Origin of the sequence: Microvirga sp. 17 mud 1-3 (genome assembly GCF_003151255.1) — a bacterium.
Classification (GTDB): domain Bacteria; phylum Pseudomonadota; class Alphaproteobacteria; order Rhizobiales; family Beijerinckiaceae; genus Microvirga.
Map to the genome: position 1 here is coordinate 3,509,547 of NZ_CP029481.1, position 55,454 is coordinate 3,565,000.

Below are 55,454 nucleotides of genomic sequence, written 5' to 3' on the forward strand. Positions count from 1 at the left end.
TGAAATAGGCCAGCATCGCGCCCGCCACGGCCATGTTGAGCAGCGTTCCGCCGATGACGGAACCGCCCGCATCGGCCCCCAGCGAGAACCAGATGATCATCATCACCAGAAGACCGAGGACGGCTCCGGTGATGAGGGCCACGTGCGGGGTCTTGCGCTGGCCGTGGGTGATGGACAGGAAGCTGGGGAAGTAGCCCGCCCGCGACAGGGAGTAGATCTGCCGCCCGAACGCGAAGATGATCGTGTGGAACGATGCGATGAGGCCGATCACCGCGACCGCCGCGAGGATCTTTGCGATGTCGGAGCCGAACAGGGTGCGGAACCCGTCGAGCAGCGGCTCGGTGGACTTGGCGTATCCCATAGCGCCCGGCGCGATGCCCGTGTTCAGGAAGATCACGCAGAACGCGGAGGCGATCAGCGTCAGGATGCCGGCGATGATGCCTTTCGGCATGTCGCGCTGCGGATCGTGGGATTCCTCTGCGGCCAGGGGCAGCTGCTCGATTGCGAGGAAGAGCCACACGGCAAAGGGCATGGTGGCGAAGATGCCGCCGATGCCCATGGGCAGGAACGGCCCATTGCCCTCCGGCAGTTCCACGCCGCCCGGCCCCATGTTGAGCGCCCAGCGGGAGAAGTCGTACTGGCCCGAGAACAGCACCGACAGGTAGAACACCACGAGGCAGGCGAGCGCCAGCAGCGTGACCGTCACGGTGACCTTGAACGACAGCTCGACCCCGACGATGTTCAGCCCGACGAAAATGGCATAGCAGACGATCCAGTAGATCGGCTGGTAGGCTGGGCCGGTTTCGAAGATCCCGCTCAGGTAGGAGCCGATGAAGAACACGATCACGGCCGGCGTGAGCACGAACTCGATGTTCTCCGCGATCCCCGTGATATAGCCCGCCCACGGCCCCATGGACGTGCGGGCAAACGAATACGCGCCGCCCGTGTGCGGCAGGGCCGGCGACATCTCGGCAATCGAGAAGGTGAGGCCGAGATACATGATGGCGATGATGATGGTCGCGAAGAACATCGAGCCGAAGCCGTTGGCGAGGCCCAGGTTCCAGCCCGAGTAATGGCCCGAGACCACCGCGCCGACGCCGAGCGCCCAGAGCGACCAGACGCGGGCATGGCGCTTCAGGCGCCGGGCCTCGAAATAGCTTTCGTCCACGGTAGTGTAGGTAATGCCGGCGGCGCTCTGCGCACCTGCCGGCGGGGCCTGAACCCCGTGACTCCCTTGTCCGACTGACATAGACTTTTCCTCCAAGAATAAGTCTGCCCTCTGAAGCCACGGCACACCACGCGCCGTGGCCGTCGTCACAGCGTCCGCATTGCCTCCCTCAGCAAGGGTGCGAGACGCTTCGCCCACGAGGCCTGTCCGTCTTCCGTGCGGATCAGGTCGTTGCGGATCTCGATCATGAGTGGCGCCAGCCCCCGCCGCACGGCGTGGCGGTCGAGGGTATGGAAGACCCGGTCGTCCGGGCTGTAGGGTTCGTTCATGCCCACGCAGAGCCCGGCCTCCTGCGCAAGTCCCGCCGAAACGCTGCGGGCGAGGCGCTTGTCCCGGTCGAAGATGAGGCCGATCTGCCAGGGGCGCGGAACGCCCCGGTAGACGGGCGTGAAGGAATGAATCGACACGACGGCCGCGATCCCGTCTGCGCGGGAGGCGGCGAAATCCTCAACGGCGCGATGGAACGGCTCATAGACGTCGCTCACCCGCTGCGCCCGCTCCGCAGGCAAAAGCACTGCGTTGCCCGGAATGGGGGTGTTCTCGCTCACGGGCGCAATCGAATCCGGCGCCGAAGGATCCCGGTTGAGATCGAGAACGAGGCGCGAGACCGTCGCGTGGATCAGCGGCGCGTCGAGGCTTCCGGACAGGTGCCGCGCCACGCCCAGAGCGCCCGGGTCCCAGGCGATATGGCTTTCCCGCTCATCCGGCCCGAGACCCAGGGTGCCGTAGCGCGCCGGAATATGGTTGGACGCATGCTCGCAGATGAAGAGAACCGGAAACCGCCCGCCCGCATTCTCGATGCGGGCGACGGCATCCTCGGCGGATCCGTCGTGCCCGACATCGCTCGGCATCGGTCTCGCATGAGCCATGCGGCCCTCCCTTCGTTCGCCCGACAGCGACGAGATGGTGTTTGAACACCCGATACGTCCCGTCTTTTTGTTGTTGTTTTGGAATTTTTGGTACAGGTTCCGGGTATCGTCAAGAACCGGATGTGGACAGGTCGCCCCATGCGCAACGAAAGTACAATACATTCCGCTGCGTCACTGACTCTGGCGGATCGCATCCGTCAGGAGATGGAGACCTTCACGCCGACCGAGAAGCGCGCCGCCCACGTGCTCCTGAGCCATTATCCCTTCGCGGGCCTCGAAACGGTGGCCGAATTCGCATCCCGCGCAGGCATTTCGGCCCCCTCCGCCCTGCGCTTCGTCAACCGTCTCGGCTTCGGCGGCTTTCCGGAATTCCAAAGGCATCTGCGCGAGGAGCTGGAGGCTCGCCTCCTGTCCCCGCTCGCCAAGGCCGGACCGAGCGGAACCGGCCAGGCTGCGCCGGATCTCGCGGCCTTCGCGGAGGCGACGATCGGCAACCTGAGAGCGACGGTCGAGAATATCGCGCCGGCCGAGTTCGAGGCGGTGGTCGCGCTCCTGAGCGATCCGCGCCGGCGCATCCATTTCACGGGCGGCCGCTTCACGGGAGCGCTCGCCCGCTACGCGGAGAGCCATTTCCGGATCGTGCGCAGCCATGTGGACTATATCGACGGACAGCCGGTCCTCTGGCGGGACCGGATGATCGAGATCGGCCGCCGGGACGTGCTCGTCGTGTTCGACATCCGGCGCTACCAGGAGGACGTGATCGCCCTGAGCGAAACCGCCGCCCGGCAGGGCGCCACCGTGGTGCTCCTCACGGATCCGTGGCTCTCGCCCGTCGCGCGCATCGCCCGCCACGTGCTGCCGGCCCACATCACCGCTCCCTCCAACTGGGATTCGTCCGCCGGGCTGCTGCTCCTCGCGGAAGCGCTCGTCGGGGCCGTGACGCGGCGTCTCTGGGAAACCGCGAAGCCGCGCATGGAGGCGGTCGAACGGCTTCGGGACCAGGGCAGATCAGAGAATTAGGCGTCTCACTGCGCGGCCGGTGGATCGATCTTCTGCAGCCAGGCGACCACGAACGGCACCACCAGGCCGATGCCCAGGAACCGGACCAGATGGTGGATGCCCACGTAAAGAGGGTCGAGCCCTAAGACCAGCGCCAGGATGGTCATGGCCTCCAGGCCGCCGGGCGCGAAGGCGATGAGGCCGTTGGCGAAGCTGACGCCCGCCAGCCAGGCGGCGAGGCCCGCGAAGGCGGTCGCGACAACCATGCCGATCGCGAAGGACCCCAGGGCTGCCACGAGCGTGGTGCGTAGGGTCGAGCGCCGCACGTCCCGGAAGCGCTCCGCGATGAAGATCCCGATCAGCACGAGGCCTCCGGTCGTGATGACCGGCGGAATGACCCCCGTCACCCATTCGCCCGCATGGCTGACGGTGCTCACCAGGGTGGCGCCGAGCAGGATCGGCGCCGCGACCTGCAGGCGCTTGAAGACGAGGCCGACCAGAAGTCCGCCGACGAGGATGAACGCCATCCCGCCGGCGCTCTGGACCGGGAGGCCTTGGGCGATGAGGGCGCTCCCCGTGCCGCCGCCGCTGAAGACGACCGCGCTCGGCAGGAGCGCGATCAGTACGAAGAGCCGCAGGTTCTGGACGATCGCGATGGGCGCGACAGCGGCGTTCCGATCGACCGCGATGGCCATGACGGTCGAAAGGGCGCCGGGCACGGAGGCCAGCACCGCATCGTCCCGGCGCCAGCCGGAGACCCGCGTGAGCCAGAAGGCGGAGGCGCCCGAAATGGCAATGACGGCGATGACGAGGAGCACCAGGCTCGATGGATAGCGCGCAATGGCCGCGATGGCGGCCGGCGTCACGGCCGCGCCCATGGAGGCGCCGGAGATCAGCATCGCGGCATCGACCAGAGCCCTGGGCATGGGCAGGGCCCGGCCGGCCCAGTTCCACAGAACGATCGCTAGGGCGGAGCCCGACAGCCATGCGGCCGGAACCCCGACCGCGTCGAGCGTCAGGCCGCCGAGGGCAGCGATCAGGATCTGGACGAGATGGGCAAGAGCGATGCGCATGACAGGAAACCGGGCCCGAACGGCCCGGAAGGCTCAATGGACAGGGATGGCGCTTACGTCAATGCCGCGCCCGAAGATTGGGCCGCAAAGACCGCTCAGCCTGCGATCCTCGGCAGGGCCTCGGCGATGCGGCGGACCGCCTCTTCCAGGTCGGAGGCCTCGCGGGCATAGCAGAGCCGCAGATACCCCTCCCCGGCCTCCCCGAAGGCCGAGCCGGGCGCCAGCCCCACTTTCGCCTCCTCGATGAGCGCCATGGCGACCTCCTTCGACGTCCGGCCGCCTTTGATCTTCAGGAAGGCGTAGAAGGCGCCGCTCGGAGGCGGCAGGTCGACATATCCCGTGTCGGCCAGCCGTCCCACGATCTCCCGCCCCGTGCGGGCACGGTCAATCTGATGGGCGACGAAATCCTCGCCATCCTCAAGGGCCGCAATCCCGCCGCGCTGGACGAAGACGGGCGTTCCGGAGGTCTGGTACTGGATGAGGTTCTCGATGACCTGGCCGAGGGCGGGCGGCGCTTCGAGCCAGCCGAGACGCCAGCCGGTCATGGCCCAGTTCTTCGAGAAGGTCTGGACGAAGAGGATCCGGTCCTCCGGGGACATCACATCCCGGAAGGATGGGGCACGCCCGTCGATCGCCAGGGCCGGATCGTGGACGAAGCGGCCGTAGATCTCGTCCGCCACGATCCAGAGCCCATGCCGCCGCGCGAAATCCAGAAGCGCGCGCAGGTCGGACAGGGTGGCGGTCCAGCCGGTCGGGTTGGCGGGCGAGTTGACGAGAATGGCGCGGCTGCGCGGCGTCACGGAAGCTTCGAGACGCTCGAAATCGAGGTTCCAGCCGTTCTGCCCGAACACCATCGGCACCGCGACCGGGCGGGCGCCCGCCACCGTGACCGCGCCGACGAAGTTGGGCCAGGCCGGGGTCGGGATCAGCACGTCGTCCCCGTTGCCGGCCACCATGCGCATGGCGATCTGCATGGCCGGCATCCCGCCGGTGGTGACGAAGAAGCGCTCCGGATCGGAGGGCAGGCCGTAGACGCGCTCGTGATAGCGCGCCAGGGCCTGGCGCAGGTCCGGGATGCCGCGCTGATAGGTGTAGAACGTCTCGCCGGCCGCGAGGGAGCGGGATGCCGCATCGCAGATGAAGGCGGGCGTCGGCAGGTCGCCCTCCCCGACCCAGAGCGGGATTACGCCCTCCCGACCCCGGGCATGGTTGAACACGTCGACGATCCCGCTCGACGGCGCCTGCTCGGCCTCCGGACGGAGATTGAAAAGCGACGGAACGGACACGGATGCGTTCATGAGTAGCTCCCTGACAGGCCATCAGGGTTGGCCGTTCCGTCCCCTAAAGGCAAGTGCCGTTGGCGACCCATCACAAGAAGCGGAGGTCGCGATCGAAACCCGTGATGGATCAGACGGCCCGCCGGTCCCGCAGGAGGTCGCGGATCTCGCCCAGGAGCTTCACGTCGGCCGGGATCTCGGGAGCCTTCTTGGCCTCCTCGGCCTTGGCGTCCGCAACCCGCTGCATCCGGTTGATCCCCTTCACGACCAGGAACAGGATGACCGCGATGATCGCGAAGTTGATCGCGACCGTGATGAAGTTGCCCCAGGCCAGAACGGCCCCTTGGGCCTTCGCCTGTGCGAGGGCGGGCGCCGTGACGTTCTTGGACAGGGGCGTAAAGTAGTTGGAGAAATCGAGGCCGCCCGTGATGGCGCCGATGATGGGCATGAAGATGTCGCCCACGAGGGATTCGACGATCCGCCCGAAGGCGGCGCCGATGATGACGCCGATGGCCAGATCGACCACGTTGCCGCGCAACGCGAACTGCTTGAATTCCTGCCACATGGTTCTGGTCCTCCAGCTCCGACCTATGCTTAAGCTGGAGGAACCAGGATAGGCGTCAAGCCCCCGCTTGGGCGAGAAGGTTGTTGAGGTCGAGGCGGCGGGTGACCATCTGAAGCTGGCCGTCGGGGCTCCGCGGCCATTGCTCCTCGGGACGGTCCCAGTAAAGCTCAATTCCGTTCCCGTCCGGATCGCGCAGGTAGAGCGCCTCGCTGACGCCGTGGTCGCTCGCGCCTTCCAGGGGAATGCCCGCCTCCGCCAACCGGCGCAGGGCATCCGCGAGGGCTCCCCGGGTCGGATAGAGGATCGCCATATGGAAGAGCCCTGTCGTGCCGGGTCCCGGCGGATGCCCGCCGGCGCTCTCCCAGGTGTTGAGGCCGATATGGTGGTGGTAGCCGCCCGCCGACACGAAGGCGGCCTGCGCGCCGTAGCGCTGGGTGAGCTCGAAGCCCAGGACGCCGCAATAGAAATCGAGCGCGCGCTCGAGATCGGCCACTTTCAGGTGCACATGGCCGATGCGGACGCCGGGATGGATGGGGCGCACGGAAGTCTCCGCGCCGGAGGATGGTTGGGTGATGGAGTTCATGGCCTGCCTCACATGGAACGGTTGCCGGACACGGCCGGGATCTTCGCGGGCTTCAGCGCGAGAGCGCCGTCTCCGATAAGGGCCAGCGCCAGGAGACCGGCGATCCACAGCGCCAGGAATTCCCAGCCGCCCTTCGGGTTGGTGAAGAAGAAGCCGGCCGGGCCGTGCACCGTGACGATCGCGCCCAGAAGGACCGGGATCAGCGCGAGAGCCGCGACGCGGGCATAATAACCCAGGATGAGCGCCACGCCGCCGACGATCTCCACGAGGATCGTCACATAAGCGAGCGCGGGCGGAAGTCCGAGGCTCCCGAAGAATTGGGCGGTTCCGGCAGGCGTGAAGACGAAGAGCTTCAGGCCCGCATGGGCCAGGAACAGCACGCCCAGGGCGACGCGCAGGATCAGGGACGCATAGGGGGCCGTACGGGTGTCGATCATGGCGATCTCCTTGAAAGGGGCTTTTGGAAACAAAGTGTCGCTTTCATATGACCTCAAACCTGCGATACGATAATCTTCCGATCAGAATATCAGTTCACACCCTGAGAGTGAGATGAGCCCATGCTCGACCGTGTCACCAGCATGCAGGTCTTCGCCCGGGTGGCGGCACTCGGCAGCTTCTCGGCGGCCGCGCGGGCCCTGGGCCTGTCCCAGACCATGGTCACGAAACATGTGGCTGCCCTGGAGGAGCGCCTCGGGATCAAGCTGCTGCACCGCTCGACCCGCCGGCTCGTCCTGACCGAGGGCGGGCGCCATTATCTTGCGGCCGTGGAACGGATCCTGGCCGAGATCGAGGAGGCCGAGGCCTCGGCGGGCCTCGACCGGATCGAGCCGCGAGGAACCTTGCGCCTCAACGTGCCCGTCACGTTCGGCTTTCGCGAGATCGCGCCTGCCCTTGCGGATTTCAGCCGCCTCTATCCGGACCTGCGCGTCGATCTGGGCCTCGCCGACCGCTATGTGGAGCTGATCGAAGAAGGCTGGGACCTGGCGATCCGGATCGGACGGCTGAAGGATTCGAGCCTCGTCGCCCGCAAGCTCGCGCCCTGCCGCCTGATGGTCTGCGGCGCCCCGTCCTATCTCGAGAGGCACGGCCTGCCGCAGAGCGTGGAGGACCTCGCCCGGCACAACTGCCTCGGCTACACCCTGTCGAGCACGATCAGCGCCGACCGCTGGGTGTTCGGCGCCGACGGGGATTTGGTGGTGCCGGTCAAGGGCAACCTTCGGGCCAATAACGGCGATGCCCTTCTGGCCGCGGCCCTGGCCGGCCAGGGCCTGATCTACCAACCCACCTTCCTGGTGGGCGACGGCCTGCGCAGCGGCGCATTGGTGCGGGTGCTGCCCGACCTGCCCACCTATGAACTCTCGGTCCATGCGGTCCTGCCCTCGGGCCGCCAGGCTCCGGCCAAGGTGCGTGCCGTGGTGGCCTTCCTGGCCGACCGCTTCGCGCCCGAACCACCCTGGGACCGCGACCTCTGACGCATCGCGGCGTCACGGGGCGGTGACAATCCCGCCCGCGAGGGAGTAAACCTGCGTCTGGCTCTCGCAAGGAACCCTGTCATGGTCGCCAGCTGGGCGGTAATTCTATCGGCCCTGGTCTATATCTGTCTTCTCTTCGCCGTCGCCTATTGGGGCGACAATGGCGGGCGACGCATCTTCAAGGGCCATGCGCGTTCCACGATCGCGGCGCTGTCGCTCGGCGTCTATTGCACCTCCTGGACCTTCTTCGGCTCGGTGGGCCTGGCGAGCCATTCGGGCTTCGACTTCCTCACCATCTATATCGGCCCCATCCTGGTCATCGGCTTCGGCCACCTGCTGGTGTCCCGGGTCGTGCGGATCGCCAAGACCCAGAACATCTCGTCGATCGCCGACTTCGTCGCCGCGCGCTACGGCAAGAGCGAGCGTGTCGCGGCCATCGTCAGCCTCATCGCCCTCGTGGGGTCCATCCCGTACATCGCGCTCCAGCTGAAGGCGGTCGCCTCTTCCCTCGACGTGTTCCTGAAGGCCGCGAATGGCTTTACGCCGCAGAGCGTGCCGTTCTTCGGGGATCTCGCCCTTGCGGTCGCGCTCGTGCTGGCGGGCTTCGCGGTCGCGTTCGGCACGCGCCATACGGACGCGACCGAGCACCAAGACGGCCTCATGCTGGCCATCTCGCTCGAATCCGTCGTGAAGCTCGCGGCCTTCCTGGTGGTAGGAGGCTACGTCACCTTCATCATGTTCGAGGGGTATGACGGCATCGTGGAGCAGCTGCACGCGCAGGACATCAGCGCGAGCCTTCTCGGGCGCACCTCCGGCTTCGGCAGCTTCGTCACCTTGATCCTGCTCTCGAGCTGCGCGGCGCTGCTCCTGCCCCGGCAGTTCCACATGACCGTGGTGGAGAACCGGGCCATCGAGGACGTGAAGCGCGCCGCCTGGCTCTTCCCGCTCTATCTCGTCGCCATCAACATCTTCGTTATTCCCATCGCGCTGGGCGGCCTCGCGGTCTTTCCGGAAGGGACTGTGGACCGGGACATGACGGTCCTCGCGCTGCCGCTCATGGAAGGCGCGGGCAAGATCGCCATCATCGCATTCCTGGGTGGGTTCTCGGCCGCGACCGCCATGGTCATCGTCGATTCCGTTGCGGTGGCCGTGATGATCTCGAACCACCTGGCGATGCCGATCGTCCTGCGCCGACGCGCCTTCGCGGGCATCGACCCGGGCCGGTTCGTACTCGCTATGCGACGCATCTCCATCGTCCTGGTGATCCTCCTGGCCTATGCCTATTACCGGGCCTCGGGCGAGGCCGCCCTGGCGGCTATCGGTCTCCTCTCCTTCGCGGCCATCGCGCAGATCGCCCCGGCCTTCATCGGTGGCCTGATCTGGTCGCGCGGCACGGCGCTGGGCGCCAGCGTCGGCCTCACGGTCGGCTTCGTCACCTGGGCCTATACGCTGCTGCTGCCGAGCCTCGTGTGGGACGGGGTCTTCTGGTCGGACGTGGTGGTGACCGGCCCCTTCGGCCTCGTGGCCCTGAAGCCCACCGCCCTCTTCGGAGTCGACCTGCCCCAGCTGACCCACGGGGTCGTCTGGAGCCTGACCCTCAACATCATCACTTACGTCGTCTTCTCCCTCTGGCGTCCGGCCACCGCCCTGGAGCGGATCCAGGCCCATGTCTTCGTGGGCGAGAACGACACCTCCGCGACGCCGAGCTTCCGCCTGTTCCGGCCCAGCATCTCGGTGGAGGAGCTGCGCTCGACCGTGGCGCGGTATCTGGGCGACGAGCGCACGAGCCGCTCCTTCGAGGGCTTCGCCCACAGCCGCGGCCAGGTGCTCGAACTGCGCGCAGAGGCGGACATCCATCTCCTGCGCTATGCGGAGCATCTCCTGGCCTCGGCCATCGGCACCGCCTCGTCCCGACTCGCCCTGTCCTTGGTGCTGCGTCGGCGGACGGTCTCGACCAAGGCGGCCCTGAAGCTTCTCGACGACGCCTCGGCGGCGATCCAGCACAGCCGCGACCTCCTTCAGCACGCCATCAACTATGCCCGGCAGGGCATCACGGTCCTCGACCGGGACCTGCGACTCCTGGCCTGGAACCAAGCCTTCGTCGACCTCTACGACCTGCCGCCCAACCTGGTGCGCATCGGCGTCGGCATGGACAGCATCATCCGGTTCAACGCGGAGCGCGGTTCCTACGGACTCGGCGCGCTGGAAGACCTCGTCGAAGCCCGCATCCATTCCTTCCTGCACGACCTGGAGCCGGTCCGCCTCAAGCTCTATCCTTCCGGAAAGGTCATCGAGATCCGCTCCAACCCGCTGCCCGACGGGGGCCTCGTCACCACCTATACGGACGTGACCGACACGGTGGCGGCCGAGGAGGAGAGCCGCCGCGCCAACGAGACCTTGGAGCAGCGCGTCCGCGAGCGCACGGAGGAGCTCACCCGCCTCAACGAGGCGCTGACCCAGGCCAAGGCCGAGGCCGACGAGGCCAACGTGTCGAAGACCCGCTTCCTGGCGGCCGCCTCCCACGACATTCTCCAGCCCCTCAACGCGGCCCGCCTCTATGCCACCTCCCTGGTCGAGCGCGACCGGGAGGCGGGCGACGCGACGCTGGCCGAGAACATCGACGCCTCCCTCGATGCCGTCGAGGAAATCCTGACGGCGCTCCTGGACATCTCGCGCCTCGACACGGGCGCCATGAAGCCGCAATGGTCGAGCTTCCGTATCGACGAACTGTTCCGCCAGCTCCAGCGCGAGTTCGACCCCATCGCGCGCGCCAAGGGGCTGACGCTCACCTTCGTGCCCTCGTCGCTCACTGTCCGCTCGGACCGACGCCTCCTGCGCCGGCTTCTGCAGAACCTGATCTCGAACGCCATCAAGTACACGCCCGGCGGGCGCGTTCTGGTGGGGGCGCGGCGCCAGGGCCATCACCTGACCCTCGAGGTATGGGATACGGGCCTCGGCATCCCGCCCTCGAAGCAGCGGATCGTGTTCCGGGAGTTCCAGCGCCTCGACCAGGGCGCCAAGGTCGCGCGCGGCCTCGGCCTCGGCCTGTCCATCGTCGAGCGCCTCGGGCGTGTGCTGGCTCACCCGGTCACGCTGAAATCGGAGGCCGGGCGCGGCTCGGTGTTCCGGGTTCAGGTGCCGGTGGTGGCGGCCCTTCCGGCGTCCCATGCGGCGCCGGAGGCTCCCGCGGCCGCCCTGGCGGCCCTGTCGGGCATGCGCGCGCTCGTGATCGACAACGAGCCCGCGATCCTGGAAGGGATGCGCCTCCTGCTGACGAACTGGGGATGCGAGGTCTGGACCGCCTCCGATCTGGAGGGCGCCCAAGCGGTCATCCGGGCCCAGAAAAGCAAGCCGGACGTGATCATCGCGGATTACCACCTGGACGAGGGCGACGGACTCGACCTGATCAAGGCCCTGCGCTGGAAGACCCAGGTCGACACGCCGGCCATCCTCGTGACGGCCGACCGCACCCCGGCGGTGCGGGACGCGGCGGCCGCCATGCATGTGCACGTGCTCAACAAGCCCGTGAAGCCGGCGGCGCTCAGGGCCCTGCTCACCCAGTGGCGCGCCACCCGCGTGGCTGCCGAATAGGCGGCCGCGCCAGCTCTGCGCAGGCCGCCCGCGAGGGCATGCAGCTCTGCCTTACGCCGCCGTTTCGGGCGTGTAGGCAGGTCGCCCGCTGGTCAGCGCATCGTCGAGCAGGTCGAGCCTGTCCTGGCCCCAGAACACCTCGCCGTCGAGCACATAGGCGGGCGACCCGAAGACGTCCCCGGCTACGGCGTTCTCGAGGTTGAGGGCATAGATCGCCTCGGTGGTGCTGCCCGTCGCCACGTCCATCAGGGAGGCGGAATCCAGCCCCGCCGCCTCGGCGAGTTCTGCGAGGACGAGCGGGTTCCCCAGGTCGCGCTCCTCCTCCCACAGGGCCTTGAAGGCCCGGCGCAGGAAAGGATCGGCATCCTTGCCTGCCACCGTCACGGCGATGACGAAGCGATCCGCCAGATTGACCTCGAAGGGCCAGAATTTCGGCTTGATGTTGAAGGTGAGCCCGCGCTTCTCCCGCCAGCGCTGGAGTTCCACGAGGCGGTAGCGCTGCCGCGCCGGGTGGCGTTGGGCCAGGGGCAGGCCGCCCGTCTCGGCGAAGACCCGGCCGAGGAAGACCGGCTTGTAATTGACCTCGACCCCGTGCCGCCGGGCGATCTCCATGAAGGGCGTATGGCCGATATAGGCCCAGGGGCTCATCAGCGAAAAATAGTAATCGATGGTGCGGGGCATGGAATCGTCTTCACCGTTGCGGCAGGGACAGGAAAGCTACCGCGCCGCCGGGCAGGATCAAGTCGCCTTCTTGAGCGCCTCCTCGGCGGCCAGGAAGGCCGCTACTTCCTCGGAGGCCTCCGGCGGGCGGGCCTGCAGGCCGATGGCGTCGAACAAACGCTCCACCGCCACGAAGCTCTTGGCCTTCCGGTCGTAGAGGCCGGCGCGCACCAGCGCGATGGCGTTGATGACGGGGCTGCCGTCCCGCGCTTGGGAGACGAGCCGGTGCTCGATCACCACCCAGGTTTCGGCCCAGGTGACGATCCGGGATTCCATGACGAAGGGCTGGAACAGCCTGAGTTCCCGGCGGAAACGGATCTTGCCGGCGCTGACCACCGGCACCCACCCGTTGCGGGTCACGGCCCGCCAGAGGCCGGAACGGATCATGATGTCGGTGCGGCCGAGATCCATGAGCGTCCAGTAGCGCCCGTTATTCATGTGGAGCGAGGTGTCGAGATCGTGCGGCCAGACCCGAAAGGACAGGCGCGAGACGTCACGCACCGGGTCGAGCCGCGGGCGGAAGAACGACGCGATGATGAGGTGGAGGACGCGCAGCCAGAGATTCATGGGAAAGCCCGGATCAGGTTATCCCCATACCTCTGACGCGCTGGAACAGGACGAGGTCGAGGGAGGGCGCATCCTGGCCGAGGCCCGTGAGGAGCGCATGGACCTGTCCGCGGTGATGGGTCTGATGGTTGAAGAAGTGCAGCAGGGCGGGCGCCAAGGGCTGCTCCACCTCGGTCGGATTGGTGATGGGCCGGTAGCGGAAGCGGGACGCGAGATCGGTGTCCGACAAGCCTTCCACGTAGCTCATGATCCGCTCGTCCTCCCGCCAGCGGGCGTCCCGGAGCGAGCCGAACTCCTCGAACAGAATCGCATCGAGACGCGTGGGCGCCTCCCCCTTCCCGGTAAAGCGCCGCATCCAGATGCGGTCGGCCACGAGGATGTGGTTGAGGGTGCCGTGGATGGACCGGAAGAACGCGCCGCGGTCAGCCCGGTAATCCGCATCGGGCAGCGCGGCCGCGGCATCGTAAAGGCGCTGGTTGCACCAGGCATTATAGGCCGCCAGCATGACGAAGTGCTGTTTCATGGGGCCTTCTCCGTAACGGGAGACAAAACGAGGCGGACGTGCCGATCCTTTAGCACGTCCGCCGACCACTCGGCCTCTCCAAACGGAGGGGCAATCAGGCGGCCTTTCGGGCCTCCGCGCGTCCGTAGAAGGTCTCGCCGGAGGCGGCCATGTCCAGGAGCAGCTTCGGCGGCGAGAAGCGGTCGCCGTGCTTGGCCTGCAGGTTCCGGCACAGCTCCACGAAGGCTTTGGCGCCCATGAAGTCGATGTAGGACAGGACGCCGCCCGTATAGGGCGCGAAGCCGAAGCCGAGGATGGAGCCCACATCCGCCTCGCGCGGATCGGTGATCACCCCCTCCTCCACCGTGCGTGCTGCTTCCAGCGCCTGGGTCACGAGAAGGCGCTTCTTCAGCTCCTGCATGTCCAGGGTCTCGGCCTCGAGATGCTTCGGCTGGAGATCCTTCAGGCCGGGCCAGAGACGCTTCTGGCCGTTCTCGGGATAGTCGTAGAAGCCCTTGCGGTTCTTGCGGCCGAGGCGTCCTTCCTTCTCGACGAGGGTCGTGAGCAGCTGCTCCTGCGCCGGCACGATGGCAGCCTCTCCGAGCTGCTCCTTGGTGGCCCGCAGGATCTTGAGGCCGAGATCGACTCCGACCTCGTCGTTGAGCGACAGGGGCCCGACCGGCATGCCGGCCTGTTTGCCGGCATTCTCGATCATGGCCGGCGGCACGCCCTCCAGGAACATCAGGTGGCCTTCGAGGATGTAGCCGAGCACGCAGCGATTGGCGAAGAAGCCGCGGGCATCGTTGACGACGATCGGCGTCTTCTTGATGGCGCGCACGAAGTCGAGCGCCGTCGCGAGGGCCTTGTCACCCGTCTGCTTGCCGAGGATGACCTCCACCAGCATCATCTTCTCGACCGGCGAGAAGAAGTGGATGCCGATGAACTCGTCCGGCCGCTGCGAGGCCTTGGCGAGGCCGCTGATCGGCAGGGTTGAGGTGTTGGACGCGAAGATGCAATCGGGCCGGATCACCGCCTCGACCTTCTGGATCACCTCGGCCTTCACCTTGGGATCCTCGAACACGGCCTCGATCACGAGGTCGCACCCCTTCAGGTCGCCGTAATCGGCCGAGGCCGTGATGCGCGCGAGCAGCGCGTCGCGGTCCGCCGTCTTGGCGCGACCCTTCATGATCCGGTCGGTCATCAGCTTGTGGGAATGGGCCTTGCCCTTCTCGGCGGATTCCATGTCCCGGTCGACGAGCACGACCTCCATGCCGGCACCGGCCGTCACATAGGCGATGCTCGCGCCCATGAAGCCCGCGCCAACGACGCCGACCTTCTTGAGGCTCGACGGCGGCACGTTCTTCGGCCGGCGCGCACCCTTGTTCAATTCCTGCATGGACAGGAAGAAGGTGCGGATCATCGCGGCCGCTTCCTTCGAGCGCAGGATCTTGGCGAAGTAGCGCGACTCCACTTTCAGCGCCTGGTCCATGGGCAGCTGGAGGCCCTGATAGACCGCCTCCAGGATGGCGCGGGCTGCCGGGTAATTGTCCTGCGTCTCACGGCGGTAGATGGCGTTGGCCGGGGGCCAGATCTGCATGCCGGCCGCGGAATAGACCTTGTTGGAGGGCAGCCGGTAACCCTTCTGGTCCCAGGGCGCCTCGGCCGAGCCGCCATTGCGGATCCAGTCCTTCGCGGTCTGCACGAGCTGGTCACGCGGCACAACCTGATGCACAAGGCCCATATTGCGGGCCATGAGCGAGCGGATCTGGTCGCCCTTGAGCAGCATCTGCAGGGCGTCACCCGTCTGCATCAGACGCGCGACGCGCTGAGTGCCGCCGGCGCCCGGGAAGAGGCCGACCTTGATCTCGGGCAGGCCGACCCGGGTTGCGTCCGCGTCCGACACGATCCGCTGATGGCAGGCGAGTGCCAGCTCGAAGGCGCCGCCAAGGCAGACCCCGTGGATTGCCGCGACGAAGGGTTTACCGCTGGTCTCGAGACGCCGATAGAGCTGGGAGAGACGGCGGGATTCCTCGAAGAAGGCGGCCATCGCCTCCTCGGGTCCCTTTTCCTTGGCGAGCTTTTCGAACTGCGTCTTCGATTCCTGCAGCATCGAGAGATCGGCGCCGCCCGAGAAGCTCTCCTTGCCGGACGTGATGACGCAGCCCTTGATGGCCTCGTCGCCCGCGACTTTCTCGATGATCTGCGCCAGCTCGCCCATCACCTCGTTGGTGATGACGTTCATGGAGCGGCCGGGCATGTCCCAGGTGGCGAGCGCAATGCCGTCGCCGTCGACCTCGAACCGGAAATTGGTGAAATTCGTCATGTCGTCCTCCCTACCTCACACCGTCATCCCGGGGCCGCATCGCGGAGCCCGGGATCCATAACCGCTGTCGCTGCTGGCTGGAGCGCGGACAGTGGTTATGGGTTCCGGGCTCGCGCCGAAGGCGCGCCCCGGAATGACAGTCCAAATCAAACCCGCTCGATGATTGTGGCCGTGCCCATGCCGGCCGCGACGCATAGGGTCACGAGGGCTGTCTGCTTGCCCGTGCGCTCCAATTCGTCGAGCACGGTGCCGAGGACCATGCCGCCCGTGGCGCCGAGCGGATGGCCCATGGCGATGGCGCCGCCGTTCACGTTGACCTTGGCCGGGTCGAGGCTCAAGGCCTGCATGTAGCGGAGCACCACGGCCGAGAAGGCCTCGTTGATCTCGAAGAGGTCGATGTCGTCCGTCGTCATGCCGGCTTTCTTCAGCGCGATCTCCGACACCTCGATGGGGCCGGTGAGCATGAGCGCGAGATCGGAGCCGATGGACGCGAAGGAACGGATCCTGGCGCGCGGCTTCAGGCCGGCCTTGCGGCCGCCCTCCTGCGAGCCCACGAGAACTGCCGAAGCGCCGTCCACGATGCCCGAGGAATTGCCCGCATGGTGGACATGGTCGATGAACTCCACGTCCGGATGCGCGGCGATCGCCACCGCGTCGAAGCCGCCCATCTCGCCGATCTGCACGAAGGCCGCCTTGAGCTGGCCCAGGGACTGCATGTCGGTCTGCGGCCGCATATGCTCGTCCTTGGCCAGGATCGTGAGACCGTTGACGTCCTTGACCGGAATGATCGACTTCTTGAAGCGGCCCTCGTCCCAGGCGCGGGCGGCACGCTTCTGCGACTCGACCGCATAGGCGTCCACGTCGTCCCGCGAGAAGCCGTATTTGGTGGCGATCAGGTCCGCCGAGATGCCCTGGGGCAGGAAGTAGTTGGGAACCGCGATGCCGGGATCGGCCGGCCAGGCGCCGCCGGACGCGCCCATGCCGACGCGGCTCATAGATTCGACTCCGCCGCCGATGGCGAGGTCCTTCATGCCGGTCATCACCTGCGCGGCCGCGAGATTCACGGCGTCGAGGCCGGAGGCGCAGAAGCGGTTGATCTGGATGCCCGGCACCTCCTTGCCGAAGCCCGCCTTGAGCGCCGCCGCGCGGGCGATGTCGCCGCCGGCCTCGCCTACCGGGTCGACGCAGCCGAGCACCACGTCCTCGACCAGGGTCGGGTCGAGGTCGTTGCGGCTGCGGATCGCCTCGAGGGTCGTCACGGCAAGATCGACCGTCGGCACCTCGTGCAGCGATCCGTCCGGCTTGCCGCGCCCGCGTGGGGTGCGGACCGCGTCGTAGATATAGGCTTCAGCCATGGAGGCCTCCCAGAACTGTCATCTCTCTTCCCGGGCAAGCGAAGCGCGACCCGGGATCGTTTTCAAGTACGTGGACTCGTGGGACGGTCCCGGCGCGGCGCGAGCGCTCGTGCCGGGATGTCGCCGGTTACTCAGAATGCTTCCATGGGCATCGCCATGGTCGTGTCGGAACCTGCCGAGATGCGCGCAAGGCGCGTTCCGGTCTCGGGCATCAGGCGCTCCATGAAGAAGCGGCCCGTGAGCAGCTTTGCGTCCATCTTCTCGGCGACGCCGTTGCCCTGCGCCTTCTTGGCCTGCGCGGCCTTCGCCATCTTGGCCCACATGTAGCCCATGGCCACGAGGCCGAAGAGATGCATGTAGTCGGTGGCGCCAGCGCCCGCATTGTCGGGCTTCGCCATGGCGTTCTGCATGAACCACATGGTGGCCTGCTGGAGATGGCCGAGGCCCTGCTGCAGGGGCGCCACGAAGGCCTTCATGCTCTCGTCGGCGGCGTTCTCCTGGCAGAAGGCGCCGACCTCGTTGAAGAAGGCCATGATGGCGCGGCCCCCATCCTTGCCGAGCTTGCGGCCGACGAGGTCCATGGCCTGGATGCCGTTGGCGCCCTCGTAGATCATGGTGATGCGGGCATCGCGCACGAACTGCGACATGCCCGATTCCTCGATATAGCCATGGCCGCCGAACATCTGCTGCGCCCTCACGGCGTTATCGAAGCCGACATCGGTCAGCACGCCCTTCACGACCGGGGTCAGCAGGCCCATGTGGTCGTCGGCCGACTGGCGCTCCGCCTCGTCGGACGAGCGGTGCGCGACATCGCCCTTGAGGGCCGTCCAGAGCACGAGCGCGCGGGCAGCCTCGTTGAACGCCTTCATGGTGAGAAGCGTGCGGCGCACGTCCGGATGGACGATGATCGGATCGGCCGGCTTGTCGGGGAATTTCGGCCCGGTCAGCGAACGGCCCTGGAGACGCTCCTTGGCGTAGGCGACGGCGTTCTGGTAGGCGACCTCGGACTGCGCCAGTCCCTGCACGCCGACCGCGAGGCGGGCCTCGTTCATCATCACGAACATGGCGTTGAGGCCGCGGTTTTCCTCACCGATCAGCCAGCCCCTCGCGCCGTCGTAGTTCATCACGCAGGTGGCGTTGCCGTGGATGCCCATCTTGTGCTCGATGGAGCCGCAGGACACGCCGTTGCGCTCACCGAGCGAGCCATCCTCGTTCACGAGGACCTTCGGCACGACAAAGAGCGAGATGCCCTTGGTGCCTGCCGGCGCGCCCTCGATGCGGGCCAGCACCAGATGGACGATGTTTTCGGCCATGTCGTGCTCGCCGGCCGAGATGAAGATCTTGGTGCCGGTGATCGCATAGGAGCCGTCGCCGTTGGGCACGGCCTTCGTCTTAAGAAGCCCGAGATCGGTGCCGCAATGGGGCTCCGTGAGGTTCATGGTGCCGGTCCAGGCGCCCTCCACCATCTTGGGCAGGTAGGTCCTCTTGATAGCGTCCGAGCCGTGCACCAGGAGGGCCGCGATGGCGCCCTGGGTCAGGCCCGGATACATGCCGAGCGCCAGGTTGGCGGCCGACATGAATTCCTGCATCACCGAATTGAGGGTGGTCGGCAGGCCCTGCCCGCCATATTCCTCGGGGGCCGAAAGTCCCATCCAGCCGCCTGCCGTGAAAGCCTCGTAGGCTTCCTTGAAGCCCTTGGGCGTCGTCACCGACCCATCCGGATGGCGGGTGCAGCCTTCCTGGTCCCCGCTCAGGTTGAGGGGCGCGAAGACCTCCTCGCAGAGCTTGGCTCCCTCGGCCAGGATCGCCTCCACCGTGTCGGGTGTCGCATCCGCGAAGCCCGGCAGGTTGTTGTAGCGCTCGATGGAGAAGACGTCGTTCAGCAGGAACGTCACGTCTTCGACGGGGGCCTTGTAGACCGGCATGGAAGTCCTCCCAGATCGCATGCCGGCAGCCTCGGTCGCTTCGACCTGACGCCACCGGCCGACAAGATAGTTTACATATAAACTGTCCAGCCGCGCTGGGGAAGAGGTAGGGCGCCGATTGTCCGGCGGTATGGGGTACGGACTGGGATAACGTGAATGTCAGGGGTGGGAAGCGCAGAGCCGCGACGGCACCTTTGATGATGCTTCCCCTGAAATTGCCGGACCTGTCGTAGTGGTGGGGCCGTGCACCCGCTGGATGCGGAACTCCGGACGGCCGGCTGTCAGGGCGAAGGCAGGACTGAGCCCGTTCTCCGGAACCGCAAAATGCCGACAGTAGCCACAGGTTCGCGAGCACAGCCGCAGGGGTGGATCGTGCCGGAAACATACGAGCCCGGACCAGAGACAGAGCCGGATTTACCACGGCTCTCCCGGGTGAAAGGATGGCACCAGGATGGCCCTTGGCAGGGTCGACAGGCCGCGCGAACCAAATTCGTCCACGAGCCTGATCCGCCCCCCCTTCCAGGAGGGCACCGACAGTTTGCCTCACGTCAAAACCGCTCGCCTGACCCTAAGCGCCTCCTATCACCGGGGCGACGAACGCCCTGCGCAACGGCGCTGACGTCGATACCCTGAAACCGCCTGCCCCATCGCAGAACACTTGTGACTTGAGTTCTTCCGAGTGCTTTCTGCCAGACGACTGTCAAATCGGCCGATGGCCCGCCCCGCCAGCCGGTTCTCCCGGAAAGGCAGATGCCGATCCTAAGGCGACTGTATTGCCGCGCACCCAAAGCCGTACAGACGGCCGAACGCTGCGGCACTGGCCGCAGCGGAACCGGAATGACAGTACGAATGGCCCGAAGACATGTTCCATCGGCCGGGACGCGCTGTGTCGCGTCGCCGACTCGTCCGGGAAGAGGCGCGCCCGTCTCAGGCGGCGTTGGTCAGGCGCGCGCGGCAGGCCCGGAGCTCGACCAGGGCCTCCTCGATCTCGGCCCGCTGCTGCTCCAGGTGGCTGATCTGATCCTCGACCTGGGAGAGGGACAGGTTGAGATTGGCCGCGACGCCGCCGCTCCCCCGGTCTTCCGCGAGCATGGCGCGGATCTCCGTCAGGGTGAAGCCGAGATGCTTGCCCTTGAGAATGACCGACAGCCGATCCCGGTCGCGCGCATCGTAAATGCGGGCCGTGCCCTCGCGGCGCGGCGAAAGGAGGCCGCGATCCTCATAGAAGCGCAAAGTCCTGAGAGTGACGCCGAATTCGCGCGCCAGATCGCCGATGGTGTAAGATTTGGATTCCGCCGTATCCGCCCGCGTCTCCGCGAGGACAGCGAAGTTCATTGCGACGCCGTTGCTCATGTTCTGCCCCGTCTTTTGTTCTGCCTATCGGTCCGGCCTTACTCAGGGTCCGCCCGAAGCACTTATAATGCAATGATAGAACATTCTATGCACCTTCCGCAAGTGTCTCTCCGGAAGACGCGGAAGCAGCCAGGGCGATGGGTGCGCCAAAGTCGGAAGAGGCCCTAAATCCCTCATCTTAACGGCATTTTTACTACGTTTGCCAAAAGCTGCGCCATCGCCTGGGAGGATGGCGGGCGCGAATCACCGCCCCCCGCAGGCCACCGGAACGGGGGTGACGTGGGGTCACGGCCGTTGCCGGGAGTGTTTTCGCGTCCCCACGAGTGCGGCCATGAGACGACCCGATCCGGCATATCTTGACGCCCTCGATCCCGAGACCCGCTCTGCCGCCGAGAAAGCCGCGCGCCGGTCGGGCCTGAGCCTCGAGGACTGGATTACGGCTGCCATGGACCGGTACGGGCCCGTCACGACCCCGCCGCCCGAAGAGGCGGTCGACGAGACGGATGGCCTGGGACAGGCCTTCGAGACGGCTTTTCCGACCCCGGAGCCGGCCCGTGAGGAGCCCACTCTCACCGATCAGGCCTCCCGCAACGTGGTGGCGCTGGAGGCCATGGCGCTCTGGATCGAGCAGACGGAAGACCGCCTGAACGAGACGGCCAGGAGCGTCGCCGACCGGCAGGAGCGCTTGTCCGAGGCCCTGTCGCGGAACCTGTCCGCTCTCAAGGGGCGCCTGGAAACCGTCGAGCGCCGCAGCGAGAATCCGACAGGCGAAGCCCTGGCGCCGCTGACCGAGACCCTCGCCGGGCTGCGCACGGACGTCTCGCGGCTTGCGACGCGGATCGACGATCCGTCCCGGCCGGTCGAGGCGATCCGCCAGGAGATCAACCGCCTGCGCGCCGGAATGGACAGCCTCGCGACCCGCGGCCAGATCGCCACCCTCGACGAGACCTTCCGGCTCCTCGCACGGGATCTGGAGCGGAGTCCGTCGAGCAAGGACCTGCTCACCCTCGCGGGCTCCGTCGCGGGCCTGAACCGCAAGATCGAAGCCCTGTCTGAGACTGTTGCGGACAACCTGCACCGGCGGCTCGGCGACGAGATCGAGCAGCTCAAGGGGAAGGTCACGCAGCTTGCCGAGACGAGTGTCGACCGCTCCGTAATCGACTTCCTCAGCAGCCAGATCGTCGACCTCCGCCAGGACCTTGCGCGGCGGGCCGAGCCACAGCAGATCGACGGCCTGTCCGAATCCGTGGCCGCCCTGGGCCGGCAAGTAGAGCAGCTCCGGGCCGAGCAGATCGGGCGCAGCGATTTCGCGGCCCTCAGGACCTCCCTCGAAGAGGTCTGCGCGGCCCTGGGCCGCTCGGTCGCCCTGCAGGAAAAGAACGACGTCCCGGTTCATCTTCAGGACATGAGCCGCCGGCTCGACATCCTGGCGGACCGGCCGGTGCCCGAACCCGCCAATCTCGACCCCATCGCGGAGCAGCTTGCCGTTCTCACCGAGCGTATGGCGCATATGGCGGATGGGCGCCTCGAACAGGCGGATGCTCTCAACGGGCGCTTCGACCGGCTCGAGGAGGAACTGCGCAAAGCCGGCTCCGTCGTGCCGGCCCTGGGCGACCTCGAAAGGCGCGTGACCGCCTGTGCCGAGGAACTTGCCCGGATGCCGGAGACCTGGCGGCAGGCCTTCGACGAGGCCTCAACGCAGATGAAGGACCTCCTGGTCGCGAGGAATGCTGGCCCGGCCGGGCTCACCGATCGCGATCTCGACGCCGTCAAGGCCGGGTTCGTCGAGCTGAAGGCCCTCCAGGCCCGGGCGGAGCGGAAGACCCAGCAGACCCTGCTGGCGGTCCACGACGCCCTTGAGAGCTTGCTGTCCCGCTGCGATGCACTGCCAACCGCCGCGCTGGCCGGACAGGGGGGCAGCAGGGCGGCGTTGCCATCGGCGGACCGTCTGGAAGCGGCCGTGCGCCGCCTCCAGGCTTCGGCCCTGTCGCAGATCCAGGACATCGCGGCCACTATCCCGCAGGACTCCTCGGCCACAGACGCCCTGCCCGACCGGACACAGGAGCCGGACCTCGACGACGTGCGGGCAAGTTTCATCGCGGCGGCCCGCCGCGCCTCGCGGACCCTGCCAGCTCCGGGAGAATCCGAGACGGACGAAGTCGTGGCGGAACAGGAACCGGCCACGGAAGTGCTGACAGACCAGGATATCGCCGAAGCGGGATCGGATCTCGCCCCGTCGTTTCTGGAACGGTTGCGCCGGAAACTCGACAGCCATCGCCGTTCCCTGTTCTTCGGTCTCGCCTGCCTCGTGCTAGCGGCGGGCACGGCACAGATCCTGGCCAGCGCTCCCCGCTCGCCCGTACCGGCGACCGCCCAGACCGAGCCGACCACGGCGACGGATCCGGCGGGGCGCCCGGAGGTCTCCGCAGCGCCTACGGCCCCGGCATCCCCGACCGCGACCGACCTCTTCCAGCCTTCGAGCCTCACGGCGGCGAGCCCTGCCGTCCTCTCTCCTCCCCCAGCGGCAATCCGGTATCCGGTCGATCCGGACAAACTGGGCGACCTTCCGGCGGACATTCCCGCAGCCCTGCGGCAGGCGGCGCTCTCAGGCGACGGAACGGCCGTCTACGAGATCGCCCTGAGAGCGGCCGAGGGGCGCGGGATCCCGCAGGATTCGACGCTCGCCCTTCGGCTTTTCGAGCGGGTGGCGCAGGCGGGCCTCGTTCCGGCCCAGGAGCGGCTCGCCCTCATGTACGACAAGGCCATCGGCACGACCCGAGACGTGAAGCTCGCCGCCGCCTGGTATGAGCGGGCCGCCCAGGGCGGCAACGTCCGGGCCATGCACAATTTCGCAACCCTGCTCGCCTCAGGCATCGGCGGAAATCCCGATTATGTGGCCGCGGCACGGTGGTTCACCGAAGCAGCGGAAGCGGGCGTCCGGGACAGCCAGTTCAATATCGCCGTCCTCCATGCCCGCGGCATCGGGACCCGCAAGAGCCCGGCCCAGGCCTACCGGTGGTTCGCCTTGGCGGCCGCCCAGGGCGACGCGGAGGCGGCCCGGAAGCGCGACGAGATTGCCGGCTACCTGAAGCCGACCGAGCTTACGGCCTTGAAGGCGACGGTTGCGGAGTGGCGCCCGAGGCCGGCCGACCCGCTCGCCAACGAAGCCCCGCAACCGCCGGCCGAACGCTCAGCGACTTTTGGACTCGGATCGGGCAACCGGATCTGACGCGGCCAATCTCTGTCAGTCTTTGTTCACGGGAGAGCATCTAGTGTCGGGCAACGGATGACATGACCGGAACGTGGCGGCGCCGGCCGTAGGGGAAGTGGGGTGCAAATATATCTGCCTATCGCCGAGATGCCTGTGAGCGTTCTCCTGATCCTCGGATTGGGAGCGGCGGTCGGGTTCATATCGGGTCTCTTCGGCATCGGCGGCGGCTTTCTGATGACGCCGCTCCTCATCTTTCTCGGCATTCCGCCGGCGGTGGCGGTCGCGACCCAGTCGGCCCAGATCGTAGCCTCCTCCACCACGAGCGTGCTCAGCGCCCTGCGGCGCGGCGCCCTGGACTTCAAGCTCGGCGGCATTCTCGTGTTCGGCGGCTTCATCGGCTCGGCCCTCGGCGTCTGGTTCTTCGCTGCGGCCCGCCGGGCCGGCCAGCTCGACCTCGTGATCGTGGTCTCGTACGTGACCCTCTTCACGGTCGTCGGCAGCCTCATGCTGAAGGAGAGCATCCGGGAGTTCTGGCTCAAGCATAAGGGCGCGCCCGCACGGCCGCGCCGCAATGCCGGCAAGCATCCGCCCTATCTGGGCTGGCCCCTGCGCATGCGCTTCTACCGCTCCAAGCTCTATGCCAGCGTCATTCCCATCGCGGGCATGTCGCTCTTCGTGGGCTTCGCGGGCGCGCTGCTCGGCATCGGCGGCGGCTTCATCGTCGTGCCGGCTTTGCTCTACGTCTTCCGCGTGCCGACCGGCGTGGTGGTGGGCACCTCCCAGTTCCAGATCGTCTGCACGACCCTCGTGGCCCTCGTGCTCCACGCGGTCGCCAACCAGGCGGTCGACATCGTCCTGGCGATCCTGCTCATCGTCGGCGGCGTGTTCGGCGCCCAGTTCGGCGCCAGGGCCGGGCGGAACCTGCGCGCCGAGCTGTTCCGCTTCCTGCTCGCCATCCTGCTGCTGGCAGTCGGCCTGCGCTTCGCCCTGGAACTCGTGGTGAAGCCGGAGGAGCCCTTTTCGATCACCCAGCAGGAGGCGCATACGTGAGGATCGCTGCCCTGCTCATCCTGCTCCTCGCCGGAGCCACCCCCGCTCTGGCCGAGAGCTTGATCACCTCCCTGTCCAACCATCGGGTTCTGATCAATTCCAACTATACGGGCACGTCGATCGCCGTCTTCGGCGCCATCGAGCGCGATGCGCAGACCGTCGCCCGCGCCACGGGCTACGACGCGGCGGTCACGATCCGGGGCCCGCAGCAATTCCTCGTGGTGCGCGAGAAGGACCGGCTCGGCCCCTTCTGGCTCAACCAGGACCAGCAGAAATTCCCGACCGCGCCGGCCTATCTGGCGGTCCTGACCTCGCGCCCCATTGCGGAGATCACCAGCGAACAGCTCCGCAGGCGTCAGAAGATCGGGCTTTCGGCCATCGTCCATGCGCCGGACTTCACCAACGACCGGGGCGGCGCCGACGAGCCGTTCCGCGAGGCGCTGCTCCGGCTCAAGAGCCGGGAGGGCCTCTATCGGGAGAACGAGCGCGGCGTGACCTTCCTGACGCCCAGCATCTTCAATGCGAGCATCCCCCTGCCGGCGACGGCCCCGCCCGGGACCTACGACGTGGAGGTGGTGCTGCTCGCCGACACGGTGATCCTGGCCCGGACCCTGACCCATTTCGAGCTGGTCAAGACCGGCTTCGAGCAGCAGGTGGGCGATGTGGCCCACGACTGGAGCCTTCTGTACGGGCTCGGCGCCGCCCTGCTGGCCCTGTTCTTCGGCTGGACCGCGAACGCCGTCTTCCGACGCGACTGACGCCGCCTCAATCCCGGCACAGCATGGCGCGGGCGATGGCGAAGATCCGCTCCGTTCCGATGAGGTGCGCTGTAAATCCATTCGGAAACAACGGCTTGAAGGCCGCGTCGCAGGCGTTCAGGCCGCCCGCATAGGCCCCGAGCGCCGGCATGATGCAGCGCGACCCGTCGGTGAGAAAGCAGCGCCGGCGCGTGGCGCGCCCGCGCATTACCACCTTGCCGACCGGGTGGAGATGGCCGGCGACCTCGGCCTCGGCGCCCGCCAGCGGCTCATGGCGGAGGGTGAGCGCCCCCAGGGCCAGCTCGGCCGCGACCCGCCCGCCGATGCTCGCCGGCAGCGCATGATCGTGGTTGCCCGTGATCCAGACCCAGTCCCGGCCGCTCTGGACCTGCGCGAGAACGGCACGCTCCTCCTCGCCGAGCCGGTCGGGTCCGCCCACATCGTGGAAGCTGTCGCCCAGAGCCACCACCATTCGCGGATCGAAGCGGAACACGGCCTCCTTGAGGGCCGCCAGGGTCTCGCGGGTGTCGTAGGGCGGGAGCATCATGCCGCGCCGCGCGAAGGAGGAGCCCTTCTCGAAATGCAGGTCCGCCACCAGGAGCGCATCTTCGTCGGGCAGGTAGAGAGCCCCGGTCAGGTCCAGGACCGCCGCCATGCCGTTCAGGCCGATCTCGGTTGTTGTCTGTTTGTTCTTGAGCAAAGCCGTCACGCCAAAGCCTCGTCGAGAAGCGCTGCTTCCGCCTCGGCCAGAATCTCGTCCGCATCGTCGCTATAGACGCGCTCGCGGCCGATCTCCAGCATGACGGACACGCTTAAGGGAGAAACCCGGTCGAGCGGTTTGTGGATGATTCGCCCCCGGATGCGCGAAAGCATCATGCCGAGGCGCCTCACGTCGAGGAGTCCTGTTGCCGCATCGGCCCGGGCGGCGCGCAGGAGCACGTGGTCGGGCTCGTGCTTGCGCAGCACGTCGTAGACGAGGTCTGTCGAGATCGTCACCTGACGCTGAGTCTTCTCCTGGCCCGGAAAGCGGCGCTCGATGAGCCCGGCGATCACTGCGCAATGGCGGAAGGTGCGCTTCATCAGTGCCGCCTCGGCCAGCCAATCCTCCAGGTCGTCGCCCAGCATGTCCTCCGAGAACAGCTCGTCGAGAAAACCGGGCTCGCGCCCGACCCGCGCGGCGATGTCGCCGTTGCCCCAGACCGCGAGGCCGTAATCGTTCGCCACGAAGCCCAGGGGTTTCAGGCGCGCCCGCTCCAGGCGCCGGGTGAGGAGCATGCCCAAGGTCTGGTGCGCGAGGCGGCCCTCGAATGGGAAACAGGTCATGTAGAACCGCCCGCCCCGCGGAAAGGTCTCGACCAGGAGGTCGCGCGGGCCCGGCACGATGGAGCGGCGGCGCTGCTGCAGGAGAAATTCGGTGAGCTGCGCGGGCAGCCGGTCCCACTCGAAGGGATCGGCCAGGATCTCCCGCACCCGCGCCGCCAGGAACGTCGAGAGCGGAAACTTGCCGCCCTCGTAGGAGGGAATCTTGGGGTCCGTCCCGGCGCTCGCCCGCGTGACCAGGACCGCGTCCTCGCCAATGCCTTCGAAGCGCAGGACCTCGCCTGCGAACAGGAAGGTGTCGCCGGGCGTCAGGGTCTCGGCGAAATATTCCTCGATCTCGCCCAGGATCCTGCCGCGCGGCACCACCGTGCCCGGCCGCGTGCGGCTCGTCCGGCCGAGACGCACCTTGATCATGGTGGATTCCACGATGGTGCCCACATTCATCCGGTATTGCTGCGCCACGCGGGCATCGCGCACGCGCCAGAACCCGTCCTTGCCCTTCACGATCTTGGCGAAGCGTTCATAGGCCCGAAGGGCGTAGCCGCCCGTCGCCACGAAGGCGACGCAGGCCTCGAAATCCTCCCACGACAGACCGGCATAGGGCGCGGCCGAGCGGATTTCCTCGTAGAGCTCCTCCGGGCGGAAGGGGTCCGCGCAGGCCATGCCGAGGATGTGCTGGCAGAGCACGTCGAGGGCGCCGGTCCGCGCATCCGGCGTGTCCTGCGCGGCCTCGTGCACGGCGTCGAGGGCGGCCCGGCATTCCAGGATCTCGAAGCGGTTCGCCGGCACCAGATAGGCCTGGGACGGCTCGTCCATGCGGTGGTTCGAGCGTCCGATGCGCTGCATGATGCGGGACGCGCCCTTGGGCGCGCCCACATTCACCACGAGGTCCACGTCGCCCCAGTCGATGCCGAGATCGAGGGTCGCGGTGCAGACCACGGCGCGCAGCTTTCCGGCGATCATCGCTTCCTCGACACGCCGGCGTTGCGACACGTCGAGAGAACCGTGATGGAGCGCGATCGCGAGCCCGTCGTCGTTGAGGTTCCAGAGCTCCTGGAAGGTGTATTCCGCCTGCATGCGGGTGTTGACGAAGACGAGCGTCGTCTTGTGCCGTCGGATCAGGTCGTAGATCGCCGGCATCGACAAGGCCGCGGTGTGGCCGGCAAGCGGCAGGCGCTCGTCGAGATCGAGCATGCGGATGTCCGGCCGGGCGCCGCCCTCCACCACGACGAGGTCCGCGAGGTCACCTCCCTTCACCTTCCCCTTGAGGGGGGAGGTTGCGCCACGCAAGTCGGATGTTTCCGACTTGCGCATGGAAAGCCGAACTCGGGAACACCCGAGTTCGGGGGCGCGGGAGGGGGTGGGATCCTCAACCTCTCCGACGTTGGCGTTACCACCCCACCCCGACCTGTCGGTCGACCCTCCCCCTCCAGGGGAGGGTGATCCCTGCGGCATCAGGTATTTCCGCAGCTCGTCCGGCTCGCGCACGGTGGCGGACAGTCCCACGGCCGTCACCTCGGGCGCGAGGGCGAACAGGCGCGCAAGATCCAGCGAGAGCAGGTCTCCGCGCTTCGACGTGACCAGGGAATGCAGCTCGTCGAGGACGACCCGCCGCAGGTCCTTGAACAGCTCCCGCGCCTCGCGATGGGCGAGGAGGAGCGCGAGCTGCTCGGGTGTGGTGAGCAGAATGTCGGGCGGCCGCTCGATCTGCCGGGCGCGCTTGTGGGCGGGCGTATCGCCCGTGCGGGTCTCGATGCGGATCGGCAGACCCATTTCCTGCACGGGGATCTCGAGATTGCGGGCGACGTCCGTCGCCAGGGCCTTCAGGGGCGAGACATAGAGGGTATGAAGCCCGCGCTTCTCCTTCTTGCCGGCGCCGCGCTCCGAAAGCTCCACGAGGCTCGGCAGGAAGCCCGCCAGGGTCTTGCCCGCTCCCGTAGGCGCCACGAGCAGGACGGAGCGCCCCGCCTCCGCCTTGGCGACCAGTTCGAGCTGATGCGCCCGGGGCGTCCAGCCACGGGACCTGAACCAGTCACGGAAGATCTTGGGGAGAATCGTCGCCGAGGGTTTCGCCATCGAGGTCCAAGATAGGTGCCGTTGATAATTCCGCCATGGCCTGTTCGATCATGTCCGGTGTGGATCGTGGGCCGGACGGCTTGCCCCGGCCCGTGAGCCGGGCCACCTTGGCGGCCCGATCCTCAAGCAAGCAACAAGTTTCGCCATGCCGCAGAATGCCCAGTTCCAGAACGCCGTCGCCATCGTTACCGGAGGCACCCAGGGCCTCGGGGAAACCATCGCCCGTACCCTCGCCGAGCGCGGGGCTGCGGGTCTCGTGATCTGCGGCCGCAATGCCGAGAAGGGAGCGGCCGTCGCAAAGGACCTGTCGGCGAAAGGCTGCCGCACGGAATTCGTCCAGGCCGACCTCGCCGATGTGGAGCAGGCCCGCGCGGTCGCGGCCCGGGCCGCCGAGGCCTTCGGCCGGGTGGACGTGCTGGTGAATGCGGCCGGCATGACGGATCGCGGCACCATCTTCGACACGAGCCCGGAACTCTTCGACCGCATGTTCGCCGTGAACGTGCGCGCGCCGTTCTTCCTCATGCAGGAGGCCGCCAAGATCATGCGGCGGGAGAAGATCGAGGGCGCCATGGTCAACATCCTGTCCATGTCGGCCCATGGGGGCCAGCCCTTCATCTCGGCCTATTGCGGCTCCAAGGGCGCGCTCGCGACCCTGACCAAGAACGCGGCCTTCAGCCTGATGCCCTGGCGCATCCGCGTGAACGGGCTGAACATCGGCTGGATGAACACCCCTGGCGAGGACCGGATCATGCGCACCTATCACGGCGCCCAGGACGGCTGGCTGGAACAGGCCGTGAAGGATCAGCCCTTCGGCCGCCTGCTCGACCCGGCGGAGGTCGCGCGCTCCGTGGCTTTCCTGGCGAGCCGGGAATCGGGCCTCATGACCGGGGCCATCATCGATTTCGACCAGTCGGTGGTCGGCTGCTACGAGGCCGCTCCGCACCCCTCCACGCCCGCAGCCTGAGACACGCGCCCGGCGCCGGAGCCCTGACATCCCGTCGCGGCTCCCTATATTCCGGCACCATGGCGCTGCGCTCCACCGACATCCTCACCCAGACCCCGCAGGGGCTCTTCTGCCCCCTCGGCGACTTCCACATCGACCCGGTCAGGCCCGTGAAGCGGGCCCTGATCACCCACGGGCATTCGGACCATGCCCGCTCCGGCCACCGGGCGGTGCTCGCCACCCGGGAGACCCTGCGGATCATGGCCGTTCGCTACGGGGAGGATTTCGCCGGCACGACCCAGGAGGCCCCCCTCGGGGAGGATATCCGCCTCGGGGACGTGACCGTGCGCTTCACGCCCGCCGGTCATGTGCTCGGCTCGGCGCAGATCACCCTGGAGTCAGGCGGCACACGCATCGTCGTCTCGGGGGACTACAAGCGGGCCGAGGACCCCACCTGCCTGCCTTACGAACTCGTGCCCTGCGACGTCTTCATCACCGAGGCGACCTTCGGCCTGCCGGTCTTCCGCCACCCGGACACGCGGGGCGAGGTGCGCAAGCTCCTCGATTCCGTCCATCTCTTTCCCGAGCGCGCCCATATCGTCGGCGCCTATGCGCTCGGCAAGGCGCAGCGGATCATGGCCCTCCTGCGGGAGGAGGGCTACGACAGGCCGATCTACCTGCACGGCGCCATGGAGCGCCTGACGGAGCTCTATAAGAGCGAGGGCATTCCCCTGGGCGAGACGCCGAAGGTCGTGGCCGCGGAGCGCTCCCGGCTCGCAGGCGCCGTCGTGCTCTGCCCGCCCTCCTCGGTCCAGGACCTCTGGTCGCGCCGGTTTCCGGACCCGGTCACCTGCTTCGCATCCGGCTGGATGCGGGTGCGCGCCCGTGCCCGGCAGAAGGGCGTCGAGCTGCCCCTCGTCATCTCGGACCATTCCGACTGGGACGATCTCTGCCGCACCATTCTCGAGACCGGCGCCGGAGAGGTTTGGGTGACGCATGGGCAGGAGGATGCCCTCGTCCATTGGTGCACCATGCAGGGCATCCGGGCACGGCCCCTCCACATGCTGGGCTACGGCGACGAGGGCGAGGCGGAGGAGACGCCCCATCCTCCCGTCGAGGAGAAGAGCCCGGGAGGCGCCCCATGAACCGGTTCGCGGCCCTTCTCGACCGGCTGGCCTACGAGCCGCGCCGCAACGCCAAGCTGCGGCTGCTGGTGGATTACTTCCGCCACACGCCCGATCCCGACCGGGGCTATGCCCTGGCGGCCCTCACCAATTCGCTGATGTTCAAGGAGGCCAAGCCTGGCCTGATCCGCGGCCTCGTGGAGGAGCGCACCGACCCGGTCCTGTTCCGCATGTCCTATCACTATGTGGGCGACCTGGCCGAGACGACGGCGCTGATCTGGCCGGGGCCGGCCGATCAGCTCCCCGCCGCGCCCGGCCCCGGTCACAACAACCCGCCCCTTCATGTCCCGACGATCTCGGAGGTCGTCGAGACGCTCGCGACCACGGGCAAGAGCGAGCTGCCGGCCCGGGTCGCCGGCTGGCTCGACGCCCTCGACGAGACCGGGCGCTGGGCGCTCCTCAAGCTCATCACCCGGGAGCTGCGCGTGGGCGTGTCGGCGCGCCTCGCCAAGTCGGCCGTGGCCCAGCTCGGTGGGGTCGAGGCCGATGAGGTGGAGCTGATCTGGCACGGGCTGGAGGCTCCCTACGAGGACCTGTTCGCCTGGGTCGAGGGGCGTGCCGCGAAGCCCGAGAGCAGCAACCCCGCCCCCTTCCGCCCGCCGATGCTGTCGCATCCGCTGGAAGAGGAGGACATGGCGAAGCTCGATCCTGGCGAGTTCCTGGGCGAATGGAAATGGGATGGCATCCGCCTCCAGGCGGTCGCAGGCCGCGACGGCGAGGGCCGCCTCGTCCGGCGCATCTATTCGCGAACCGGGGAGGACGTGTCGGGAGCCTTCCCGGACTTGGTGGAGGCCCTCGCGTTCGAGGGCGCCATCGACGGGGAGCTCCTCATTGTCCGCGAGGGCCGGGTGCAGAGCTTCAACGTGCTTCAGCAGCGCCTCAACCGGAAGGCTGTGACGCCCAAGCTCATGGCCGAATTCCCGGCTCATCTGCGGGTCTACGACATCCTCACCGAAGGGGACGAGGACCTGCGCCACCTGCCCTTCGCGGAGCGGCGCCAGCGCCTCGAAGCCTTCGTGGCCCGCCTGGACGATCCTCGCATCGAACTCTCGCCCCTGGTGGAATTCTCGTCCTGGGAGACCCTCGCGGATGCCCGGTCCGATCCGGCTTCCGTTGGGGCGGGCCCCGATGCAGACGCCATTGAGGGCTGCATGGTGAAGCGGGCCGACAGCCCCTATCTGCCGGGACGCCCCAAAGGCTACTGGTACAAGTGGAAGCGCGACCCCTATCTTGTCGACGCCGTGATGATGTACGGCCAGCGCGGGCACGGGAAGCGCTCGTCCTACTACTCGGACTACACGTTCGGCGTCTGGCGCGACGGGCCGGGCGGCGAGGAGCTGGTGCCCGTCGGCAAGGCCTATCACGGCTTCACGGACGAGGAGCTCCTGCAGCTCGACCGCTTTGTCCGCAACCACACGGTCAACCGCTTCGGCCCCGTGCGGGAGGTAGAATACGGCCGGGATCGCGGCCTCGTGCTGGAGGTGGCCTTCGAGGGGCTGCAACGCTCGACCCGGCACAAATCCGGCGTCGCCATGCGTTTTCCCCGGATCAACCGCATCCGCTGGGACAAACCGGCCGCCGAGGCGGACCGCCTCGAGACCCTGGAAAGGATCCTCGAACGGGGCGAAAAGGAGATCCACCCGCTCGAGGAGCCGAAGGGCCTCGGCCGGGAAACGGAGGATCAGGAGCCATGACCATGCTGTCGGTCGAAACCCTCACGGAGGGCAGTGTGACGCAACAGGCCCTGGGGCGCCTGGTGGTCGAGACCCGAGGCCAGGGCTTCACGGAGCTGACGGAGCCGGCGGCCCGGTGGGTCTTCGGGACCGGGATCCTGCACGGGCTCCTCACGGTCTTTTGCCGCCACACCTCGGCCTCGCTCCTCATCCAGGAGAATGCCGACCCGGACGTGCGCGAGGATCTGCTCACCGCCCTTGACCGGCTGGCCCCGCGCGACGGCTCCTATGTCCATGCCACGGAAGGCCCGGACGACATGCCGGCGCATATCCGGACCATGCTCAGCGCCTCCAGCCTGACCATCCCGGTCACGGAGGGCCAGATGGCCCTCGGGACCTGGCAGGGCCTTTTCCTGGCGGAGCACCGCGACCGGCCGCACCGGCGCGATATCCTGTTTCACCTGATCGGTGCCTGAGGGCCGAGATCCCGTTTCCGGCTCCATCGATCCGGCATTTCGCGGTAGAATGACCGTGTGACCTTCCGTTCTCTGCCTTGCCAGGGCAGGCGGGAAACGGATAAGGCTCGAAGGGTTGCGTGGGAGAAGACGAGTGCAGGGTCAAAACACCACGATCATCATTGCCGACGACCACCCGCTCTTCCGGGGCGCGTTGCGGCAGGCGATCGGCTCCGTCATGCCGAAGGCGCGGGTCATCGAGGCCAACGGCATGGACGAGCTGAACACCGTGCTGGGGCACGAGCGGGATATCGACCTGATCCTCCTCGACCTGACCATGCCGGGTGTCCAGGGCTTTTCCGGGCTCCTCTCGCTCCGGGCCCAGCATCCGGAGCTTCCCGTGGTGATCGTCTCGGCCACCGAGGAGGCGACCGTCATCCGCCGCGCCATGGAATTCGGCGCCTCGGGCTTCATCCCGAAATCCATCGATATCGACAGCATCGGCGGCGCCATCGGAGCGGTGCTGGCCGGCGACGTCTGGACCCCGCCGGACGTGGACCTCTCGGCCGCCGAGGACAAGGAGACGGCCGATCTGGTGCGCCGCCTCTCCACCCTCACGCCGCAGCAGGTCCGGGTGCTGACCATGCTCTCCGAGGGGCTCCTCAACAAGCAGATCGCCTACGAACTCTCGGTCTCGGAAGCGACCGTGAAGGCCCATGTCTCGGCCATCCTCGACAAGCTCGGCGTCGACAGCCGCACCCAGGCGGTGATCGCCGCCTCGAAGATCGGCGTCACCCAGCGCCCCTCCCCGGCCAGCGCCGACTAGATGAAGCCCGGTCCGGATTCCGGACTTTCGCCGTTCGGCCCCTCTCTCGCCCTTTGGGGGCTCGTGCCCGACGGCGCGCCCATCGCCACGCCGAGCAGCGATCTCCTGCCGGTCCGCCGGGACGGCGAGCCCGCCATGCTCAAGATCCCCCGAGACGAGGAAGAGCGCTTCGGCGGTCTTCTGATGGTGTGGTGGGATGGTGACGGGGCGGCACGCGTTCTCGCCCACGACGAAAATGCCCTTCTCCTCGAGCGCGCGACGGGGCCTCTCTCGCTCGCCGGGATGGTCCGGGCAGGCTGCGACGACGAGGCGAGCCGCATCATCTGCCGGGTCGCATCGAGGCTGCACGCCCCGCGCCCGAAGCCCCTGCCCGACCTGATCCCCCTGGAGCGCTGGTTTCGCCAGCTCGGCCCCATGGCGGCACGGCAGGGCGGCATCCTCGCCGAGGCCGATGCGGCGGCGCGCCACCTGCTCGCCACGCAGCGCGACATCGTTCCCCTGCACGGGGACATCCACCACGGCAACATCCTGGATTTCGGGGATCGGGGCTGGCTCGCCATCGACCCGAAGCGCCTCGTCGGGGAGCGAACCTTCGATTTCGTCAACGTCCTGCGCAATCCCGAGGGCGATGCGGCTTTCGCGCTCGCTCACCTCGGCCGGCGGTCCGCGATCCTGGCCGAGGCCGCGGGCCTGGACCGGACGCGGCTTCTCCAGTGGCTCCTGGCCTTCGCGGGCCTCTCGGCCGCCTGGTATCTGGACGACGGCATGGAGCCGACGCTCGACCTCGCCATCGCGGAGCGCGCGGCGGCGGAGCTTTCGCGGTCCTGACTCAGAGCCCGTTCACGAAGGCATCGATCCGCGCCAGGGCCCGCTCGGTCATGGCGCTCTCGTAGCGGATGAACACGTGGCAGCCGCCCGGCCAGATTGCGAGTTCGGTCCGATTGGCGAAGGAAGCCCAGCGCGCCGCCATGAACAGGGTGTCGTCGAGGAGGAGATCCCGGGTTCCGACAGAAAACAGGGCCGGCGGCATTCCCTTGAGATCAGCGTAGAGGGGCGAGAGATCCGGATCGCGCCGGTCCGGGTGCGGACCGCACAGGTTGTCGGCGAAGATCCGCACGTCTCGCGTGTTGAGGACGAGCTTGTCGGTACCCCAGTTCAGGACGCTCGGGGTCAGGCTCAGGTCGTAGCAGCCTGCAAAAAGGTTTGCGCCCCGGAACGGGGTCAGCCCGTGCCGGTCGCGCAGGCGCAGCAGGGTCGCGGCCGAGAGATGCGCCCCGGCCGATTCGCCGCCAATGAAGAGACGCTCGGTCCCGAAGCGGGCCTTCGCCTCGCGGACGACCCAGAGGGCCGCGGCCTCGCAATCGTCATGGGCAGCCGGATACGGATTTTCGGGCGCGAGCCGGTATTCCACCGAGACCACCGCCAAGCCGCAATGGTCGGCCATCCGGTCGAGATAGGGATCCTGCTCGTCGGCGGTGCCCCAGGTCCACCCCCCGCCATGGATGTGGAAATAGACCCCCTTGGGGTTCTCGGGCACGATCAGCCGCAGGGGCAGAGGGCCTGCGGGCCCGTCGATCTCGATCGTCTTCGCGCGCGGGCTCTTCGGCAGCGGCGGGAACGGGCCGAGGCCCTGCCGCCGGGCCTCGCGTACGGCCTCGACCGGGACCGACCAGGGGTCGGGAGATGCGGACAGCCGGGCCAGGATCTCGGCATTCTGCGCCTCGATTTCCTCGCTGACGCTCGAAGGGTCGAAAAGAGTAGGGTCGATCATGCCACGCTCGTGTGAGGTTGCCTTAGCGGCCGTCCCTTGCGATGAAGCACACGCAACGGCCGCGGTCCAGCACCGCGAAGGGATGAGGAAAAAGGGACGATGTCCAACATGAACCGGTTACTCGGCGGCGCGCCCGGCTCCGTGCTGGTCAAGCTGATCTTCCTGTCCCTCCTGGTCGGCGCCTTCATGGCATTTCTCGACATCACGCCCTTCGGCCTGGTGGAGGGGATCTACAACTGGCTGCGCTCGCTTCTGGGGCTCAGTATGGATACGGTGGTCGAGATCGGGCGTTGGATCGCCTATGGTGCGATCATCGTCGTTCCGCTCTGGCTGATCGCGCGGATCTTCGGCCGGCACTGAGGATTTTTCCCATGGAAGGTTCCGTTTCGTCGCGGCGGATTGTCGTCACGCACCGGCGCATGCTCGCGCTCGCGCTGCCCATGACCCTGTCCCATGTCACGACGCCGCTGCTCGGCCTCGTAGACGCAACCGTGATCGGGCGGCTGGGGCAGGCGCATCTGCTGGGAGCCGTCGCTCTCGGCGCCGTGGTCTTCGATTTCGTGTTCTGGAGCTTCGGCTCCCTGCGCATGGCGACCGCCGGCATGACCGCGCAGGCAACCGGCGCCGGCGACCGGCACGAGGTGGACAGGGCGCTTGCCCGCGCCCTGCTCGTCGCGGCCGTCACGGGCCTCCTGCTGATCCTGCTGCAATGGCCCATCGCCCTGGTGGCCTTCCCGCTGACCGGCGCCAGCGACGCCGTGCAGGGGGCGCTCGCGACCTACTTCTACATCCGCATCTGGGCCGCGCCCTTCACCTTGGCGAACTACGTCATCCTCGGCTCGACCCTCGGGCGAGGACGTACGGATCTCGGCCTGTTCCTGCAGGTCGCCATCAACGTGGCGAACATCCTGCTCACCTCCGTGCTGGTCCTCGTCTTCCAATGGAGCGTCGCGGGCGCGGCCATCGGCACGGCGATTGCGGAGGTCTTCGGTGTCGGCCTCGGCATCCTCGTTCTGCGGCGGCTGGGCTCGAACCCCTTCTCGGTCGCCTGGCGCGAGATCCTCAACCGCGCCGCCATGCTGCAGACCCTGAGCATGAACCGGGACATCATGATCCGCAACATCGCGCTTATGATGGCCTTCGCGGTCTTCAGCGCCATGGGGGCCCGCACGGGCGACGTGACGCTCGCGGCCAATGCGGTGCTCTACAACATGTTCATGATCGGCGGCTATTTCCTCGACGGGTTCGCGACCGCGGCCGAGACCCTGTGCGGCCAGAGCATCGGCGCCCGCGATGCGCGCGGCTTCCGCCGCGCCGTCACCTTGAGCCTCGGCTGGAGCTTCGGGTTCGGCCTCGCGGTGTCGGCCGCCTTCCTCGTTGGGGGCCGGATGTTCATCGACTTCGTCACCACGAGCCCGGACGTGCGTGCCTATGCGCGCGACTATCTCGTCTATGCGGCGCTCACGCCCCTCGTGGGCGCGGCCGCCTTCGTGTTCGACGGGATCTATACCGGAGCGACCTGGACCAAGGCGATGCGCGACCTCATGCTCCTCGCCATCGTAGTCTACGGCGCGGTGATTTTCGCGGCGGGCTCGCTCGGGAATACGGGTCTGTGGATTGCGCTTCTCGTCTTCCTGGGCACCCGCGGCCTCGGCCAGGCCGCGCTCTGCCCCCGGCTAACCCGCAGGACCTTCGCGGGCGAGGCCTGATCCGTCTTAAAAGCGGCCTTCCGCAATAAGGGCGGCATCGCGCCCGAGCGCAGCGTCCAGGGACGTGTTCTCCCGGTCGAGGATCCGCGCAAGGCCCCGCTTGATCTCGGCAACGAGGCCGGGGCCCTTGTAGACCAGAGCCGAATAGAGCTGCACGAGACTCGCGCCCGCGCGGATCTTGGCCCAGGCCGCCTCGGGGGAATCGACCCCGCCGACACCCACCAGGGGAAGCTTCCGCCCGACCCGCAGATAGGTTTGCGCCAGGAGGATCGTGGAAGGCGCGAAGAGCGGCTTTCCGGACAGGCCGCCAGTCTCCCGGGCCAGCGTCTTCTCCTGAAGGCTTTCGGGGCGCGCCACAGTGGTGTTCGACACGATCAGCCCGTCGACCCCGCGCCGCAGGGCGGTTGCCACGATGGCGTCGAGGGTTTCCAGGGAGATGTCGGGCGCGATCTTCAGGAGGACCGTGGTCTTCCGGTCGACCTCGTCCCGCGCCGCGACGCAGCGGGCGAGAAGATCGTCGAGGAAGGCTTCGCCCTGAAGGTCGCGCAGGCCCGGCGTATTGGGCGACGAGACATTGATCGTGAGGAAATCCACGAGGCCCGCAAGGGCGCGCACGCATTGGGCGTAGTCGGCGATACGATCCGTCGATTCCTTGTTGGCCCCGATATTGATTCCGACGATACCGGGGCGGCCGCGCCGGGCCGCAAGGCGGCGGCGGATGACGTCCAGCCCCTCGCTGTTCATCCCGAAGCGGTTGATGACCGCTTCGTCGCGGGCGAGCCGGAACACCCGCGGCCGCGGGTTCCCCTCCTGAGGCTTGGGCACGACGGCGCCGAGCTCCACGAAGCCGAACCCCAGGGACAGAAGCTGGTCGGCCACCTCGCATTGCTTGTCGAAGCCCGCCGCGAGGCCGACCGGATTGGGAAAGCGGCGCCCGAACACCTCGACCGCGAGTCGCGGATCGTCCGGCGCCGGAGAGCGCGGCGGCAGCAGCGAGAGGCTGCGGATCGTGAGGTGGTGGGCCGTCTCCGCATCGAGCGCATGGAGGACCGGCTTGGCGAAGGGGAACAGGCTGGCGATCATGCGGAGAGATCCGGAAACACGTGGCGGCCGTCCTCGGCGAGGGGCAGCGGCTTCACCCATAGCACGGCCGAGAGAGGCAGCGACCCATAGAGATGGGGAAACAGATCCCCGCCGCGCGACGGCTCGTAGCGCAGGGCATCGCCGAGGCGCTCCGCCTCGACCGCCACGAGGACGAGATCGTCCTGGCCGGCGAAATGCTTCTCGGCCGTCTCCCGCGCCTGTGCGGCCGTGGAAAAGTGGATGTACCCATCCTGGAGGTCGATGGGTGCTCCTTCGAAGACTTTTGCGGCCTCCGCAGCCTTCCAGAGCGGCCGGGAACAGATTTTATAGATGATTGCCATGGCGCATTTGAGTAGCGCCGGGCCCGAACGAGAGCAACCGGAAGATGGACGCGTTGTCGCTAGCCCTTGTTCTCCCTCGCGGGAGCCATAGAACAACCTTAATTCCTAATCATAGGTTCGGTTTCCAGTAGAGTTTTTGGCACCTCTCGAAGGTTCATCATATGTTGTCCCATGAGCGCGTTTGGGCCGCTATCGATGCCCTGGCTTCCCGCCACGGCATGACCGCATCGGGCCTCGCCCGCAAAGCCGGGCTCGACGCCACCAGCTTCAACAAGTCGAAGCGCACCAGTCCCGAGGGCCGGGATCGCTGGCCCTCGACCGAGTCGATCGCCAAGATTCTCCGCGCAACAGGCGCGACCCTGGAGGATTTCCTGCGTCTGGTGGAGCCTTCGGGCTCCCTGCGCCGCTCGACGATTCCCCTGATCGGCCTGACGCAGGCGGCCTCCGGCGCCAAACTCTTCACCGAAGAGGGCCTGCCGGTCGGAGGACCGGGCTGGGACGAGATCGACTTTCCGGATTTCGGCCAGGAGAAGGTGTTCGCCATCGAGGTGACCGGCGACTCCATGGCGCCGCTCTACCGCGACGGTGATATCCTCATCGTCTCCCCGACCGCCGGCCTTCGCAAAGGCGACCGGGTGGTCTTCCGCCTGAACAGCGGCGAGATCCTCGCGAAGGAACTCCGCCGCCGCTCGGCCAAGACCCTGGAAGTCGGCGCTTTCGAGCCCGGACAGGAAGACCGGGCGATCCCGGCAGAAGACGTCGCCTGGGTCGCCCGGATCATGTGGGCCCGCCAATAGGGCCGGGTCAGGCCGCCCGCTCGGCGCCCCTCGCCTTCAGGAAGGCCTCGTGTTCGCTCACGAGCTTGCCCTCGAGAGCCTTCTGGATCAGCTCCCGCGTCTCCTTCACGCCGAACAGGGCCACGAACGAGCCGAAGCGCGGGCCGCGCGGCTCTCCCAGAAGCACCTGGTAGATCGTGTTGAACCACTCGATCGAGACGCCGGGCCGCTCGGGTGTGGCGCCCTTCGCCTTGAAGTCCTGGTAGCGCGGCTCGGCCCGGCCGACATTGTAGATCTCTTCCTGGATCGCCTCGGCCGTCACCGGACGCTCGCCGGTTTCGAAGGCGCCGAGGACCTCCCGGAGCTTGCTCAAGGATGCGGCCTCGACCTCGTCCGCCAGGCGATAGGCCTTCTGCGGCTTCACGAAATCCTCGAAATAGCGCGCGGCGCGCTTCACGAGGCCGTCGAGACGGGGATGGGTCTCGGGCGAGACCGTCGGCGCGTAGCGGCGGATGAAGCCCCAGATCACGCCCGGATCCTCCGAGTTCGCCACCGCCACCAGGTTGAGCAGCATCGAGAAGGAGATCGTGGTGCCGGGCTGGTTGCCGCCGCCCGAGGAGACGAGCTCCGGCGCGGGCGGATGACCCGCGTGGAGATGCCAGACCGGATTCATCAGGCGCGCCTTGGCGTCCTGCGCCGGGTACTTCTCCAGGAAGGTCAGATAATCGTCCACCTGCCGGGGGATGACGTCGAAATAGAGCTTCTTGGCCTCGCGCGGCTTGTTGAACATGAACAGGCCCAGGCTGTCCGGCGTACCATAGGTGAGCCACTCGTCGATGGTCAGCCCATTGCCCTTGGACTTGGAGATCTTCTGCCCCTTCTCGTCCAGGAAGAGCTCGTAGTTGAACCCTTCCGGCGGCAGGCCGCCGAGGGCCTTGGCGATCTCGCCCGAGAGCTTCACGCTGTCGATCAGGTCCTTGCCGGCCATCTCGTAATCGACGCCGAGCGCAACCCAGCGCATGGCCCAGTCGGGCTTCCATTGCAGCTTGGCATGGCCCCCCGTCACTGGCGTCTCGAAGCGCTCGCCCGTCTCCGGATCGCGCCAGACGATGGTGCCCGCATCGAGCTTGCGCTCGTCGATGGGCACCTGCATCACGATCCCGGTCTTCGGGTGGATGGGCAGGAAGGGCGAGTAGGATTGCTGCCGCTCCTCGCGGAGCGAGGGCAGCATGATGGCCATCACGGCGTCGTAGCGCTCCAGCACCGTGAGCAGGGCCTTGTCGAACCGGCCCGCCTTGTAGCACTCCGTCGCCGACAGGAACTCGTAGTCGAACCCGAAGGCATCGAGGAATTCACGCAGGCGCGCATTGTTGTGGTGCGCAAAGCTCTCATGGGTGCCGAAAGGATCCGGCACCTGCGTCAGGGGCTTGCCGAGGGAGGCGCCGACCAGCTCCTTGTTCGGGATGTTGTCCGGCACCTTGCGCAGGCCGTCCATGTCGTCCGAGAAGGCGAAGAGCCGCGTCGGGATGGTATCGCCGGTCAGCACGCGGAAGGCGTGGCGCACCATGCTGGTGCGGGCGACCTCGCCGAAGGTCCCGATATGCGGCAGGCCCGAGGGGCCGTAGCCGGTCTCGAACAGCACTTCCTTCTTGCCGGTCCGTTTGAGCCGTTCCACGAGCTTGCGGGCCTCCTCGAAGGGCCAGGCGGTCGCGGTTTGAGCGGCATCGATCAGAGCGGAGTCGAGTGAAAGCGGTTGGGACATGTGACCAGAAGCTGATGGGAAACGCAGTAACCTAGAGCGGTTTTCGTCACGATGGAACCGAAACCCGCCCGGGCGGAAGGAAAGCAGGATCGACCGGGCCTAAGGCCCGGCAATCGCTTGCCCGATCAGTCCTCTAGGCACCCGGCCGTCCGGGGTCAATGCGGCTTAACGCGGCTCAATAGAGACCGACGGGGAAGAAGCGCAGGTAAAGCTCCGCATATTTGCCGTCCTTCCAGAGCTGCTGGAGCGCGTAATCGAAGGCCCGGCGCAGGTTCTCCTCGTCCTGGCGGACGATGAAGGCGATCCCCTCACCGAAGAACCGGCTCTCCAGATAGGGGCCGCCGGCGAAGTCGCAGCACCCCTCCGAAGCCTCGCCGCCGATCCATAGGGCGAGGCCCAGGCCGTCGGCGAAGAGGTAGTCGATCTTCCCGTCCTTGAGGGCGCCCTGCGCCTCCGCCAGATCCCCGAACGGCTTGAGGACGGCCCCCGGCATGAAGGCCTTGGCATAGGCCTCGTGCGCGGTGCCCCCCACGATTCCGACAATCTTACCCGCCAGCACCTTGGCGGTGGGCGGCGGCAGGTTGCGGTCTTTCCTCGTCGCGAAGCGGGCCGGGATCTTGAAATACGGGCCCGTCACGGAGAAGCGCTGCCGCAAGGATGCCGTGACCGGGATGGCGGCCGCCACCACGTCGCCCTGCCTGTCCGCAAGGGCATCGAGCAGGGTGTCGAAGCGGCGGACCTGGACCGTGCAGGCGATGGCCAGCCGCTCGCAGATGGCCCGCGCGAGCTCCACCGAAAAGCCCGTGGGATTGCCGTCGAGACCGCTGAAGTGCAGGGGCGGGAAATCGTCGTCCACGAGAAAGCGGATCGGGCGCAGGCCCGTCAGGTCCGGCCGCTCGAGCTGCGCCTTCGGGTCCCAGAAATTGGGGATCGCGACGTCGTCTGCCACTGCCGGCGCCGGAGACAGCCCAAGGGTCAGGCAGAGGGCCAGGCCGAGCGCCGGCAGAACCGCTCCCAGAGCCGGGCGCTTGATCTTGCGGACGAAGCGGGCGATGGTCGAAGCAACATTATATCTTTTTGGCACGCACCGTCCTCTTGCAAGCAGCCCCGCCACCGTCGTCCCGGCCGCCCGTCTCCTGGCAGGAGGGTCTAGCGGAGGTCCGCCGACAGTCAACTCTCGCAGACGCCGCCCTGCCGGCCGAAATCGCCTTTCTGGCCGCACACGGCATCGCGCCCACCCTCCTGCGAGAAGCATCCCTCCGTGCCGCAGCCTCCGGCGTTGCGGCCGACGTCTTCCTCCTTCGGAACGGCCTCGTCGGAGAAACCACATTCTACCGGGCCCTGGCCATGGAACTCGGGCTCCCCTTCACGCTCTCGCCGCGCCTGTCGAGACATGCCCGCTATCCGGAGAGCCTCCTCGCCGGCCTCGCGCCGCTTTACGGGATGCAGGGCTTCGCGGCGGCCCCATCGGGCCCGTCCCTCGCCTGGCTCCTCGGGCATCGGAACCGGGCCGCCGGGAAGCTCGTCGTCACGACGCCTTCCGCGCTGCGCCGCGCCGCCATGCGGGCCTCTTCCCGCGCCATCGCCCATGAGGGCGCGAACGCCCTGTGCGAGGCGGCGCCTGATCTCTCGATCCGGGACGGGCTCGACGCGCGCCAGGTGGCGACCTTAAGCGCCCTTTCGGGCCTTCTCGCCTATGGCGGGATCTCGGCGCCCAGCGCGACCCTGGCATTCCTGGCGGCGAGTTTGAGCCCGATCTTCTTCACGGCCGTGACCTTACGTCTCGCGGCGGTGCTGCTGCGCATTCCCGTCTCTCCGGCAAGGCCGGAAGCGCGCCTGGAGGATGCCGCCCTGCCGGTCTACACGATCATCGCGCCGCTCTACCGGGAGCAACGGATCGCGACCCGGCTCGTGGCGGCCCTCTCCCGGCTCGACTATCCGGCCGCCAAGCTCGACATCAAATTCGTCCTGGAGGCAGATGACCCGGAGACGCCCGCGGCCCTCGCGAAAGTGCCCATGCCGGGCTTCGTGGAAGTGATCGTCGCGCCGCCGGGGCAGCCGCGTACCAAGCCGCGGGCGCTCAACATCGCCCTGCCCCTGGCCCGCGGGCTCTACACGGTGGTCTACGACGCCGAGGACGTGCCGGATCCGGGCCAGCTGCGCCAGGCCGTCTCGGCCTTTGCGTCGGCCCGGCCGGATACGGCCTGCCTCCAGGCCCGTCTGACCATCGACAACACGGACGATACCTGGCTGACGCGCCTCTTCACCATCGAGTACGCGGTGCTTTTCGACGTGTTCAATCCGGGGCTCGCAGAGATCGGCAGCCCGGTGGCACTCGGCGGCACCTCCAACCATTTCCGCACCACCCTGCTCCGCCGCGCCCATGGCTGGGACGCCTGGAACGTGACGGAAGACGCGGATCTCGGCATCCGCCTGGCGCGGCTGGGCTATCGGGTGCTGGACTTGCCCTCCTCGACCTTCGAGGAGGCGCCCGGGACGCTCAGGGCCTGGATGAACCAGCGGACCCGCTGGATGAAAGGCTTCATGCAGACCGGGATCTGCCATTTCCGCCACCCGCTCAGAACAGCCGCGCAGCTCGGGCCCTGGGGTTTTCTGAGCGCCCTTGCGCTGACCTGGGGAACGGTTCTGAGCGCCCTGGGCTTTCCTCTTCTCACAGGGCTTTTCGTGGCGGCACGGCTCGCGAGCGTTTCCCAGCGTACGTCCCTGTTGGATCTCGCGAGCGGCGTGCTGTTCGTGACCGGGCTCGCGGCCATCCTGCTGCCGGCCATGGCAGCCCTGCGGCGGCGGCGCCTGTGGCGGCTCGGACCCTGGGTGCCGCTTCTGCCGTTCTATTATCTGCTCGTGAGCGCGGCGGCCTGGCGGGGATTATGGGAGGTGACGCGGGAGCCATTCCGCTGGAACAAGACCAGCCACGGCCTGGCGCGTACGTCGCGAAGCGGCTGGCTTCAGAAGCACCAGGCGAGCGCCGACGAGACCACGTCGCTGAACACGGCCGCGCCCTGACGCCACCAGAGCAGGCCGCCGGCGCCGACGAGGCAGAGGGTCGCCGCCACGATGAGGCCGCGGCCGATCAGCCGCTCCTGCCGTTCCGCTTTCGAGATGTCCGATCCGATGCTCATGCTTCTATCATAGGCGGACTTGCGGCCACAAAAAAGGGGACGCTGTCGAGCGTCCCCTTTCGGCTTGGATTGCACCGGATCATGCGGCCTTCTTGGTGGGCCAGCCGAGCTCCACCAAGCGGGCCTTGGCGAAATCGCGGATCTCGTCGCGCACGCCCTCCGGCAGGTCGTTCAGGATGCGCTGCGTATCCGCATGCAGCATCAGGTCCGTCACGGCATTGATGCTCTTCGCCTTGCCGATCTTCTCTTTGAGACCGGCCTCGACATCCGCATCGGACCCGACGATCTCGACCGCGTTCTTGTCGGCCGCGGGAAGCGGCTCCCCATGGGCCGGGCGGCTGTTCTTGAACTCGTCCGCCTCCTCCTCGGAATAGACGAGCCCGTGAAGCTCGATGAGCTTCAGGATCACACGGTCCTTCGCCCGCTTCTCGGCCATGGCATAGACATAGGCTGCCTGCTTGCCCGAGACCCGGTAATTCGTGCCCACGAGAGCCTCGCCAATGGACCATTCCAGCCGCTCGCCCATGCGGCCCGTCACCAGGATGACGGCCTCGTCCCGTTCAGCGCGGACGATGGTCGGCGGTTCGAACTGGATCGCGGCCTGGGCGGCGATGCGCTCCAGCGCCTTGTGGTAAATCACGGCCGTGCCCTGGACCCGCCAGACATTGCCCGCCATCGGCTCGCCGAACTTGGCCAAAACCTCGGCAATCTTCTTGTCGGTCGTATTCATGCTCGTTCCTCGTCTCGCAAGGTGCGCGCACCGGCTCCAAAGCCTTCGAAAGGGACCGCCACGACACGCTTGTTCTTTGTTTGTTCTATATCAGATCGGACCTCCCCGATCCAGTTTCAAGGCAGTATTGCCAAGGTTAAAACCCCTTATTTTCCAGCATTATGCGCCTCAGCGTCGTTTTGCCTCAAGGTCATAGGAAAGATCACGAAAGACGGCACCTCGCCGCGTTGGGTCCGACAACCGCGAAAGAGGCCTGCTGGAATTGACGCCCCGGCCTTCGTTCTATATTTGTTCGCATGAAATCCAGCTCGAAAACCCGGCTCCCGGCCCGGAAGCCGCCGTTCCGGAGGACCGGATGACCGCGCAAGCCCTTCCCGACCATCTTCCCTCGCGCCGCATCGCCCGCGCCGGAACGAAGCGCGCCCGCGGCAGAGCCTCGGCCCCGCCTGCCGCCCGCCCTGCCCTGATCGCGGATTTCCTCGCCATCTGCGAGCTCGATCCGGAAATCGAGGCCCTGCGGGCACCTGCCTCCGCGGCCACTTTCACGCTGGGGGACGAGACCATCGCGCACATGGCGGATTTCGAGATCGTCCGCGACGGTGCATCCTTCCTCGTCGACGTGGTGACGGAAGAGGATCTTCTGCGGCATCCCTTACGCGCCGCAGCGCTTCACGGCTTCATGGCCGAAGACGGGCGTCCCTTCGCGTTCGAGACGGCCGCGAGCATCCGCGCGGAGCCGCGCTTCACCACCGTGCGCCTCGTCACGGCCTGCAAGCGCACCCTCGTGACGGCAGGCGACCGGGTGCGCATACTCCACCAGCTCGACGAATGCGGGACCATGCGGCTGGTGGATTGCGCAAGCGCGGCCATGAACGCAGCCGACGGCGTCGCGGCCGTCCTGGCACTTGCCTGCGAGGGGCTGGTCGCGGTCGACATCAACCGTCCGATCCTGCCCGAGACACCGGTGCGACGGCGCCGCCTGCCTTACTCGGACCCCTTCGCTTTTTAACACTCGGTCAAGTGCGGGCGTGCCGCTCCACCGCTTCGTCGAGAAGCGAGCGCACGATGGCGCGCACCGCATCCGATGCCTCGCCGGCGGAGAACCGCGTCTCGATCTCGTCGCGCAGGATGGCGCCGTCGCCGCTCCGCTTCAGCTCGGTCGCGGTCTCGGCCTGGAGCAGGGTCACGAAGGCGCTCTCGACCGCCTGCGCCACCGCCGCCTCGTCGGCGGCCTCGACCATGCGCCCCGTGAGATCGAACACATCGGCCTGGAAGGGCAGCGGCTGCGGGCTCAAACTCCCGTCGGCGCCGAGGATCCAGGCGCGCGGCACATGGTCCACCAGGTCGACGGATTGGCGCGTGATATTGCCGGGATTCATCCAGCGGGTCCGGCCGGCCGTCACGCTCTTCTGCGTCTTGTGGATGTGGCCGTTGACCAGAAGATCGCATCCCTCCACGGCGAAGGGCGGAACCGCGCCCGGATAGCCGCCCTCGAAGGCGATGTCGTGGTGGCTGAACCAGGCCTGCCAGTCCACATCCGTGAAGGAGCCGCGGATGTCGGTGGGAATGTCCTGTCCGTAGGGCGTCATGCCGATGCCGATGCGGCGCTCGCCGATGCGGTAGGCAGCGACCGGCGCTGACGCCGCAACCACATCGACCACGTCGCACAGGCCGAGGAGCGCGAGGCTGTCTCCGTCCGTCAGGGTCATGTGCCGGATGTCGTGGTTGCCCACATTCACGACGGGACGATGTTTGAAGCCCTTCAGGATGCGGACGAGCTGGTTCTTCAACGCCACGTCGGTCTCGACCGGGCGGTCGAACAGGTCGCCCAGGATGACCACCGCGAGGTCCTGCGCATTGGCGATGCCGACGCAATGTTCGAGCTTCGCCAGGACAGGCTGCGGCCAGAGTTCGTCCTTGCGCCGGCCCGGACGGCGGGAGCCCACATGGGGATCACCGATCACCAGAAGGCCGTTGCAGGCGCGGGGTTCGAGGCGGTCACCGGAGAGGATCATGCGGTCATGCGCTCCATGGCGGAATGGGCCTGGTGGTCCAGAAGAGTCTCGGCGCTCACGGGGCCGCCGCAGGTCGGGCAGAGGCCGCCGCTTTCCTCGACGAGCTGCGCCATCTCGGCTCGAAGGACTTCAGCTTCGGCATCGATCCGGGTCAGGCGCTCGCGCGCATCGGCGCCGCCGCGCGCCAGATCGGCGATGTGGGTCAGGATGTCTTGCGCCGGCGCGGGATTTTCAAGGCCCGGCAATGCGCCCGGCAAAGCCTGCAGGCAGGACAGGCGCGCCTCGGCACGGCGCAGGCGCTCCGTGGTTTCAAGAACCGCGCGGGCAATGCGCTGCCGCTCCCCGTGCCGCTGCAGCTGAAGGCCAAGGGCCGCGACGCTTGCCGGATCGGGCAGCGCCGCCGTGGCCTGCGTCCGGGCCCGGGCCCGTGACAGATTGCGGGCGAGATCCTGCAGCAGGGTGTGCACACGCCCAAGGGAATCGAGGCGCCGTTCCGCGTCCCCGATCGCGACGGCGCGCTTCTGCGCGTCCGCGAGAGCGGCCTTCAGGCCGTCGAGGACCGTAAGAGATTCGAGTTCCTCCTGCAGGGCCGCGAGCTCCCGCTCACCGTTGCGCACCAGCGCATTGTCGCGGGTGCAGCGCTCGCGGTGGATCGCCAGCATGTCGCGAATGTAGCCGGCCTCCTGCCCGATGGAGAGAACGGCCGAGCGGCGCGAGGCGGGCTCACCCAACAGGAAGACCGGAAACTTCTGGTGCGCGATGTGGACGTCGAGATCCTCAACCTTCCGGATCTGGAACAGCTCCGCCACCCAGTCCGGCACCGCGCGCCCGCCGGACTCGTAGCGCATGCCCTGCCGCTCCACGACGCTGCCGTCCGCTTCGTGCAGCGACCAGACATTGACGGGCGTGCGGCGCGGCTGGCGCGTGAAGCGCAAGATCCGCCGTCCGGCGACGCCGATCTCGACAATCGCGGCCTTCGCGCCGGCGCGCACGAGACTGTCGCGCGCCTCGCCGTAGAACACCGCGCGCAGGGCACGGATGAAGGTGGACTTGCCGCGATTGTTCGGCCCGATCAGCGCATTGACGCCCGGGCTCAAGGGAAGCGTCGCGTCCGCATAGGCCTGGACATTGACGAGGCGGATGAAGCGCAGCCCCGGCGCCGCATCGTCGTCCCAGAGCGCATCGCAATCCGTGGTCTCGACCGTGACGCCGGACATGGGCTCGCCGGAAATGCGCGCGATGTGGAAGCGGTCGGAGAATTCCGACAGGTCGTGATGCGAAACCGCGAAGCACTGCACGCCGAGCCGCCGGGCGCCGTCCTCGAGAACACGGTAGAACGACGCGACCCGCTCGGGCGCGATCCAGCAATCGGCCTCGTCGAGAGCGAGGAAACGCGCGACATCGGCCTTCACGACCGCGATAAGCCGCAAAGCCATGCCGACCACATTGGTGAGCGCGCCGCCATTGTCTTCCAGCACATCCTCGAGATTGCCGTCGGGACGCCGCACGCAGATGTCGAGCGCCGCAAGGCCACGCTCGGTCGACAGGTCGAGAGCAACCGGCTTCTCGCCCGGCAGGACCTCCTGCACCAGGGCCGAGAGGAGCGTCTCGAACGCTTCCAGGTTGCGCCGGCTGGCGCTGCCATGAACGGCCTCGATGAAGGCCTCCACCTCGTCCTTTACGGCAAGGCGGCCCTTGGCAAGTTCGATCTCTCGCGTCAGCTCGTCGCTGCGTGTCTTCAAGGCGTCGCGCCGCCCGTCGAGCCGCGCCAGCGCCGCCGCCGCGCGGGCGACTCTCTGGCCGACCATCCCGGCATCCGTCACGGTTCGCTCCCCAATTGCCGCAGACGGGTCTCGACCTCGCGCAGGACGGAATCGAATTCCTCGACACGTTTCGCATTCTCGGACAGGGCCGCGTCGATCAGTCGCCGCAGCTCTGCTTCGTCGTCGGTGCCGAATTCCTCGCGTGCCCTGGTGCGGGCCTGGTCGAGCTCACGCGCCAGCCTGTCGACCTCGCCTTCAGCGCGGATCCGTTCGGCACGCAGGCGCTCGAAGGTGGCGCGCATCTTCTCCAGCCGCCCGAGACTGTCGTTCTCCGGGCGTTTCAGGCTCGTCATCGTCGGGCGTCTCCATTCCACGGTGCGGCGATTCATCCATCAAGCTGAGCAGTAAAGAGCCGCGAGAACTTTTGTCGTCATCTCGCAGGCCGCCAGCACGATCCCTTTAATCCTACGCCACTGTTTCCCACATAATATCCGTTACTCCGAGATTACAGCCCGCGCGAGCGCATTTGCTTGACACCGAATCTCGCAGGCGTATGTTCTCATTTTGTTCCTGTTTCAACTCATGCGCGTCGGTGATGGCGCCTTTATGGCGTCGGATGAATACCGGGAGGATGTCGGAATGACGGCCGTAGCGGACGAACAATCGATCGTCGGGAACGAGGCGATCTTCGAGAACGAAGACTGGCTCGTGACCGCAAGCGGCCTCGAGCACAAGGGAACGGGCTATTTCATCGGCCGGGAGAGCCTGGGCTCCAGGCGCGGCGACGGGCTCTGGGCCTGGCCGCTGCACATGGCCGAGAAGAGCTGGTGCGCCATGACGCCCTTCTCGGAGGCTTTCGCCTGCGCGGTGGCTTTTCACCGGATCGATTCGGACATCGACCTCGCCCGAAGCTTCACCATTGCCCGGCGGGATATCGCCTCCTGGCCGCAGGCGGCCGAGGCCGAAAAATCGGTCCCGTCCCCCCTCATGACCTTGCAACGGACGCCCCGGAATCCCATCTATGTAGGACGCAAATACGCAGACAATTCAGAGAATTGCGAGGCTTCCAGGCCCTCCGCGAATCCTCGCTTCCGCGACCCCGATGGCCTCCGCGCCTCCCCGTCCCGGACGCGCCTTCGTTCCTCCCGCTTCGATCTCGTGCGGGCCCCGAAGCGGATCCGCAGGACTGGTACGAAGCTCGTTCGGATGATCCAAGCCGCATGGAACATAAAGTGAACTTATGGCCAAGCTCGCCCCCTGCCCGGTCGGCCGAGAGGTCGTTTCGCCGGGCTGGTGGAACGCACGACATGACGGCTCCGCCGGAGACCGCTGAGGACTTCGCCGGGCACGTGATCTTCGCGATCTGCCAGGCGAGCGTCACGCCCTCCGTCGGGCGGCGAGCCCATGAGCAGTGCATGCGCGCGCTCGCCATGGGCGCCACGGCCCGGCTGGGTTTTCGCCACCCCGGCAAGGCGGATGCGATCGACCGCGTCTGGCGCGAGCGCGACCGCCTCTTCGCTGATTACCTGGCGAGCAACGACAAGCTCTCGTTCCTGGCGAACCTGCCGTGGATCGGCCCCGTGACGAAGAGAACCCTGGCCCGCCGGCTCGGCCTCATGGCCGCGCAGGAGCATCGGGCCGTTGCCTGAAACCGAAGAAGAACGACAAGAAGAGGTGTCACCGATGTCCAAGGAACGTGCAAGCGATGTGGGATTCTGCGTCGTCGACAGCAATGCCGACGTCATCGCCGATAACCTCATCCACCGGATCCGCGAAAACGCCGTCGAAATGGAAAGCCAGGTCAACCGGCTCTATCGCGGCCGTCATGCCTACGATCTCGGCGAAGGGTCTAGAGCCGATCTCGGCAAGCTCATCGAGCGGCTGAACTACATGGCCAGGACCCTGCGCGAGATCGAGGGCGCGCAGTCGAACGTCGTCTATCTCCAGGCGGCTGAGTAATCCTTCGCCAGACCTTTTTCTCCGCCGCGATCCCGCGGCGGATTTTTTATGCGCATTGTCCCTCGCATCGTGCCGGGAAGCGGACCCGACTTCCCGCAGGTGCAACCCTTCGGAGCGTTTTGAACGATCCGCAGATCAAGGACGAGCATCGGATCAGCGTCGAGACGGCCTCCATGGTTGGATCCCCTGCCCGGCGCCTGCGGCCTCGCGTTTTGGCCCGCATCGCGCCTTCCTTTCCGGTCTCCACCCTACAGCCCTCGTCCTGTTCCCCACTCCTTCCACAGTGAAGCTTCTCAACGCTCGCCCGGTCGCCCGCCGGCCGACACTGCCCTTGCCATTTTCCAAGAACAAATATAGAACGGAACCGATGTCCTCGTTCGGGGCAGGAGAGCGAAACCGACCTGACAGACGTCAGGAGAGATGAAGTGGAGATGTCCCATGGCGGGCAGTGTGAACAAGGTGATATTGGTGGGGAACCTGGGGCGTGACCCTGAGGTGCGCCGGCTGAATTCGGGCGAGCCGGTGGTAAACCTGCGGATCGCCACCTCGGAGACCTGGAAGGACAAGGCCTCGGGCGAGCGCAAGGAAAAGACCGAGTGGCACTCGGTGGTAATCTTCAACGAGAACCTGGCCCGGGTGGCCGAGCAGTACCTGAAGAAGGGCTCGAAAGTCTATATCGAGGGGCAGCTGCAGACCCGCAAATGGCAGGACCAGAGCGGGGCCGAGAAATACACCACCGAGGTGGTGCTGCAGCGCTTCCGCGGCGAGCTGACGATCCTGGACAGCCGCGGCGGCGGCTCGTCGGAATATGGCGAGGAGGAGCAAGGCCAGGTCAGCCGCGGCGGCGAGTTCGGCCGCTCCTCGCCGATGGAGCGCCGTCCGGCGGCCGCACCGAGCGGCGGCGGCTCGCGCTTCAACGACCTCGACGACGACATTCCGTTCTAGGTCGCGCCCCTCTCCCGGATCCCGGATGTTTCCGGGATCCGTTTTTGTATGCGCAACCCGGAATCATTCGCATTGCGTCGGGAGAGGGTCGGGGTGAGGGCGCGACCTCTCCGGAGAAGCCGCAACCCTCACCCGGTGCTGCGCACCGACCTCTCCCTCCAGGAGAGGTGAAGGAAGCGCTACTCCGCTCTCCTTCCGCAATCTCGGATAGGCGTAGGAAGCGCTGCCCTGCTCTCCTCCCCCTTGTGGGGAGGAGCTGGAGGTGGGGGTGTCGGCGCTGAGCCGAATCCAGGCTGGCGCTCACACCCCCACCCTGACCCTCCCCACAAGGGGGAGGGAATGCCGGCGTGCTTGCTCTGTCTGTTCCGCTTTCGTTCTTGACAGGCCGAGCTAGCTAAGCTATATCCTTGCGCATCCGGTCCCGCCGAGGGACGCGCTCGCGAGGCGTCGCCGAATGCGGGGGCCGGAACGGTCCTGCGGTCCCACCCGACGCAAGGTGGCGCCCAGGGGGCCCCGGCGCCGCTCGCGTTCTCGACACGCGACGCCGCGACCGGGCAGTACGTGACCCTTCCGCCGCCGGTCCGCCGAAACAAACCGTGCGCGCTGAGGCTTCGGCTCACCGCATTTCCCCATCCCCCCATCCGAGCCGGAGCGATCCAGAGCGTCCCCCTCGATCCTGCTTCACCCTCCGGGCCGAACAGCCCGGAGGGTGAAGCGGCATGCCTTCAAGGCGCCATCGTCATTGCAAACCGCTTCCCCGTCATTCCGGGGCAGTGCGAAGCGTTGGGCCCGGAACCCATAACCATTGAGCTTTCCAAGAAAGGCGAGGTGGTTCTTACAGCTCCTTATTCCGCACCGTCAGCGGTTATGGGTTCCGGGCTCGCCTTCGGCGCCCCGGAATGACGGAGGAAGCGCGACACCTCCCCTCCCCCTTGGGGAGGGCCAGGGTGGGGGTGTGAGCGCTACGGTCTGAAAGTCCAGCCCCCTCTCCAACTCTCCCCCACAAGGGGGGAGAGCAACGCGGCGCATCCGATGGACGCCTGAGATCCGTGAAGGGAGAGCCGTGTTGCCCTCCGAGAACTCTTGAGACCCATGGGGCAGGCACGAAACAATCCCCCACTCCCGCCCCTAATCCGGCCCGACCCGAGCCCGGGCAGCCCGCTCGGCCTGGCGCAGGCGGCGGGCGGCTTCGCGCAGCTCCTCCCGGTCCGGGAGCCACCAGCCCCGGCTTGCCCTGAGACCGGGCTCGTCCGGCTCCCGCGCGGGCCGGGCACGATAGAGTTCCTGCAGGACGGGCCGGCGCCAATGCGCCCAGGCATACCGTCCCAGGTGTTCCTCCAGATGCGGATAGAGATCTCTGAGACCTGGATCCGACAGAGGCTCGGCCGCGATCTCCTCGAACACCACGATGCCCCAGGACCGGGTCGCCACGGGCTGCTCCAGAGGCGGCAGGTCGTCGCCGGGCACAGGGTAGCGCTGCCGTCGGCGCTCGGCCTGCACGATGCGGATCGCCTCCTGCGCCTGCGGGCTCAGGCGCCGTGCCCGCCGGGCCTCCGGCTCGTTGCGGCGGGCCGCCTCCTCGATCTCCGGCCACAGGGTGAGCAGATCCTCATAGGACCGGAACGGCACGCGCCAGGCCTTCCCTGCGGGATCCCAGCGGGCCCAGGGGATCCGCCGCATAGCCTCGACGACCGTGCGGGAATAGGGCGTGCGCACGACCAGATCGTCCCCCACCGTGAGATAGGGGCTCTCCAGGGGCTCGAACGCGAAGGCATCCCGCCCCCGGTCGTCCGCATGGCGGTCCAGGGTCTGGAGCTCCCGCGAAATCCAGGTATCCAGACGGCGCAGCGCCGTGGTCCCGGGCACGAACCAGCATTGCTCCTCGGATCTCCAGCGGGCGCGCGGAAACGCGTCCCGGAAGCGGCGCACCAAGTCACGGTCATACGGGAAAACCGCGAAGGCGCCCGGCCTCTCGCCCTCGGCCGGGGTTACGCGGAAGGCCGATGCGATCTCCATGGGCACGCGAACGTCGCTCCCTCCTCTGCCTGGACAACACCCGCGTCCCGCCTTTCGATCCCGCAGCGGGCGGGATGCGCCCCATGGCCCCGGCCCCTGGGCGAATGCCGATCTTCCCCTACAAAGGAGGGGAACGGAAACGGTCCAGCTCCGGCTGGATGCCGTTTCGCCCATTGAGCAGACCCATGACCGACCAGAGCTTTCGCCTGAAATGGCTTTCACGCCCCGCCTTCCGCCTCGCCAGGAAGGCCATGCCCGGCCTCTCGGCCACCGAGCGCGAGGCGATCGAGGCCGGCGACGTGTGGTGGGACGGCGACCTGTTCACCGGCAACCCGGACTGGGACAAGCTCCTGGCCGTGCCGCCCGCCAGCCTGTCAGCGGATGAGGAAGCCTTTCTGGCCGGTCCGGTCCAGACTCTGTGCGGGATGCTGGACGACTGGCGCATCACCTGGACCGACCGGGACCTGCCGGAGGAGGCCTGGGACTTCCTGAAACGGCACCGCTTCTTCGGCATGATCATTCCCAAGGAGCACGGCGGCCTCGGCTTCTCGGCCTATGCCCATTCGGAGGTGGTGCGGACCATCTCGACCCGCTCGGTCGCGGCCGCAGTCGCGACCATGGTGCCCAACTCCCTCGGCCCGGGCGAGCTGCTCCTCCGCTTCGGCACAAAGGAGCAGCAGGATTACTGGCTTCCCCGCCTCGCCGACGGGCGGGAGATCCCCTGCTTCGGCCTCACCAGCCCGGAAGCCGGATCGGACGCCGCCTCGATGACCGATACGGGCATCGTCTGCCGCGGCGAGCACGAGGGCCGCGAGGTTTTGGGCATCCGCCTCAACTGGCACAAGCGCTACATCACGCTTGGCCCCGTCGCGACCGTGCTCGGCCTTGCATTCAAGCTGCGCGATCCCGAGCGCCTCCTCGGACAGGAGGAGGAGATCGGCATTACGGTCGCGCTGGTGCGCACGAACACGCCGGGCGTCGAGATCGGCCGGCGGCACATTCCCTGCTTCCAGATGTTCCAGAACGGCCCGAACGAGGGACGGGACGTGTTCATCCCCCTCGACGACGTGATCGGCGGGCGCGAGCGCGTCGGCCAGGGCTGGCGCATGCTCATGAGCGCGCTCGCGGCCGGGCGCGGGATCTCGCTGCCGTCCCTCTCGGCAGCCGGCGCCGCCTTCGCGGCCCATACGTGCGGCGCCTATGCGCGGGTGCGCGAGCAGTTCCACATTCCCATCGGCAAGTTCGAGGGCGTGCAGGAGAAGCTCGCGGCCATTGCGGGCACGGCCTATCAACTTGACGCTGCGCGGCGGCTTACCTGCGCGGGCCTCGACCAGGGCCATCACCCGGCCGTGGTCTCCGGCATCATGAAGCTCCAGGCCACGGAGCGCATGCGCACGGCCCTGAACGACGCCATGGACATTCATGGCGGCAAGGCAGTGATCGACGGGCCGCTCAACTATCTCGGCAATTTCTACCGGGCCATTCCGGTCGGCATCACGGTCGAGGGCGCGAATATCCTGACCCGCTGCCTCATCGTCTTCGGCCA

General features: G+C 67.4%; 49 protein-coding genes (2 of these 49 cut by a window edge). 22 read left to right on the plus strand and 27 right to left on the minus strand.

Annotated elements, in window-relative coordinates; translation table 11 throughout:
* Together C4E04_RS16530 and C4E04_RS16535 are read right to left on the minus strand one after the other, a co-directional pair.
* Positions 1-1,249, minus strand: partial view of an amino acid permease gene (locus tag C4E04_RS16530; RefSeq protein WP_109599125.1) — the 5' portion only. Its footprint begins 287 nt before the window's first position; only the first 1,249 of its 1,536 coding nucleotides appear in the window; its start codon is at positions 1,247-1,249; the stop codon falls past the left edge of the window.
* A 65-nt stretch (positions 1,250-1,314) separates the two neighbouring features.
* Positions 1,315-2,097 (minus strand): N-formylglutamate amidohydrolase, encoded by a 783-nt coding sequence (locus C4E04_RS16535; protein ID WP_371682004.1) that lies wholly within the window; start codon positions 2,095-2,097, stop codon positions 1,315-1,317.
* A 138-nt stretch (positions 2,098-2,235) separates the two neighbouring features.
* Between C4E04_RS16535 and C4E04_RS16540 the strand changes: the two genes are divergently transcribed.
* Positions 2,236-3,117: a MurR/RpiR family transcriptional regulator gene (locus C4E04_RS16540; RefSeq protein ID WP_109599129.1), complete on the plus strand. Its 882-nt coding sequence runs from the start codon at positions 2,236-2,238 to the stop codon at positions 3,115-3,117.
* 5 nt (positions 3,118-3,122) lie between these two features.
* On the opposite strand, the gene C4E04_RS16545 is transcribed toward C4E04_RS16540, so the two are convergent.
* From C4E04_RS16545 to C4E04_RS16565, 5 genes are all read right to left on the minus strand, one after another.
* Positions 3,123-4,169: an AbrB family transcriptional regulator gene (locus C4E04_RS16545; protein WP_109599132.1), complete on the minus strand. Its 1,047-nt coding sequence runs from the start codon at positions 4,167-4,169 to the stop codon at positions 3,123-3,125.
* A gap of 95 nt (positions 4,170-4,264) precedes the next feature.
* Positions 4,265-5,467, minus strand: a complete 1,203-nt coding sequence (locus C4E04_RS16550; protein WP_109599134.1) for a pyridoxal phosphate-dependent aminotransferase — start codon at positions 5,465-5,467, stop codon at positions 4,265-4,267.
* Between the two features lie 109 nt (positions 5,468-5,576).
* Positions 5,577-6,011, minus strand: a complete 435-nt coding sequence (gene mscL, locus C4E04_RS16555; protein ID WP_109599136.1) for a large conductance mechanosensitive channel protein MscL — start codon at positions 6,009-6,011, stop codon at positions 5,577-5,579.
* 55 nt (positions 6,012-6,066) lie between these two features.
* Positions 6,067-6,594, minus strand: coding sequence for a VOC family protein (locus C4E04_RS16560; protein WP_109599138.1), 528 nt, complete (start codon positions 6,592-6,594; stop codon positions 6,067-6,069).
* A gap of 8 nt (positions 6,595-6,602) precedes the next feature.
* Positions 6,603-7,031, minus strand: a complete 429-nt coding sequence (locus C4E04_RS16565) for a DoxX family protein (RefSeq protein WP_109599140.1) — start codon at positions 7,029-7,031, stop codon at positions 6,603-6,605.
* Positions 7,032-7,151: 120 nt separating this feature from the next.
* Between C4E04_RS16565 and C4E04_RS16570 the strand changes: the two genes are divergently transcribed.
* Together C4E04_RS16570 and C4E04_RS16575 are read left to right on the plus strand one after the other, a co-directional pair.
* Positions 7,152-8,066, plus strand: a complete 915-nt coding sequence (locus tag C4E04_RS16570) for a LysR family transcriptional regulator (RefSeq protein WP_109599142.1) — start codon at positions 7,152-7,154, stop codon at positions 8,064-8,066.
* Between the two features lie 81 nt (positions 8,067-8,147).
* Positions 8,148-11,657 carry a PAS domain-containing hybrid sensor histidine kinase/response regulator gene (locus C4E04_RS16575; protein WP_109599145.1) on the plus strand — a complete coding sequence of 1,170 codons (3,510 nt, stop codon included), beginning with the start codon at positions 8,148-8,150 and terminating at the stop codon, positions 11,655-11,657.
* 51 nt (positions 11,658-11,708) lie between these two features.
* Here C4E04_RS16575 and C4E04_RS16580 read toward each other — a convergent pair whose 3' ends face one another.
* The 7 genes from C4E04_RS16580 to C4E04_RS16610 form a co-directional block, all read right to left on the minus strand.
* Positions 11,709-12,338, minus strand: coding sequence for a 2-hydroxychromene-2-carboxylate isomerase (locus C4E04_RS16580; RefSeq protein WP_109599147.1), 630 nt, complete (start codon positions 12,336-12,338; stop codon positions 11,709-11,711).
* A 57-nt stretch (positions 12,339-12,395) separates the two neighbouring features.
* Positions 12,396-12,944: a thioesterase family protein gene (locus C4E04_RS16585; protein WP_109599149.1), complete on the minus strand. Its 549-nt coding sequence runs from the start codon at positions 12,942-12,944 to the stop codon at positions 12,396-12,398.
* 13 nt (positions 12,945-12,957) lie between these two features.
* Complete coding sequence (locus C4E04_RS16590) at positions 12,958-13,467, minus strand: DinB family protein (protein ID WP_109599151.1); 510 nt, start codon at positions 13,465-13,467, stop codon at positions 12,958-12,960.
* Positions 13,468-13,561: 94 nt separating this feature from the next.
* Positions 13,562-15,769: a 3-hydroxyacyl-CoA dehydrogenase NAD-binding domain-containing protein gene (locus tag C4E04_RS16595; protein WP_109599153.1), complete on the minus strand. Its 2,208-nt coding sequence runs from the start codon at positions 15,767-15,769 to the stop codon at positions 13,562-13,564.
* Between the two features lie 146 nt (positions 15,770-15,915).
* Positions 15,916-17,124, minus strand: coding sequence for an acetyl-CoA C-acetyltransferase (locus C4E04_RS16600; protein ID WP_109599156.1), 1,209 nt, complete (start codon positions 17,122-17,124; stop codon positions 15,916-15,918).
* A gap of 131 nt (positions 17,125-17,255) precedes the next feature.
* Positions 17,256-19,049: an acyl-CoA dehydrogenase C-terminal domain-containing protein gene (locus tag C4E04_RS16605; protein WP_109599158.1), complete on the minus strand. Its 1,794-nt coding sequence runs from the start codon at positions 19,047-19,049 to the stop codon at positions 17,256-17,258.
* A 927-nt stretch (positions 19,050-19,976) separates the two neighbouring features.
* Positions 19,977-20,384: a MerR family DNA-binding transcriptional regulator gene (locus C4E04_RS16610; protein ID WP_109601222.1), complete on the minus strand. Its 408-nt coding sequence runs from the start codon at positions 20,382-20,384 to the stop codon at positions 19,977-19,979.
* Between the two features lie 349 nt (positions 20,385-20,733).
* On the opposite strand from C4E04_RS16610, the gene C4E04_RS16615 reads away from it, so the two are divergent.
* The 3 genes from C4E04_RS16615 (at position 20,734) to C4E04_RS16625 (ending at position 25,421) form a co-directional block, all read left to right on the plus strand.
* A complete protein-coding gene (locus C4E04_RS16615; RefSeq protein WP_162559435.1) occupies positions 20,734-23,631 on the plus strand; it encodes an SEL1-like repeat protein in 2,898 nt (965 codons plus the stop codon).
* Positions 23,632-23,733: 102 nt separating this feature from the next.
* Positions 23,734-24,663 carry a sulfite exporter TauE/SafE family protein gene (locus C4E04_RS16620; RefSeq protein WP_109599162.1) on the plus strand — a complete coding sequence of 310 codons (930 nt, stop codon included), beginning with the start codon at positions 23,734-23,736 and terminating at the stop codon, positions 24,661-24,663.
* Positions 24,660-25,421 carry a TIGR02186 family protein gene (locus tag C4E04_RS16625; RefSeq protein ID WP_109599164.1) on the plus strand — a complete coding sequence of 254 codons (762 nt, stop codon included), beginning with the start codon at positions 24,660-24,662 and terminating at the stop codon, positions 25,419-25,421. The genes C4E04_RS16620 and C4E04_RS16625 overlap by 4 nt, the downstream gene beginning before the upstream one ends.
* A gap of 7 nt (positions 25,422-25,428) precedes the next feature.
* On the opposite strand, the gene pdeM is transcribed toward C4E04_RS16625, so the two are convergent.
* Entirely contained in the window at positions 25,429-26,076 is a 648-nt protein-coding gene (gene pdeM / locus C4E04_RS16630) for a ligase-associated DNA damage response endonuclease PdeM (RefSeq protein WP_109601225.1), read from the minus strand.
* A 50-nt stretch (positions 26,077-26,126) separates the two neighbouring features.
* Entirely contained in the window at positions 26,127-28,817 is a 2,691-nt protein-coding gene (locus tag C4E04_RS16635; RefSeq protein WP_109599166.1) for a ligase-associated DNA damage response DEXH box helicase, read from the minus strand.
* Positions 28,818-28,962: 145 nt separating this feature from the next.
* Between C4E04_RS16635 and C4E04_RS16640 the strand changes: the two genes are divergently transcribed.
* The 6 genes from C4E04_RS16640 to C4E04_RS16665 all read left to right on the plus strand — a co-directional run bounded on the left by C4E04_RS16640 (position 28,963) and on the right by C4E04_RS16665 (position 34,726).
* Positions 28,963-29,781 carry an SDR family oxidoreductase gene (locus C4E04_RS16640; RefSeq protein WP_109599168.1) on the plus strand — a complete coding sequence of 273 codons (819 nt, stop codon included), beginning with the start codon at positions 28,963-28,965 and terminating at the stop codon, positions 29,779-29,781.
* Between the two features lie 59 nt (positions 29,782-29,840).
* The gene (locus C4E04_RS16645; protein WP_109599171.1) at positions 29,841-30,905 is read left to right on the plus strand and encodes a ligase-associated DNA damage response exonuclease; all 1,065 of its coding nucleotides are present in this window, start codon (positions 29,841-29,843) and stop codon (positions 30,903-30,905) included.
* The gene (locus tag C4E04_RS16650) at positions 30,902-32,638 is read left to right on the plus strand and encodes a cisplatin damage response ATP-dependent DNA ligase (protein WP_109599173.1); all 1,737 of its coding nucleotides are present in this window, start codon (positions 30,902-30,904) and stop codon (positions 32,636-32,638) included. Before C4E04_RS16645 ends, C4E04_RS16650 begins: the two co-directional genes overlap by 4 nt.
* A 2-nt stretch (positions 32,639-32,640) precedes the next feature.
* Positions 32,641-33,093, plus strand: coding sequence for a secondary thiamine-phosphate synthase enzyme YjbQ (locus C4E04_RS16655; RefSeq protein ID WP_109599175.1), 453 nt, complete (start codon positions 32,641-32,643; stop codon positions 33,091-33,093).
* 133 nt (positions 33,094-33,226) lie between these two features.
* Positions 33,227-33,898: a response regulator transcription factor gene (locus tag C4E04_RS16660; protein WP_109599177.1), complete on the plus strand. Its 672-nt coding sequence runs from the start codon at positions 33,227-33,229 to the stop codon at positions 33,896-33,898.
* Entirely contained in the window at positions 33,899-34,726 is an 828-nt protein-coding gene (locus C4E04_RS16665) for an aminoglycoside phosphotransferase family protein (RefSeq protein ID WP_109599179.1), read from the plus strand. It begins immediately after the preceding gene.
* Between the two features lies 1 nt (position 34,727).
* Here C4E04_RS16665 and C4E04_RS16670 read toward each other — a convergent pair whose 3' ends face one another.
* Entirely contained in the window at positions 34,728-35,669 is a 942-nt protein-coding gene (locus tag C4E04_RS16670; protein ID WP_109599182.1) for an alpha/beta hydrolase, read from the minus strand.
* 108 nt (positions 35,670-35,777) lie between these two features.
* Between C4E04_RS16670 and C4E04_RS16675 the strand changes: the two genes are divergently transcribed.
* Together C4E04_RS16675 and C4E04_RS16680 are read left to right on the plus strand one after the other, a co-directional pair.
* Entirely contained in the window at positions 35,778-36,029 is a 252-nt protein-coding gene (locus tag C4E04_RS16675; RefSeq protein WP_245416133.1) for a DUF6460 domain-containing protein, read from the plus strand.
* Positions 36,030-36,040: 11 nt separating this feature from the next.
* A complete protein-coding gene (locus C4E04_RS16680; RefSeq protein ID WP_109599186.1) occupies positions 36,041-37,378 on the plus strand; it encodes an MATE family efflux transporter in 1,338 nt (445 codons plus the stop codon).
* Positions 37,379-37,384: 6 nt separating this feature from the next.
* Here the strand turns inward: C4E04_RS16680 and C4E04_RS16685 are convergent, their stop codons facing one another.
* Positions 37,385-38,461 carry a quinone-dependent dihydroorotate dehydrogenase gene (locus tag C4E04_RS16685; RefSeq protein WP_109599189.1) on the minus strand — a complete coding sequence of 359 codons (1,077 nt, stop codon included), beginning with the start codon at positions 38,459-38,461 and terminating at the stop codon, positions 37,385-37,387.
* Positions 38,458-38,802, minus strand: a complete 345-nt coding sequence (locus C4E04_RS16690) for a DUF952 domain-containing protein (protein ID WP_109599191.1) — start codon at positions 38,800-38,802, stop codon at positions 38,458-38,460. The genes C4E04_RS16685 and C4E04_RS16690 overlap by 4 nt, the downstream gene beginning before the upstream one ends.
* 161 nt (positions 38,803-38,963) lie before the next feature.
* Here C4E04_RS16690 and C4E04_RS16695 point away from each other — a divergent pair, with 161 nt between their 5' ends.
* Positions 38,964-39,599: a helix-turn-helix transcriptional regulator gene (locus C4E04_RS16695; protein WP_109599192.1), complete on the plus strand. Its 636-nt coding sequence runs from the start codon at positions 38,964-38,966 to the stop codon at positions 39,597-39,599.
* 7 nt (positions 39,600-39,606) lie between these two features.
* Here the strand turns inward: C4E04_RS16695 and C4E04_RS16700 are convergent, their stop codons facing one another.
* Together C4E04_RS16700 and C4E04_RS16705 are read right to left on the minus strand one after the other, a co-directional pair.
* Positions 39,607-41,340, minus strand: a complete 1,734-nt coding sequence (locus tag C4E04_RS16700) for a lysine--tRNA ligase (RefSeq protein ID WP_109599194.1) — start codon at positions 41,338-41,340, stop codon at positions 39,607-39,609.
* Positions 41,341-41,515: 175 nt separating this feature from the next.
* Entirely contained in the window at positions 41,516-42,331 is an 816-nt protein-coding gene (locus C4E04_RS16705; protein ID WP_245416344.1) for a transporter substrate-binding domain-containing protein, read from the minus strand.
* A 104-nt stretch (positions 42,332-42,435) separates the two neighbouring features.
* Here C4E04_RS16705 and C4E04_RS16710 point away from each other — a divergent pair, with 104 nt between their 5' ends.
* Positions 42,436-44,364, plus strand: a complete 1,929-nt coding sequence (locus C4E04_RS16710; RefSeq protein ID WP_109601229.1) for a glycosyltransferase family 2 protein — start codon at positions 42,436-42,438, stop codon at positions 44,362-44,364.
* Here the strand turns inward: C4E04_RS16710 and C4E04_RS20970 are convergent.
* Together C4E04_RS20970 and C4E04_RS16715 are read right to left on the minus strand one after the other, a co-directional pair.
* Complete coding sequence (locus C4E04_RS20970; RefSeq protein WP_162559213.1) at positions 44,307-44,480, minus strand: hypothetical protein; 174 nt, start codon at positions 44,478-44,480, stop codon at positions 44,307-44,309. The two genes, C4E04_RS16710 and C4E04_RS20970, sit on opposite strands and share 58 nt — an antisense overlap.
* Positions 44,481-44,559: 79 nt before the next feature.
* Complete coding sequence (locus C4E04_RS16715) at positions 44,560-45,210, minus strand: trna delta -isopentenylpyrophosphate transferase (RefSeq protein WP_109599196.1); 651 nt, start codon at positions 45,208-45,210, stop codon at positions 44,560-44,562.
* A 355-nt stretch (positions 45,211-45,565) separates the two neighbouring features.
* Here C4E04_RS16715 and C4E04_RS16720 point away from each other — a divergent pair, with 355 nt between their 5' ends.
* A complete protein-coding gene (locus tag C4E04_RS16720) occupies positions 45,566-46,219 on the plus strand; it encodes a hypothetical protein (RefSeq protein WP_109599198.1) in 654 nt (217 codons plus the stop codon).
* 7 nt (positions 46,220-46,226) lie between these two features.
* Here C4E04_RS16720 and C4E04_RS16725 read toward each other — a convergent pair whose 3' ends face one another.
* The 3 genes from C4E04_RS16725 to C4E04_RS16735 are packed head-to-tail and all read right to left on the minus strand — an operon-like array spanning position 46,227 to position 49,341.
* Complete coding sequence (locus C4E04_RS16725; protein ID WP_109599200.1) at positions 46,227-47,225, minus strand: metallophosphoesterase; 999 nt, start codon at positions 47,223-47,225, stop codon at positions 46,227-46,229.
* The gene (locus tag C4E04_RS16730) at positions 47,222-49,048 is read right to left on the minus strand and encodes an AAA family ATPase (RefSeq protein WP_245416134.1); all 1,827 of its coding nucleotides are present in this window, start codon (positions 49,046-49,048) and stop codon (positions 47,222-47,224) included. Before C4E04_RS16730 ends, C4E04_RS16725 begins: the two co-directional genes overlap by 4 nt.
* Complete coding sequence (locus tag C4E04_RS16735) at positions 49,045-49,341, minus strand: hypothetical protein (protein ID WP_109599204.1); 297 nt, start codon at positions 49,339-49,341, stop codon at positions 49,045-49,047. The genes C4E04_RS16730 and C4E04_RS16735 overlap by 4 nt, the downstream gene beginning before the upstream one ends.
* 286 nt (positions 49,342-49,627) lie before the next feature.
* Between C4E04_RS16735 and C4E04_RS16740 the strand changes: the two genes are divergently transcribed.
* The 4 genes from C4E04_RS16740 (at position 49,628) to C4E04_RS16755 (ending at position 51,892) form a co-directional block, all read left to right on the plus strand.
* The gene (locus C4E04_RS16740) at positions 49,628-50,224 is read left to right on the plus strand and encodes a hypothetical protein (protein ID WP_162559436.1); all 597 of its coding nucleotides are present in this window, start codon (positions 49,628-49,630) and stop codon (positions 50,222-50,224) included.
* A 71-nt stretch (positions 50,225-50,295) separates the two neighbouring features.
* Positions 50,296-50,637 (plus strand): hypothetical protein, encoded by a 342-nt coding sequence (locus C4E04_RS16745; protein WP_109599208.1) that lies wholly within the window; start codon positions 50,296-50,298, stop codon positions 50,635-50,637.
* A 34-nt stretch (positions 50,638-50,671) separates the two neighbouring features.
* Complete coding sequence (locus tag C4E04_RS16750) at positions 50,672-50,947, plus strand: hypothetical protein (RefSeq protein ID WP_109599210.1); 276 nt, start codon at positions 50,672-50,674, stop codon at positions 50,945-50,947.
* A gap of 438 nt (positions 50,948-51,385) precedes the next feature.
* On the plus strand, positions 51,386-51,892 hold the full coding sequence (locus tag C4E04_RS16755) for a single-stranded DNA-binding protein (RefSeq protein WP_109597739.1): 507 nt from the start codon (positions 51,386-51,388) through the stop codon (positions 51,890-51,892).
* 1,128 nt (positions 51,893-53,020) lie between these two features.
* Here C4E04_RS16755 and C4E04_RS16760 read toward each other — a convergent pair.
* Positions 53,021-53,908, minus strand: coding sequence for a hypothetical protein (locus tag C4E04_RS16760; RefSeq protein ID WP_109599212.1), 888 nt, complete (start codon positions 53,906-53,908; stop codon positions 53,021-53,023).
* A 185-nt stretch (positions 53,909-54,093) separates the two neighbouring features.
* On the opposite strand from C4E04_RS16760, the gene C4E04_RS16765 reads away from it, so the two are divergent.
* On the plus strand, positions 54,094-55,454 hold the 5' portion of the coding sequence (locus C4E04_RS16765) for an acyl-CoA dehydrogenase (protein ID WP_109599214.1). 952 nt of this gene lie beyond the right edge of the window; the window shows 1,361 of its 2,313 coding nt (coding positions 1-1,361); it begins with the start codon at positions 54,094-54,096; the stop codon falls past the right edge of the window.

Coding starts and splice junctions, on each gene's coding strand:
- C4E04_RS16535 (WP_371682004.1), bottom strand. CDS start 2,097: ATGGCTCATGCGAGACCGATGCCGAGCGATGTCGGGCACGACGGATCC.
- C4E04_RS16540 (WP_109599129.1), top strand. CDS start 2,236: ATGCGCAACGAAAGTACAATACATTCCGCTGCGTCACTGACTCTGGCG.
- C4E04_RS16545 (WP_109599132.1), bottom strand. CDS start 4,169: ATGCGCATCGCTCTTGCCCATCTCGTCCAGATCCTGATCGCTGCCCTC.
- C4E04_RS16550 (WP_109599134.1), bottom strand. CDS start 5,467: ATGAACGCATCCGTGTCCGTTCCGTCGCTTTTCAATCTCCGTCCGGAG.
- mscL (WP_109599136.1), bottom strand. CDS start 6,011: ATGTGGCAGGAATTCAAGCAGTTCGCGTTGCGCGGCAACGTGGTCGAT.
- C4E04_RS16560 (WP_109599138.1), bottom strand. CDS start 6,594: ATGAACTCCATCACCCAACCATCCTCCGGCGCGGAGACTTCCGTGCGC.
- C4E04_RS16565 (WP_109599140.1), bottom strand. CDS start 7,031: ATGATCGACACCCGTACGGCCCCCTATGCGTCCCTGATCCTGCGCGTC.
- C4E04_RS16570 (WP_109599142.1), top strand. CDS start 7,152: ATGCTCGACCGTGTCACCAGCATGCAGGTCTTCGCCCGGGTGGCGGCA.
- C4E04_RS16575 (WP_109599145.1), top strand. CDS start 8,148: ATGGTCGCCAGCTGGGCGGTAATTCTATCGGCCCTGGTCTATATCTGT.
- C4E04_RS16580 (WP_109599147.1), bottom strand. CDS start 12,338: ATGCCCCGCACCATCGATTACTATTTTTCGCTGATGAGCCCCTGGGCC.
- C4E04_RS16585 (WP_109599149.1), bottom strand. CDS start 12,944: ATGAATCTCTGGCTGCGCGTCCTCCACCTCATCATCGCGTCGTTCTTC.
- C4E04_RS16590 (WP_109599151.1), bottom strand. CDS start 13,467: ATGAAACAGCACTTCGTCATGCTGGCGGCCTATAATGCCTGGTGCAAC.
- C4E04_RS16595 (WP_109599153.1), bottom strand. CDS start 15,769: ATGACGAATTTCACCAATTTCCGGTTCGAGGTCGACGGCGACGGCATT.
- C4E04_RS16600 (WP_109599156.1), bottom strand. CDS start 17,124: ATGGCTGAAGCCTATATCTACGACGCGGTCCGCACCCCACGCGGGCGC.
- C4E04_RS16605 (WP_109599158.1), bottom strand. CDS start 19,049: ATGCCGGTCTACAAGGCCCCCGTCGAAGACGTGACGTTCCTGCTGAAC.
- C4E04_RS16610 (WP_109601222.1), bottom strand. CDS start 20,384: ATGAACTTCGCTGTCCTCGCGGAGACGCGGGCGGATACGGCGGAATCC.
- C4E04_RS16615 (WP_162559435.1), top strand. CDS start 20,734: ATGAGACGACCCGATCCGGCATATCTTGACGCCCTCGATCCCGAGACC.
- pdeM (WP_109601225.1), bottom strand. CDS start 26,076: ATGGCGGCGGTCCTGGACCTGACCGGGGCTCTCTACCTGCCCGACGAA.
- C4E04_RS16635 (WP_109599166.1), bottom strand. CDS start 28,817: ATGGCGAAACCCTCGGCGACGATTCTCCCCAAGATCTTCCGTGACTGG.
- C4E04_RS16640 (WP_109599168.1), top strand. CDS start 28,963: ATGCCGCAGAATGCCCAGTTCCAGAACGCCGTCGCCATCGTTACCGGA.
- C4E04_RS16645 (WP_109599171.1), top strand. CDS start 29,841: ATGGCGCTGCGCTCCACCGACATCCTCACCCAGACCCCGCAGGGGCTC.
- C4E04_RS16650 (WP_109599173.1), top strand. CDS start 30,902: ATGAACCGGTTCGCGGCCCTTCTCGACCGGCTGGCCTACGAGCCGCGC.
- C4E04_RS16655 (WP_109599175.1), top strand. CDS start 32,641: ATGCTGTCGGTCGAAACCCTCACGGAGGGCAGTGTGACGCAACAGGCC.
- C4E04_RS16665 (WP_109599179.1), top strand. CDS start 33,899: ATGAAGCCCGGTCCGGATTCCGGACTTTCGCCGTTCGGCCCCTCTCTC.
- C4E04_RS16670 (WP_109599182.1), bottom strand. CDS start 35,669: ATGATCGACCCTACTCTTTTCGACCCTTCGAGCGTCAGCGAGGAAATC.
- C4E04_RS16675 (WP_245416133.1), top strand. CDS start 35,778: ATGAACCGGTTACTCGGCGGCGCGCCCGGCTCCGTGCTGGTCAAGCTG.
- C4E04_RS16680 (WP_109599186.1), top strand. CDS start 36,041: ATGGAAGGTTCCGTTTCGTCGCGGCGGATTGTCGTCACGCACCGGCGC.
- C4E04_RS16685 (WP_109599189.1), bottom strand. CDS start 38,461: ATGATCGCCAGCCTGTTCCCCTTCGCCAAGCCGGTCCTCCATGCGCTC.
- C4E04_RS16690 (WP_109599191.1), bottom strand. CDS start 38,802: ATGGCAATCATCTATAAAATCTGTTCCCGGCCGCTCTGGAAGGCTGCG.
- C4E04_RS16695 (WP_109599192.1), top strand. CDS start 38,964: ATGTTGTCCCATGAGCGCGTTTGGGCCGCTATCGATGCCCTGGCTTCC.
- C4E04_RS16700 (WP_109599194.1), bottom strand. CDS start 41,340: ATGTCCCAACCGCTTTCACTCGACTCCGCTCTGATCGATGCCGCTCAA.
- C4E04_RS20970 (WP_162559213.1), bottom strand. CDS start 44,480: ATGAGCATCGGATCGGACATCTCGAAAGCGGAACGGCAGGAGCGGCTG.
- C4E04_RS16715 (WP_109599196.1), bottom strand. CDS start 45,210: ATGAATACGACCGACAAGAAGATTGCCGAGGTTTTGGCCAAGTTCGGC.
- C4E04_RS16720 (WP_109599198.1), top strand. CDS start 45,566: ATGACCGCGCAAGCCCTTCCCGACCATCTTCCCTCGCGCCGCATCGCC.
- C4E04_RS16725 (WP_109599200.1), bottom strand. CDS start 47,225: ATGATCCTCTCCGGTGACCGCCTCGAACCCCGCGCCTGCAACGGCCTT.
- C4E04_RS16735 (WP_109599204.1), bottom strand. CDS start 49,341: ATGACGAGCCTGAAACGCCCGGAGAACGACAGTCTCGGGCGGCTGGAG.
- C4E04_RS16740 (WP_162559436.1), top strand. CDS start 49,628: ATGACGGCCGTAGCGGACGAACAATCGATCGTCGGGAACGAGGCGATC.
- C4E04_RS16745 (WP_109599208.1), top strand. CDS start 50,296: ATGACGGCTCCGCCGGAGACCGCTGAGGACTTCGCCGGGCACGTGATC.
- C4E04_RS16750 (WP_109599210.1), top strand. CDS start 50,672: ATGTCCAAGGAACGTGCAAGCGATGTGGGATTCTGCGTCGTCGACAGC.
- C4E04_RS16755 (WP_109597739.1), top strand. CDS start 51,386: ATGGCGGGCAGTGTGAACAAGGTGATATTGGTGGGGAACCTGGGGCGT.
- C4E04_RS16760 (WP_109599212.1), bottom strand. CDS start 53,908: ATGGAGATCGCATCGGCCTTCCGCGTAACCCCGGCCGAGGGCGAGAGG.